Source organism: Microbispora rosea (assembly GCF_044460045.1).
GTDB classification, from domain to species: Bacteria; Actinomycetota; Actinomycetes; order Streptosporangiales; family Streptosporangiaceae; genus Microbispora; species Microbispora rosea.
Genome location: NZ_JBITJO010000017.1, coordinates 53618 through 109717 on the forward strand (window position 1 = coordinate 53618; position 56100 = coordinate 109717).

General features: G+C 71.1%; 49 protein-coding genes, 1 tRNA gene and 1 pseudogene (2 of these 51 only partly in view). 26 read left to right on the plus strand and 25 right to left on the minus strand.

Annotation, left to right across the window (positions count from 1 at the left end; translation table 11 throughout):
* Together ACIBK1_RS39105 and ACIBK1_RS39110 are read left to right on the plus strand one after the other, a co-directional pair.
* On the plus strand, window positions 1–791 hold the 3' portion of the coding sequence (locus tag ACIBK1_RS39105) for an RNA polymerase sigma factor (RefSeq protein ID WP_396740682.1). Its footprint begins 451 nt before the window's first position; the window shows 791 of its 1242 coding nt (coding positions 452–1242); its start codon lies off the left edge, out of view; the stop codon is at window positions 789–791.
* Window positions 792–1050: 259 nt separating this feature from the next.
* A complete protein-coding gene (locus ACIBK1_RS39110; RefSeq protein WP_030511216.1) occupies window positions 1051–1536 on the plus strand; it encodes an FBP domain-containing protein in 486 nt (161 codons plus the stop codon).
* Between the two features lie 187 nt (window positions 1537–1723).
* Here the strand turns inward: ACIBK1_RS39110 and ACIBK1_RS39115 are convergent, their stop codons facing one another.
* On the minus strand, window positions 1724–2170 hold the full coding sequence (locus tag ACIBK1_RS39115) for a winged helix-turn-helix transcriptional regulator (protein WP_030511215.1): 447 nt from the start codon (window positions 2168–2170) through the stop codon (window positions 1724–1726).
* A gap of 129 nt (window positions 2171–2299) precedes the next feature.
* Here ACIBK1_RS39115 and ACIBK1_RS39120 point away from each other — a divergent pair, with 129 nt between their 5' ends.
* The gene (locus ACIBK1_RS39120; protein WP_396740685.1) at window positions 2300–3172 is read left to right on the plus strand and encodes an aldo/keto reductase family oxidoreductase; all 873 of its coding nucleotides are present in this window, start codon (window positions 2300–2302) and stop codon (window positions 3170–3172) included.
* 125 nt (window positions 3173–3297) lie between these two features.
* On the opposite strand, the gene ACIBK1_RS39125 is transcribed toward ACIBK1_RS39120, so the two are convergent.
* The 3 genes from ACIBK1_RS39125 to ACIBK1_RS39135 all read right to left on the minus strand — a co-directional run bounded on the left by ACIBK1_RS39125 (window position 3298) and on the right by ACIBK1_RS39135 (window position 4654).
* Window positions 3298–3639 (minus strand): STAS domain-containing protein, encoded by a 342-nt coding sequence (locus ACIBK1_RS39125; protein ID WP_156081167.1) that lies wholly within the window; start codon window positions 3637–3639, stop codon window positions 3298–3300.
* 278 nt (window positions 3640–3917) lie between these two features.
* Window positions 3918–4460, minus strand: a complete 543-nt coding sequence (locus ACIBK1_RS39130; RefSeq protein ID WP_396740687.1) for an ATP-binding protein — start codon at window positions 4458–4460, stop codon at window positions 3918–3920.
* A 2-nt stretch (window positions 4461–4462) separates the two neighbouring features.
* A complete protein-coding gene (locus tag ACIBK1_RS39135; protein ID WP_396740689.1) occupies window positions 4463–4654 on the minus strand; it encodes a DUF5999 family protein in 192 nt (63 codons plus the stop codon).
* Window positions 4655–4907: 253 nt separating this feature from the next.
* Between ACIBK1_RS39135 and ACIBK1_RS39140 the strand changes: the two genes are divergently transcribed.
* A complete protein-coding gene (locus ACIBK1_RS39140; RefSeq protein ID WP_396740691.1) occupies window positions 4908–5738 on the plus strand; it encodes an MOSC domain-containing protein in 831 nt (276 codons plus the stop codon).
* Window positions 5739–5855: 117 nt separating this feature from the next.
* On the opposite strand, the gene ACIBK1_RS39145 is transcribed toward ACIBK1_RS39140, so the two are convergent.
* Window positions 5856–6305, minus strand: coding sequence for a winged helix-turn-helix transcriptional regulator (locus ACIBK1_RS39145; protein WP_396740693.1), 450 nt, complete (start codon window positions 6303–6305; stop codon window positions 5856–5858).
* An 87-nt stretch (window positions 6306–6392) separates the two neighbouring features.
* On the opposite strand from ACIBK1_RS39145, the gene ACIBK1_RS39150 reads away from it, so the two are divergent.
* Window positions 6393–6836 (plus strand): VOC family protein, encoded by a 444-nt coding sequence (locus tag ACIBK1_RS39150; RefSeq protein WP_396740695.1) that lies wholly within the window; start codon window positions 6393–6395, stop codon window positions 6834–6836.
* Between the two features lie 9 nt (window positions 6837–6845).
* Window positions 6846–7202 carry a YciI family protein gene (locus tag ACIBK1_RS39155; protein ID WP_363425356.1) on the plus strand — a complete coding sequence of 119 codons (357 nt, stop codon included), beginning with the start codon at window positions 6846–6848 and terminating at the stop codon, window positions 7200–7202.
* A 127-nt stretch (window positions 7203–7329) separates the two neighbouring features.
* Here the strand turns inward: ACIBK1_RS39155 and ACIBK1_RS39160 are convergent, their stop codons facing one another.
* Window positions 7330–7908 (minus strand): TetR/AcrR family transcriptional regulator, encoded by a 579-nt coding sequence (locus ACIBK1_RS39160; protein ID WP_076441865.1) that lies wholly within the window; start codon window positions 7906–7908, stop codon window positions 7330–7332.
* An 87-nt stretch (window positions 7909–7995) separates the two neighbouring features.
* Between ACIBK1_RS39160 and ACIBK1_RS39165 the strand changes: the two genes are divergently transcribed.
* Window positions 7996–8877, plus strand: a complete 882-nt coding sequence (locus ACIBK1_RS39165) for an SDR family oxidoreductase (protein ID WP_396740697.1) — start codon at window positions 7996–7998, stop codon at window positions 8875–8877.
* A 54-nt stretch (window positions 8878–8931) separates the two neighbouring features.
* Here ACIBK1_RS39165 and ACIBK1_RS39170 read toward each other — a convergent pair whose 3' ends face one another.
* Window positions 8932–11589, minus strand: a complete 2658-nt coding sequence (locus ACIBK1_RS39170) for a bifunctional acetate--CoA ligase family protein/GNAT family N-acetyltransferase (RefSeq protein WP_396740699.1) — start codon at window positions 11587–11589, stop codon at window positions 8932–8934.
* A gap of 288 nt (window positions 11590–11877) precedes the next feature.
* Between ACIBK1_RS39170 and ACIBK1_RS39175 the strand changes: the two genes are divergently transcribed.
* Together ACIBK1_RS39175 and ACIBK1_RS39180 are read left to right on the plus strand one after the other, a co-directional pair.
* Window positions 11878–14343, plus strand: a complete 2466-nt coding sequence (locus ACIBK1_RS39175; protein WP_396740701.1) for a cation-translocating P-type ATPase — start codon at window positions 11878–11880, stop codon at window positions 14341–14343.
* A gap of 92 nt (window positions 14344–14435) precedes the next feature.
* Window positions 14436–17162 carry a cation-translocating P-type ATPase gene (locus ACIBK1_RS39180; protein WP_396740703.1) on the plus strand — a complete coding sequence of 909 codons (2727 nt, stop codon included), beginning with the start codon at window positions 14436–14438 and terminating at the stop codon, window positions 17160–17162.
* A gap of 6 nt (window positions 17163–17168) precedes the next feature.
* Here the strand turns inward: ACIBK1_RS39180 and ACIBK1_RS39185 are convergent, their stop codons facing one another.
* The 7 genes from ACIBK1_RS39185 to ACIBK1_RS39215 all read right to left on the minus strand — a co-directional run bounded on the left by ACIBK1_RS39185 (window position 17169) and on the right by ACIBK1_RS39215 (window position 25052).
* Complete coding sequence (locus ACIBK1_RS39185; protein WP_396740705.1) at window positions 17169–19442, minus strand: heavy metal translocating P-type ATPase; 2274 nt, start codon at window positions 19440–19442, stop codon at window positions 17169–17171.
* Between the two features lie 103 nt (window positions 19443–19545).
* Window positions 19546–20007, minus strand: a complete 462-nt coding sequence (locus tag ACIBK1_RS39190; RefSeq protein ID WP_396740707.1) for a hydrogenase maturation protease — start codon at window positions 20005–20007, stop codon at window positions 19546–19548.
* Window positions 19991–21280, minus strand: coding sequence for a Ni/Fe hydrogenase subunit alpha (locus ACIBK1_RS39195; RefSeq protein WP_396740709.1), 1290 nt, complete (start codon window positions 21278–21280; stop codon window positions 19991–19993). Before ACIBK1_RS39195 ends, ACIBK1_RS39190 begins: the two co-directional genes overlap by 17 nt.
* On the minus strand, window positions 21277–22137 hold the full coding sequence (locus ACIBK1_RS39200; RefSeq protein WP_357314078.1) for an NADH-quinone oxidoreductase subunit B family protein: 861 nt from the start codon (window positions 22135–22137) through the stop codon (window positions 21277–21279). Before ACIBK1_RS39200 ends, ACIBK1_RS39195 begins: the two co-directional genes overlap by 4 nt.
* A complete protein-coding gene (locus tag ACIBK1_RS39205; RefSeq protein WP_396740711.1) occupies window positions 22137–23027 on the minus strand; it encodes an FAD/NAD(P)-binding protein in 891 nt (296 codons plus the stop codon). Before ACIBK1_RS39205 ends, ACIBK1_RS39200 begins: the two co-directional genes overlap by 1 nt.
* Window positions 23024–24097: a 4Fe-4S dicluster domain-containing protein gene (locus tag ACIBK1_RS39210; protein WP_357314076.1), complete on the minus strand. Its 1074-nt coding sequence runs from the start codon at window positions 24095–24097 to the stop codon at window positions 23024–23026. The genes ACIBK1_RS39205 and ACIBK1_RS39210 overlap by 4 nt, the downstream gene beginning before the upstream one ends.
* An 88-nt stretch (window positions 24098–24185) precedes the next feature.
* Complete coding sequence (locus ACIBK1_RS39215) at window positions 24186–25052, minus strand: universal stress protein (RefSeq protein WP_396740714.1); 867 nt, start codon at window positions 25050–25052, stop codon at window positions 24186–24188.
* A gap of 205 nt (window positions 25053–25257) precedes the next feature.
* Between ACIBK1_RS39215 and ACIBK1_RS39220 the strand changes: the two genes are divergently transcribed.
* A complete protein-coding gene (locus ACIBK1_RS39220) occupies window positions 25258–25644 on the plus strand; it encodes a VOC family protein (protein ID WP_357314073.1) in 387 nt (128 codons plus the stop codon).
* Window positions 25645–25707: 63 nt separating this feature from the next.
* Here the strand turns inward: ACIBK1_RS39220 and ACIBK1_RS39225 are convergent, their stop codons facing one another.
* Window positions 25708–26265: a hypothetical protein gene (locus ACIBK1_RS39225; RefSeq protein WP_396740716.1), complete on the minus strand. Its 558-nt coding sequence runs from the start codon at window positions 26263–26265 to the stop codon at window positions 25708–25710.
* Window positions 26266–26345: 80 nt separating this feature from the next.
* The gene (locus tag ACIBK1_RS39230; RefSeq protein WP_396740718.1) at window positions 26346–27326 is read right to left on the minus strand and encodes a rubrerythrin family protein; all 981 of its coding nucleotides are present in this window, start codon (window positions 27324–27326) and stop codon (window positions 26346–26348) included.
* Window positions 27327–27789: 463 nt separating this feature from the next.
* Here ACIBK1_RS39230 and ACIBK1_RS39235 point away from each other — a divergent pair, with 463 nt between their 5' ends.
* Together ACIBK1_RS39235 and ACIBK1_RS39240 are read left to right on the plus strand one after the other, a co-directional pair.
* Entirely contained in the window at window positions 27790–27996 is a 207-nt protein-coding gene (locus ACIBK1_RS39235; protein ID WP_030511191.1) for a DUF1918 domain-containing protein, read from the plus strand.
* A 77-nt stretch (window positions 27997–28073) separates the two neighbouring features.
* Entirely contained in the window at window positions 28074–28367 is a 294-nt protein-coding gene (locus ACIBK1_RS39240; RefSeq protein WP_063754692.1) for a dsRBD fold-containing protein, read from the plus strand.
* Between the two features lie 221 nt (window positions 28368–28588).
* Here ACIBK1_RS39240 and ACIBK1_RS39245 read toward each other — a convergent pair whose 3' ends face one another.
* Window positions 28589–30082: a bifunctional aminoglycoside phosphotransferase/ATP-binding protein gene (locus ACIBK1_RS39245; RefSeq protein ID WP_030511189.1), complete on the minus strand. Its 1494-nt coding sequence runs from the start codon at window positions 30080–30082 to the stop codon at window positions 28589–28591.
* Between the two features lie 306 nt (window positions 30083–30388).
* Here ACIBK1_RS39245 and ACIBK1_RS39250 point away from each other — a divergent pair, with 306 nt between their 5' ends.
* From ACIBK1_RS39250 to ACIBK1_RS39265, 4 genes and pseudogenes are all read left to right on the plus strand, one after another.
* Entirely contained in the window at window positions 30389–31039 is a 651-nt protein-coding gene (locus ACIBK1_RS39250) for a helix-turn-helix domain-containing protein (protein WP_396740721.1), read from the plus strand.
* Between the two features lie 385 nt (window positions 31040–31424).
* A pseudogene (locus tag ACIBK1_RS39255) lies at window positions 31425–31889 on the plus strand (serine hydrolase); the annotation flags it as partial.
* A gap of 142 nt (window positions 31890–32031) precedes the next feature.
* Window positions 32032–32466 carry a CBS domain-containing protein gene (locus tag ACIBK1_RS39260; RefSeq protein WP_030511186.1) on the plus strand — a complete coding sequence of 145 codons (435 nt, stop codon included), beginning with the start codon at window positions 32032–32034 and terminating at the stop codon, window positions 32464–32466.
* A gap of 215 nt (window positions 32467–32681) precedes the next feature.
* Window positions 32682–33056, plus strand: a complete 375-nt coding sequence (locus tag ACIBK1_RS39265) for a CBS domain-containing protein (RefSeq protein WP_030511185.1) — start codon at window positions 32682–32684, stop codon at window positions 33054–33056.
* A 14-nt stretch (window positions 33057–33070) separates the two neighbouring features.
* Here ACIBK1_RS39265 and ACIBK1_RS39270 read toward each other — a convergent pair whose 3' ends face one another.
* Complete coding sequence (locus ACIBK1_RS39270) at window positions 33071–33358, minus strand: hypothetical protein (protein ID WP_030511184.1); 288 nt, start codon at window positions 33356–33358, stop codon at window positions 33071–33073.
* A gap of 54 nt (window positions 33359–33412) precedes the next feature.
* The gene (ppsA, locus tag ACIBK1_RS39275; protein ID WP_396740724.1) at window positions 33413–35845 is read right to left on the minus strand and encodes a phosphoenolpyruvate synthase; all 2433 of its coding nucleotides are present in this window, start codon (window positions 35843–35845) and stop codon (window positions 33413–33415) included.
* 396 nt (window positions 35846–36241) lie between these two features.
* Here ppsA and ACIBK1_RS39280 point away from each other — a divergent pair, with 396 nt between their 5' ends.
* Window positions 36242–38623, plus strand: coding sequence for a glycoside hydrolase family 65 protein (locus ACIBK1_RS39280; protein WP_396740726.1), 2382 nt, complete (start codon window positions 36242–36244; stop codon window positions 38621–38623).
* Window positions 38624–38693: 70 nt separating this feature from the next.
* Here the strand turns inward: ACIBK1_RS39280 and ACIBK1_RS39285 are convergent, their stop codons facing one another.
* Window positions 38694–39644, minus strand: a complete 951-nt coding sequence (locus tag ACIBK1_RS39285; RefSeq protein ID WP_030511181.1) for a helix-turn-helix transcriptional regulator — start codon at window positions 39642–39644, stop codon at window positions 38694–38696.
* A gap of 63 nt (window positions 39645–39707) precedes the next feature.
* Here ACIBK1_RS39285 and ACIBK1_RS39290 point away from each other — a divergent pair, with 63 nt between their 5' ends.
* The 7 genes from ACIBK1_RS39290 (at window position 39708) to ACIBK1_RS39320 (ending at window position 47756) form a co-directional block, all read left to right on the plus strand.
* Window positions 39708–39836, plus strand: a complete 129-nt coding sequence (locus ACIBK1_RS39290) for a hypothetical protein (protein ID WP_269321823.1) — start codon at window positions 39708–39710, stop codon at window positions 39834–39836.
* Window positions 39821–40270, plus strand: a complete 450-nt coding sequence (locus ACIBK1_RS39295) for a carboxymuconolactone decarboxylase family protein (RefSeq protein ID WP_396740729.1) — start codon at window positions 39821–39823, stop codon at window positions 40268–40270. The genes ACIBK1_RS39290 and ACIBK1_RS39295 overlap by 16 nt, the downstream gene beginning before the upstream one ends.
* Before the next feature lie 154 nt (window positions 40271–40424).
* Window positions 40425–41030 carry a YdeI family protein gene (locus tag ACIBK1_RS39300; protein WP_396740731.1) on the plus strand — a complete coding sequence of 202 codons (606 nt, stop codon included), beginning with the start codon at window positions 40425–40427 and terminating at the stop codon, window positions 41028–41030.
* Between the two features lie 716 nt (window positions 41031–41746).
* A tRNA-Ser gene (locus tag ACIBK1_RS39305) sits at window positions 41747–41817 on the plus strand.
* Between the two features lie 107 nt (window positions 41818–41924).
* Window positions 41925–43505, plus strand: a complete 1581-nt coding sequence (locus ACIBK1_RS39310) for a TROVE domain-containing protein (RefSeq protein ID WP_396740733.1) — start codon at window positions 41925–41927, stop codon at window positions 43503–43505.
* Window positions 43506–43931: 426 nt separating this feature from the next.
* The gene (locus tag ACIBK1_RS39315; protein ID WP_051762408.1) at window positions 43932–46274 is read left to right on the plus strand and encodes a DUF4132 domain-containing protein; all 2343 of its coding nucleotides are present in this window, start codon (window positions 43932–43934) and stop codon (window positions 46272–46274) included.
* 285 nt (window positions 46275–46559) lie between these two features.
* Complete coding sequence (locus ACIBK1_RS39320) at window positions 46560–47756, plus strand: coiled-coil domain-containing protein (protein WP_231514107.1); 1197 nt, start codon at window positions 46560–46562, stop codon at window positions 47754–47756.
* A gap of 37 nt (window positions 47757–47793) precedes the next feature.
* Here ACIBK1_RS39320 and ACIBK1_RS39325 read toward each other — a convergent pair whose 3' ends face one another.
* Together ACIBK1_RS39325 and ACIBK1_RS39330 are read right to left on the minus strand one after the other, a co-directional pair.
* On the minus strand, window positions 47794–48996 hold the full coding sequence (locus tag ACIBK1_RS39325) for an NAD(P)/FAD-dependent oxidoreductase (RefSeq protein ID WP_396740735.1): 1203 nt from the start codon (window positions 48994–48996) through the stop codon (window positions 47794–47796).
* A gap of 80 nt (window positions 48997–49076) precedes the next feature.
* Window positions 49077–50018 carry an RNA polymerase sigma-70 factor gene (locus tag ACIBK1_RS39330; RefSeq protein WP_030511172.1) on the minus strand — a complete coding sequence of 314 codons (942 nt, stop codon included), beginning with the start codon at window positions 50016–50018 and terminating at the stop codon, window positions 49077–49079.
* Between the two features lie 426 nt (window positions 50019–50444).
* Here ACIBK1_RS39330 and ACIBK1_RS39335 point away from each other — a divergent pair, with 426 nt between their 5' ends.
* The gene (locus ACIBK1_RS39335; protein ID WP_030511171.1) at window positions 50445–51863 is read left to right on the plus strand and encodes an MFS transporter; all 1419 of its coding nucleotides are present in this window, start codon (window positions 50445–50447) and stop codon (window positions 51861–51863) included.
* 81 nt (window positions 51864–51944) lie between these two features.
* Here ACIBK1_RS39335 and ACIBK1_RS39340 read toward each other — a convergent pair whose 3' ends face one another.
* Window positions 51945–53150, minus strand: coding sequence for a PAS domain-containing sensor histidine kinase (locus ACIBK1_RS39340; protein WP_396740738.1), 1206 nt, complete (start codon window positions 53148–53150; stop codon window positions 51945–51947).
* Window positions 53151–53341: 191 nt separating this feature from the next.
* A complete protein-coding gene (locus ACIBK1_RS39345) occupies window positions 53342–54724 on the minus strand; it encodes an MFS transporter (RefSeq protein WP_396740740.1) in 1383 nt (460 codons plus the stop codon).
* Between the two features lie 122 nt (window positions 54725–54846).
* Here ACIBK1_RS39345 and ACIBK1_RS39350 point away from each other — a divergent pair, with 122 nt between their 5' ends.
* A complete protein-coding gene (locus tag ACIBK1_RS39350; protein ID WP_396740742.1) occupies window positions 54847–55776 on the plus strand; it encodes a LysR family transcriptional regulator in 930 nt (309 codons plus the stop codon).
* Here the strand turns inward: ACIBK1_RS39350 and ACIBK1_RS39355 are convergent.
* On the minus strand, window positions 55733–56100 hold the end of the coding sequence (locus ACIBK1_RS39355; protein ID WP_396740744.1) for a DHA2 family efflux MFS transporter permease subunit. 1087 nt of this gene lie beyond the right edge of the window; only the last 368 of its 1455 coding nucleotides appear in the window; its start codon lies off the right edge, out of view; it ends in the stop codon at window positions 55733–55735. The two genes, ACIBK1_RS39350 and ACIBK1_RS39355, sit on opposite strands and share 44 nt — an antisense overlap.

The following is a 56100-nucleotide window of genomic DNA, read 5'->3' on the forward strand; positions in this document are numbered from 1 at the left end:
TGGGGCAGCGGATCACCCGCGCGAAGGCCAAGATCAAGGCGGCCCGCATCCCCTATCGAGTGCCGTCGGCGGAGGACCTCCCGGCGCGCGTCTCCGGCGTCCTCGCCGTCCTCTACCTCGTGTTCAACGAGGGCTACCTGGCCACCGGCCCCGACACCGATCCCGTACGGCACGAGCTGACCGCCGAGGCGATCCGGCTCACTCGCCTGATCCGTGTCCTCCTGCCCGACGACGGTGAGGTGGCCGGACTGCTGGCGCTGATGCTCCTGACCGAGGCCCGCCGCCCCGCACGGGTCTCGGCCGGCGGCGAACTGGTCGCTCTCGACGAGCAGGACCGTGGGACCTGGGACGCGGGGCTGATCGCCGAGGGGCACCGGCTGGTGCGCGAGCGCCTCGCGGCTGCCGCCGCCGGGGAGGCTCCGGGCCGCTACCAGATTCTCGCGGCCATCAACGCCGTGCACACCTCCGCCCGCGACATGCGCGACACCGACTGGTCGCAGATTCTCGCCCTCTACGACCAGCTCGTCCGCCTCGACCCGTCGCCGATCGTTGCGCTCAACCGGGCCATCGCGGTCGCCGAGCTCGACGGCCCGGAGGTGGCGCTGGCGGCCGTCGGCCGTCTTGAGCCCAGGCTGGTCGGCTATCACGCCTACCACGCCACCCGTGCCGACCTGCTGCGCCGGCTGGGCCGTGATCACGAGTCGCGCGCGGCCTACGACAAGGCCATCGGCCTGGCGGGCAACACCGCGGAGATCGCGTACCTGACCCGCCGTCGCGACCACCTGCGGTAGCGCCTGCGGACGCATCCTGTCCGCCAGGTCCCACGACGAGGGCCGCGCCGCCCCACGGCCCTCGTCCCGCCGGCGACGCTCACGCGCCGGGACGGCGTATCGGCTCGGCCCACAGGTCCGCGCTGCCCGGACGACGTCCCAGCCGCGTTCGCAGGTCGGCCGTGGGTGAGGGTGGGTGACGTCCTGCGGCCTTCCTAGGATCCCTAGGAGAAAACTTAATCAATTGCCCTGAAAACCGGCCACCGATAGGTTCGTGCCTATGAGGCCAATTGCCGAGCGCGAGATCCGCGCCTCCTTCGTCAACTGCACCAAGGGCGAGGTCAAACGCCTTGCCGTACCGAGGGACCTGGATGGGCGGCCCTGGGACGACCTGGACTTCCTGGGCTGGCAGGACCCTTCCTCGCCGGGTCGCGCCTACCTGGTCGCCGAGCAGGGCGACCGTCTGGTGGGGGTGGCACTACGACGGGCCGCCCCCAACGCCGGACACGTACGGCGCAGCATGTGCTCGCTCTGCCTGACCACGCACACCGGTGACGGTGTGTCGCTGATGACCGCCCGGCGCACCGGCGGCAGCGGCAACTCCGTGGGCGCCTATATCTGCACCGACCTGGCCTGCTCCCTCTACCTGCGAGGCAAGAAGGACGTCGGTCCCGGCGGGCGGATGCCGGAGTCGCTCACGCTCGAAGAGAAGATCAGCAGAACCGCGGTCAACGTGAGTGAGTTCCTCCAGAAGGTGACCGGGTGACTGCCACGCTCCGCGCGCACGGCGCGACGGAGCCGCACCCCTTGCCCGTCATCTGACCGGCAAGGGGTGTAGCCGCCCTGGCCTGGTCTCATCCGGCGCGGCGGTCGATGTGATCCGCCGGGCGATGGCGAGCACGATCGCGCCTCGGGCATGCCTCGAAAAGCGCGCTCCAGACGTGGTCGAGGGCTCAGGCGGCGCCGGCGTCGTACGTCGCGCGGTTGGCGAGCACATCGTCCATGTGCATCTCGGCCCAGGCCTTCAGGCCGCGCATCAACTGGTGCAGGGAGAGACCGAGGTCGGTCAGCTCGTAGCAGACCGTGACGGGCACGGTCGGCGTCGCGGTGCGGGTGATCAGACCGTCGCGCTCCAGGGAGCGCAGCGTCTGAGTGAGCATCTTCTGACTGACGCCGGCCAGTTGGCGGGACAACTCCGAGTAGCGCATCGACCGCGGCTCACCGGCGCAGTCGGCGCCCGGCTCAGGCGAGCCGCCGCCGCTGCCCAGCGCGGCCAGGATCAGCGTGACCCACTTGTCGGAGATCCGGTCGAGCAGCTTGCGGCTGGGACACACGGCGAGGAAGGCGTCATACTCCGCCTTGGCCTGTGCCCTCTTCTGTGCCGCCGTCATCGTCGTCATCGACCGCTCCTTGGATCTGTGGGTGCCTTACGCACTCCGAAGTGCCTACTTCCTATCAGTGCGTTGCACACCAATACTGATGCACCGAACCGTTAGGCACCACTTAGTTCGACACGAAAGACGTAAAGCATGAGCACGCTCTCCACTTCGCTTCCCGGCGGCACCTGGACCCTGGGCGATCTGACCGTCACCCGGTTCGGCTACGGCGCCATGCAGCTCGCCGGGCCAGGGGTCATGGGCCCGCCCGCCGACCACGACAGCGCCGTCGCAGTCCTCCGCGAGGTCGCCGACCTCGGAATCACCCACATCGACACCGCCGGCGCCTACGGCCCGCGCGTCACCAACCTGCTGATCCGCGAAGCGCTGCACCCGTACGCGGAATCGCTGCACATCGCGACCAAGGTCGGCGCGACCCGCGACGAGCACGGCGGCTGGCCCCCGGCCCGACAGCCCGAAGACCTGCGCCGCGCCGTCCACGAAAACCTTGAGACCCTCGGCCTCGATGTGCTCGACCTGGTCAACCTCCGGCTCGGCGACGCCCAGGGACCCCGGCCCGGCTCGCTCGCCGAGCCCTTCGAGACGCTCGTCGAGCTTCAGCGGCAGGGTCTGATCCGCCATCTCGGGGTCAGCAACGCGACGGCCGAACAGGTCGCAGAGGCACGCACGATCGCGCCGATCGTCTGCGTGCAGAACATGTACAACCTCGCCTATCGCCAAGACGACGAGCTGATCGACGAGCTCGCCGACGAGGGCATCGCCTACGTGCCCTTCTTCCCCCTCGGCGGCTTCAGCCCGCTGCAGTCCTCGGCGCTGTCGACGGTGGCGGCACGGCTGGATGCGACGCCGATGTCTGTGGCCCTGGCCTGGTTGCTGCAGCGGTCGCCGAATATCCTCCTGATCCCCGGCACCTCGTCGCTGACGCACCTGCGCGAGAACGTCGGCGGCGCCGGGCTCTCGCTCTCCGACGAGGAAATCGCCGAGCTGGACAAGATCGGCCGCTGACGGGGTGTCCGCGGACCTTGGCGGGGTCGGTCACCGCGCAGGGAAGAACCTCCGGTCCTCGCGAAGCCGGCTCCGCTCCACCCGCGGGAATGCCTCCACCGAGCTCGTCCGCCCGGGAGCGGGGGTCAGAGCTCGGCCGTGGCGCGCTCCACGGTCTCGAACTGGACAAGCGCGCGTTCGAGGCCGGTCAGGTTCAGCACCCGGGCCAGCATCCCGCGCGTGTCAGCCAGCACCATGCGGCCGCCGTCCGCGACGCACCGGTCCTGCAAGCGCAGCAGCATGCGCAAGCCGTAAGAGTCACAGAACCTCAACGCCCCCACGTCGAGGATCACCTTCCGGTAGCCCGCCTCGTACTCCCGCACGAACGCGTCGTCGAGGTGCGGGGCGGTGGCCACGTCGAGTTCCCCGTCAAGAGCCAGCACCGTGTGGGGCGGTTTATGGCCGACGACGATGTGTAGCCTGCCCATCTCGTCCTTCCCAATCTTGTCAGCCGCGACCAGCTTCAGCCGGGGGTAGCACTCCACTCAGACCTGGCCCGCGTGGACCCGGCCCACGGAGATCCCGCCCACGGAGACACCGGCTCACGGAGACACCGGCTCACGGAGACCAGGGGCGCCGTACCCCCTCGGGGTTGGGCACGAGCGGCTCCCTCTCAAGCCTCCTCGGTAGGGCCGCGGCCGGCAGATCGCGTTCTCTGTCATGAAGGTGGCTCGCTCCTGTTCCGTTGCAGGGAAAGCGGCGGCCGTCAGCGACGGACCTTGGAGGACAGCTCGAACCAAATGATCTTTCCCCTCGGGGTGCGGTCGGTCCCCCAGCAGCAGGCCAGTGCGTCCAGTATGTGCAGCCCTCGGCCGCTCTCGTCGTCGGGGGCGGGCCAGCGCATCTTGGGGATCCCCTCGCTGCAGTCCTCGATCTCGCAGCGCAGCAGCCCGTGCACCGTCGACAGTCTCATGGTGAGGTCGTCGCAGCACGTGTGGCGCAGCACGTTCGCGACCAGCTCGCTCACCAGGAGCTCCGCCTCGTCGGCCAGGTAGTCCATGCCCCATGTGCTCAATTGCTTGCGGGTCAGACGGCGGGCCCGGCCGCATGAAGTCGTCTCCACAGGCAACCGCCAGGAGGTCACTTCGAAGTCGGGGCTGTCCGCGAGCTGTATCGCCAGGTCGCCGACCACCCGTAGCAATGTCTGCCAGCGGTCACGGATGAACGAGTGACGGCGCCGCGGGCGGTTGCCCGCCTCGCAGCCGTACGAGGCCGGCACCAGCTGGTTCCGGAAAGGAGAGTAGATCATGCTCACACCGCACACCCCGCCAGCTCGCGGGCGGGGATGCTCCGTCCGTCGGCCATGAGCTCGCCGCTGTCGGCCAAGAGCACCACGCCGTCGCCCAGCGGTCCCCATCCCTGCCGGAGGTCGTCCCCGATCCGGCAGGTCACGGCGCGGTCGGGCGCGGTCGCCGGCGGGCGCTGCGAGTGGTGCCGGCACATGGTCGATTCCCCCTTGCTGTCATGCACTGTTCCAGGGACTTCCAGGTTGCCTGCGCCCGTCGTGTGGTTGGCAGGGGGAAAACACCCGTATCGCTACCCCATCGCGGCGTATCCGCCGCAGTGGGCGCCGGCCGGGAGAGCGGAGGGGTGACGCCGGCCTGGCTGCGCCGCATGTCGCCGGGGGACGAGTCGACGGCGAAGCGGCGGGAGCTCACGTCTATCGAGGAGTGATTCCCGGACGTACGCTGTCGGAGTGGAGCTGGCCGAGATCCGTATGTATCCGGTGAAGTCGGTTTCTGGGTGGGTTGTTGATTCGGCGGTCGTGGAGCCGTGGGGGCTGGCGGGGGATCGCCGGTGGGCCGTGGTGGACGAGTCGGGCAACCTGCACTGGGTCGGGGAGAACCCGCGGATGCTCTCCGTCGTGGCCACCCCCACCGCCGAGGGCGGCCTTCTGCTTGAGGCTCCCGGTCTGCCGCAGCTGAAGGTCCCCCCGGCCACCGGTGAACACGTCCCCGTCCACTTCGTGGAAGTGGACACGGTGGTCCTCGCCCATCCGGAGGCCCACGCCTGGTTCACCCGATTGTTGGGCAAACCCGCCCGCCTCGTATGGCTCGACGACCCCCGGCGCTGCGCCGTCCCGGCCTCCCACGGCGGCCTCCCCGGCGACGTCGTCAGTCTGGCCGGGGACGCCCCCTTCCTGATCACCTCCCGTTCCTCCCTCTGCCGGCTCGACGACTGGATCGCCGAGGGCGCCCTCGAACGCCAGGAGGAGGTCCCCGCCCCCCTCGACATGGCCCGCTTCCGCCCCAATCTCGTGGTGGACGGCTTCGCCCCCTATGTCGAGGACACCTGGCGCGAGATCCGCATCGGCGCCCTCCGTTTCCGCATGTCCGAACTCTGCGACCGCTGCGCCGTGCCCACCTACGACCCCACCACCTTGGAGAAGGGCAAGGAACCTCTCCGCACCCTGGCCCTCCACCGCCGCTGGGACGGCAGGACCTGGTTCGGTGTCCGCTTCGTCCCCCGCGACTACGGCGAAATCCGGGTCGGCGACCCGGTGACCGTCCTCGCCACCCAGCCCTGATCCGGCAGCGCGGGGCTCAGAAGCGGTCAGTCCTGACCAGGATCCCGGCAGGCGAACACGGCGGGCACACGGCGGGCAACCGTGCTCGGCGCGCGGTCGACCTGCTTCTCCTGGTCTTCAGGCCGCGCCCGGGCCGGGGAGGAGGTCGACGTCGTCGGCGTGCATCGGCTCCTCGCAGTGGCTGCAGCGTGGGTCGACGTGGCCGATCTGGCCGCAGGCATGGTGACGGTAGAGGACGGGAGGCCCGGCCTCGCCGGCGAGCCAGCGGTCACCCCACCGGGCCATCACCATGAGCATCTCGACGAGATCGGCGCCCTTGGCGGTGAGGTGGTACTCGTAGCGGGGGCGGGCGTCGTAGGGCAGCCGCTCGAGCACACCCTGTTCGACCAGGTGGTTGAGCCGCTCGGTGAGCACCTTGCGGGAGATCCCCAGGTCGGCCTGGATGTGGTCGAAGCGGCGCACTCCGGCCCACACGTCGCGCAGGATCAGCGGCGACCAGGGCTCGCCGATCACGTCCAAGGTGCGCGCGATGGAACACGCCATGTCCCCGAACCGCGTTCGCTGCATGGCAGCAATCTAGCAACTGGGGTTCCCTTACGGAACTTCGGGTGTTACCTTTTCGGCGTCTCTTTAAGAAACCCCGGAGGGGATCCGATGACATTCATCAGGCGCTTCGACCACGTCGGCATCACCGTCGCCGACCTCGATGCCGTGACGGCGTTCTTCGTCAGCCTCGGTCTGGAGGCCGATCCGAAGATGGCCGTCGAAGGCGAGTTCCTGGACACGGTGATCGGCATGACCGGCGCCCGCACCGAGATCGTCATGCTGCGAGCGCCCGGCGGAGGCACGACGCTGGAGCTGTCGAGCTTCACGCGGCCGGACCACCTCCCGGGTTCGCCTGCCGCGCCGGCCAACGAGCTGGGCCTGCGCAACGTCGCCTTCGAGGTGCACGACCTTCACGCCGCGGTCGAGCACGCCGCCGCCGGCGGCTACGGCCTGGTGGGAGGCGTCGGCGAATACGAAGGCGTGTGGCGGATGGCCTACGTCCGCGGGCCCGAAGGAATCATCGTCTCGCTGGCCGAGCGCATCGAGAAGTAGGGAGACGTCATGAGCACGAGCGTGACCGACGAACAGATCCGGGCTCTGGCCGCGACCGCGAAGCCCTACAGCCTGGCGCTCCTTTCGTGGGGGCCGGAGCGGACCATGGACGGCGCTGACGCGATCGAACTCGAACACCAGCGGCGTATGGTCTCGCTGCGCGCCGAGGGGGTGATCGCGATCCTGTGCCCGGTCGCCTCCGACGTCGTGGCGGGCGTCGCGATCATGACCGTGCCGGCCGAAGAAGCCGCGGAGATCATGGCCGGGGACCCCTGCGTTCGAGCCGGGATGATGCGCTGCGAGGTTCACCCGTGCTACGGCTTCCCCGGAGACTCCCTCCCCGATCTGCCCGTTGGCGCCGGCTGAGCGGAAGGTGCGCGGGAAGGTGCGTGGTTCAACCCGGTCCGTCGCTCGGGCATAGGGCTGGCGGCGTGGCACTGCGACTTGGCCAAAACCCCGCCGGGCACGGCCGGCGCGGGCCGGACGGCATCGATCAGCCCAGCGACGCGGTCGCCGCGCGCAGGTCCTCCAAGGCCGCCAGCGCGTGAGGCGCGAGCCCTCCCGCGTCGTCACGACCACTTTCGCACCACCGGGCGTAGCCCCGTTTGAACGCGAGGACTCCCAGCTCGCCGGCGAGATGCGCCGTCGGCTCGGGGACACCCCGGTCGATGAGCGCGGCTGTCATGGCGGCCGCGAGACCGACGCTCTTGAGGGCGTCGCGCTCCTGAAGTTCGGAGCTGGCCGCCACGGCCGCTTTGAGGCGGGGGCCGAGTTCACGGTTCGCCGGGCCCATGGCGCTCGATGCGCGCTCGAGACCGGCTGCCACCGCCTGAAGCGGGCTGGCGCTCGCGGGCGCCTCGGCGATGCCGTCGGCGAGCAGCCTGCTGAGCGTCTCCTGACCGGCCACCAGTACTTCACGTTTGTCGGAGAAGTGCCGGAAGAAGGTGCTCTTGGTGACGCCGGCGCGCTCGGCGATCTGCGTCACCGTGGTGGCGTCGTACCCCTGCTCGGTGAACAGGTCGACGGCCGCTACGACGAGTCGCTGGGCCGCCCCCGGTTGCCATCTGGCCATGAGACCAGGATAGGTGATGCGACTGTTGTCCCGTCACCATGTAGGGTCAGTGATGGGACAAAGGTCTCATCACTTTGGGGAGGGCTCATGCACGTCTTCGTCACCGGCGGCACCGGCACCATCGGCTCCGCCGTCGTCGCCGAACTGCTCGGCAACGGCCACACCGTTCTCGCACTGGCTCGCTCGGACGGCTCCGCGCAGGCCCTTGAGAGCGCCGGCGCCACGGTGCTGCGAGGAGATCTGGCGGACCTCGACGTCCTGCGTTCCGGCGCTGCACAATCCGACGGCGTGATCAGTCTGGCGTTCGGACGCGACTACGGCAGCCCGGACGCGCTCGCGGAGGCCGTCGCGGAGGAGAGCGCCGCTCTCGCCGCGCTGGGGCAGGAACTGATCGGCAGCGACCGCCCGATCGTCACGGTCTCGGGTACGCCCTGGGTGCCGGGGCGCGCCTCCACCGAGGCCGATCCGCTGCCGGCCGACGGACCGGTGGGGGGCCGAGGCCGTTCGGTCACAGCACTGCTGGATCTCGCCTCGCGCGGCCTGCGTGGCATGGCTGTCCGCATGCCGCGCACGGTCCACAACGAGGGACAGGGCGGATTCGCCGGTCTGCTGGTCGATGCGGCGCGCAGCACCGGAGTGGCCGGCTACCCGGGCGACGGCACCCAGCGCTGGCCGGCCGTGCACGCGCTCGACGCGGCGGTCCTGTTCCGCCTGGTCCTTGAGTCGGCGCCGGCCGGGACGTCCTGGCACGCCGTCGCCGACGAGGGTGACGCGGTGCGGGACATCGCGACGGTCATCGGCCGGCGGCTGGACCTGCCGGTGGGGGAGGTCCCGCAGGAGAACTTCGGCCCGTTCGGCCCGATCTTCGCTATGGACCAGCCCTCGTCCAGCGCCCACACCCGGGAGGCCCTCGGGTGGCGGCCGACGCACTCCAGCCTCCTGGAGGACCTGGAGAACATCCAGCCCTGACGCGCGTCCGTACGAGAGCCGCACCCGTCTTTCGGCGGCTTTCCCGACAAGTGTTCATCGCAGACGGCGCCGGAAGGGGGAGGGGAGAGGCGGGGCGGGCGCGAGCCGTACGCGCGCGTCCACGGCCACCGCCCCGCCCGGCGTCACGATGACGGGGTTGAGGTCGAGTTCGGCGATGTCAGGCTGGTCGTCCATCAGGCGGCCGACGCGCACGATCTGGTCGGCCAGCGCGGGGAGGTCGGCCTCCGACCGGCCTCGATAACCGTGCAGGAGGGGTGCGCAGCGCAGTTCGCCGAGCATTCTCCCGGCCTCCGTGCGGTCGATCGGCGGCACGCGGAAGGCGCGGTCGGCGAGCAGCTCGGTCGCGACACCGCCGAGCCCCACCATGATCAGTGGCCCGAACGTCTCGTGCGCGACGCCTCCGATGATCAGTTCGGTGCCCTCATCGGCCATGGCCTGGACGATCCCTCCCTGCATGGCGGGGCCGAGGCGGGCCGACATCTCCCGGTAGGCGTGCCGGACCTGCTCCGGTGTCCGCAGACCGAGCCGGACGCCGCCGACGTCGGATTTGTGGACGAGGCGTGGCCCGGTCGCCTTGAGCACGGCGGGTAGTCCGGTGAGCGCGGTCGCCTCGGCGGCGGCCTCGGGTCCGTCGACGGTGACGGATTCGGTGACGTGGACGCCGTAGGCCGACAGCAGGCGGGTCGTCGTGCGCTCGTCCAGCCAGCGTCCCTCGGGGTGGGCGGCCAGGTCCGCTGCGACGATCCGCCGGACGGCGGCGACGTCGATGCCCGGGACGTCTCCCATCGGCGTAGCCGGCCGGGCGCGCCACGCGGCATGGCCGACGGCCTGGGCGAGGGCGTGCACGGCCTGCTCGGGGAAGGCGTACGCGGGCACGCGGCCGTCGATCAGCTCGTCGTGCCCGGCCAGGCAGGCGAGCACGGGCTTCGCCGCGCCCGTGGTGGCGGTGGCGATCGCTTCCCTGGTCGCGTTCAGCCCTGCGCCGAAGGGCGGGGTGTAGACGACCATCACGGCGTCGGCGCCCGGGTCGGCCAGGACGGTCGCGATCGCGAAGGCGAAGTCGGCGGCGTCGGCCTCGGCGGTGAGGTCGACGGGGTTGCCGACGGCCGCGGCCGGGCGGAGCCGGGTACGCAGCGCCTGTGCGGTGGCGGGGTGCAGGTCCGGCACGACCAGGCCGAGCCGCTCGCACGCGTCCGCGGTCATCGCCTGGGGGCCGCCGGAGTTGCCGACGATCGCCACCCGGGGACCGTTCGGAAGCGGTTGACAGGCCAGCAGCCGGGCGGTGTCGAGCAGATCCTGGACGCTGTCCTCCCTGATCGCGCCGCATGCCCGTAGCAGCGCGTCCACCGCGACATCGGGGGTCGCCGCGGCCGCGGTGTGCGAGTGGACGGCCCGGCTCCCCGAGGCGCTGCGTCCGCTTTTCACGACGATGATCGGTTTGCGGGCGCTGATCCTGCGGGCGATCCGGCCGAACCTGCGCGGGTTGCCGAACGATTCGAGATACAGGGCGATGACGCGGGTGGCGGGATCGTCTTCCCAGTATTCGAGCAGGTCGTTTCCGCTGACGTCCGCCTTGTTCCCGACGGAGGCGAACGAGGAGACGCCGAGGCCGAGCCGTCCGGCACGCTCGATGACGGCGGCCGCGACCGCGCCCGACTGGGACATCAGTCCCAGCGGACCCGCGGGTGGGCGTCCGGGCAGGAAACCGGCGTGCAGGCGGGCCACGGTGTTCACGATGCCGAGACAGTTGGGCCCGACCAGCCGCATGCCGGCCTCGCGGCAGACGTGCAGCAGTTCCCGTTGCGTCTCGCGGCCGCCGGCTTCGGCGAAGCCGGCGGTGAGGACGACCAGGGCGCGCACCCCGTGACGGGCGCACTCGCGGGCGACGCCGAGCACGGCCGGGGCCGGGACGGCGATCACCGCCAGCTCGGCCGGGCCGGGCAGCGAGGCGAGGTCGGGATAGGCCGGCAGGCCGCGCACCTCGGCGGCCCGGGGATTGACGGGATAGATCGGCCCGGGGAAACCCCCGTCGACCAGGTTGCGCAGCACTCGATTCCCCACGCGCTCCGGACGACGGCTGGCCCCGATCACGGCGACCGAGCACGGGGTGAACACGTGTGCTAGGGAGTTGCGCTCCGCCTCGTGTGCCCGGGCCTCGATCTCGGCCACCAGGCTCTCCGTGGGCCGCGTGGCGATGCGGATCTCGACCTGCCCGTGCTCGTACCGCCTCTCCACGGGCAGGCCGAGATCGTTCAGGACGCGCAGCATCGCCCGGTTCTCGGACAGGACGGTGGCGACCAGATCCTCGATGCCCGCGTCCGCCGCGTCCAGCGCGATGTGTTCGAGCAGCAGCGTGCCGAGCCCCTGGCCGTGCACCAGGTCGTCCAGCAGGATCCCCAGCTCGGCCTCCGCGCCGTCCGGGTCGGGGATGCATTCGGCGACGCCGACCACGAGGCCGCCGACCAAGGCGACCAGCGCGCGCCCGCGGTAGCCGGGGCCGGTGATCCGATCCATGTAGGCGTGGGCCGAGGCGGCGCCGCCGGTGAAGAACCGCAGGTAGGCCGAGCGTGGCGAGGACCTCCCGATCAGCGCGTGCAGGGCGTCCCGGTCCGACGGTCGCAACGGCCGGATGTGCGCCACCCCGCCGTCACGCAGCAGGACGTCACATGCCTCGGCAACGGTTGGAGCCATGCTCCCAGCGTCGACCAGTGCCGGGCAGACTCCCAGGGGCCTCCTCCCCCTCCGGCAGGGACCCTGGTCCCGAGGTTCTCGGACGGGATTCGACCCCGGCGGCCGGGTCGTGAGCGGGCCGCCAGGGTGGCGGCGGGGGTGCGCGCCGCGCGTCGGGCGTGCTCGGCACGTCGGAGCCGTGCTTCCCGACGGTCTTCTCGCTGTGCCCCTCCGCCGGGGCCGAAGGTCCTCTGGGCCGATGGCTTTCGCCCGGAGCCGTCGTCGATGCCCGGGTGATCTGCTGAGGGCATGGAACCCGCTGTGCGGACCCTGACCGGGCTGACCGAGGAAGAGGCCGCGCGCCGCCTGGCCGAGCACGGGCCCAACGAGATCCCCCAGCCGAAACCGCCCAACCTGCTCGTCCGGGCCGCCCGCCAGCTCGCGGATCCGATGTCCGTCCTGCTGCTCGTCGCCGGTCTGGTCACGCTCCTCGTGCTCGGCGAGGTGCCCGAGGGCGCGGCGATCCTGGCCATCCTGCTGGTGAACGTCGTCATCGGGGTCACCCAGGAGACCAGGGCCGACAAGGCCGTGCGGGCCCTGCGCACCCTCACCGCGCCGATGGCGACCGTCGTGCGCGGCGACGTCGTACGCAGGATCCCGGCGGCCGAGGTCGTCCCGGGCGACATCGTCACCGTCGCGGCCGGGGACAGGGTCCCCGCCGACGCCCGGCTGGTCGAGGCAGGCGCGCTCGCCGTGGACGAGGCGCCGCTGACGGGGGAGTCGCTGTCGGCCGAGAAACACGCGGGCGGCGCGGGCGGTCCGGGTGTGCCCCTGGGCGACCGCGCGGGCGAGATCTTCTCCGGCACGCTCGTCGTGCGCGGCTCGGGTACGGCCGAGGTGTTGCGCACGGGATCCGGCACCGAGGTGGGGCGCATCGCCTCCGCCCTCGGCGGCGGGGGCAAGGGGCCGCTGGAGATCGAACTCGGGCAGGTGTCGCGGCGCATCGGCCTGCTGGCGGTCGCGGCGGGAACGATCATGGTGCTCATCGGGCTGACCCGGGTGAGCAGGGGCGAGGCCGCCCTGATCGACATCATTCTGGCCGGGGTGGCGCTGGCCATCGCCGCGGTGCCCGAGAGCATGGCCGCCGCCGTCACCACCGCGCTGGCCCTGGGCGCGCAGCGGATGGCCCGTCTCGGAGTGATCGTGCGCAGGCTGCCGGCCATCGAGGCCATGGGCGCCACCACCGTCATCGCCACCGACAAGACCGGCACGCTCACCACCGGCCACCTGACCGTGGCCGACAATGTCACCGTCCCTGGCGCCGATCTGTGGCGGGCCGCGCTGCGCTGCAACGACGCCCGCGACGGGCTGGGCGACGCGGTGGACGTGGCGCTGGCCGACGCGGCCGCCCGTCACGGCGTACGGCTGCCGCCCACCGAGGCCAGACTCGACGCGCGTCCCTTCGACGCCGAGACCCGGTCGATGGCCGTGGTCACCGCGCCGGACGGCGGGCCGCCGCTGCTGACCGTCAAGGGGGCGCCGGAGGCGGTGCTGGCCCGCTGCGCGCCCGGCGGGCAGACCGACCGGCTGGCGGAGGCTGTGCCGAAGCTGGCCCGGCGCGGGCTGCGGGTGCTCGCACTGGCGGAGGGACGGACGGGTGACCTCGACGCCGCCGGGCTGCGTCCGATCGGTCTGGTGGCACTTCGGGACGAGATCCGGGCCTCGGCCCGCCGGGCCGTGACCGACTGCCGGGGCGCCGGCATCCGGGTCGTGATGGTGACCGGCGACCACGCGGAGACCGCTCGCGCCGTCGCCAAGGAGGTCGGCATCGACCCCGAGCCGCTCGTCACCGGCTCGGCGATCGAGGGGGACGGCGGGCGGGCGCTGCTGTCCGAGGCCGCCGTCGTGGCACGGGTCGACCCGGAGACCAAGCTCGGCCTCGTGCGGGCCCTGAAGGAACGCGGCGAAGTGGTGGCGATGACCGGCGACGGCGTGAACGACGCCCCGGCGCTGCGCCACGCCGACGTCGGCGTGGCCATGGCCGGAGATGAGGGCACGGACGTCGCCCGCGAGGCCGCCGCCGTCGTGGTGACCAACGGCGAGCTCGGCACGATCGTGACCGGCGTGCGGGAGGGCCGCCGCCTGCACCACAACGTGGCCTCGATGATCGGCTACCTGCTCACCGGCAACCTCGCGGAGATCCTCATCGTCCTGACCGGCCTGCTCGTCTGGCCCGACCTGGTCGTGCCGCTGCTGCCGGTGCACCTGCTCTGGATCAACCTGGTCCTGGACGGCATCCCGGCGATAGCGCTGGGCGTGGACCGGCCGGCGGGCGACCCGCTCGCCCTGCGCCCGCGCCGCGACGGGCTCCTGTCGTGGCGGGTGCTGCGCCGCATCCTCGTGCGCTCGGTGGTCGTCGCGGCGCTGGTGTTCGCCGTCGTGGAGACGGCCAGGCGGCTCGGCTGGAGCGACGAGCAGGTGCGCACCCAGGCCGTGCTCGCCCTGGTCTTCGCCCGCCTGACCCTCGCGTACGTGGTCAGGGCGCGCCGGCGGACGTTCGAGCGCGACTGGTGGCACGGCCGCGCGGTGGCGGCGGCCGTGTCGGCCACCCTGATCCTGCAGGCCCTCGTGACGGCGGTGCCCGTGCTCGGGGCGCCGCTGGCCCTCGCGCCGCTGCCGCCGCTCGGCTGGGCGATGGCCGCCGCCGCGGCCGTGCTCACCGTGCTGCTGTGCGACGCCCTGCGCGCGAGCGAGACACGGCGCGGTGCCGCATGAAGTCGTGCTCGCCTGACGGCGCCTCGCCGCAGCGCCGGATGGGGGAGGGGGACGAGCGGCGCGAACCAGGTCGATTCTGAGGGTGGTCGCCGATGTCGGAAACCGAAGGCCGGCCGTCGGATCCGCGGGAACCCGTCGTCCGGCTGTTCCGTGATCTGCGGACGCGTCCTACCGGGCTGTCCTCCAGGGAAGCTGCACGTCGCCTTGTGGTGTACGGGCCGAACCAGCTGGTCAGGAAGGCCCGGGGGAACTGGGCGAAAGAGCTCGGCCGCCAGTTCACCCATCCGCTGGCGTTGCTGCTGTGGGCGGCGGCGGGTCTGGCGATGGTGGCGCACACGGCTCCGCTCGCCATCGCGATCATCTTGGTGATCGCCCTGAACGCGCTCCTGGCCTTCGCGCAGGAGCAGCAGGCCGAGCACGCCGTCGAGACCTTGGCCCGCTACCTGCCGGCCAAGGCCAAGGTCGTCAGGGACGGCGGGCTCCAGGTGATCGACGCCGCCGGGCTCGTGCCAGGTGATGTGCTGGTCGTCGAGGAGGGTGACCGGGTGTCGGCCGACGCCCGGATGCTCGACGGCGCGGCGGAGATCGACCTGTCGACGCTGACCGGCGAGTCGTTGACCGCGTACCGGTCCGCCGCCTTCGACGATCGCGCGGGTCCGCTGCTCGAGGCGCGAGACCTGCTGTTCAGCGGCACGACATGCACCGGTGGGCAGGCTCGGGCGCTGGTGTTCGCCACCGGAATGCATACGGAGCTGGGCAGGATAGCCGCGCTCTCCCAGCGCGTCGGCAGGGACGAGTCGCCGCTGGAACTTCAGGTCAAACGGGTCGCCTGGTTGATCGCGATCGTCGCGGTCACGGCGGGCGCGGCCGTCCTGCCCGTCGCCGCCCTGGTGGCGCGCCTCCCACTGGCCGACGCGTTCAAGTTCGCCGTCGGCCTGCTGGTCGCGAACGTCCCCGAAGGACTGCTGCCCACCATCACCCTCGCCCTGGCCGTCGGGGTCCGGGCGCTGGCCCGCGGCGGCGCGGTGGTCAAGCGGCTGAGCGCCGTGGAGACTCTCGGCTCCACCACCGTGATCTGTACGGACAAGACCGGCACGCTCACGCTCAACCGGATGCGTGTGACCGACATCTGGACCAGCGCCGGCCCGATCCGGAACACCGGTGGGAAGTGGGCCGGCCTCTCGTCTTCACCGCCGCTGAGGGCGGTGGCAGGGGCGGCTGCCCGTTGCAACAATGCCGCTCTCGAACCGGCCGAAACGGGGGACCCGACGGAGGTCGCCCTGCTCCGGATGAGCGTCTCACTCGGGGAGAGCGGCCACACCGGGGAGCGGCGACGGCAGTTCCACTTCGATCCCTCTCTGCGGATGATGTCGACGGTCGACACGGTCGACGGGACGCTGTGGGTGCATGCCAAAGGCGCTCCGGAGGAGGTCCTCGAACGCACCACGATGATGATGACCGCCGACGGCGCGACGCGTCCGATCGGGGAGCAAGACCGCGCGGAGATCGCCGAGGTGGTGGACGGCTACGCGTCCCAAGGGCTGCGCCTGCTCGCAGTGGCCCGGCGCCCGCTCGACGCCGGCGTGCCGCTGCCTGCCCGGCGTGAGCATGCCGAGGCCGACCTGACCTTCCTCGGTGTCGTCGCCATGCTCGACCCGCCCCGCCCCGAGGTGCCCGACGCGGTCGCTCGCTGCCATACGGCGGGAATCCGGCTCATCGTGGTCACTGGCGACCACGGGCTCACCGCGGCGATGATCGCCAAGCGGGTCGGCATCGCCCGCGACCGCACTCGGGTGGTGACGGGGTCCGAACTGGACGCGATGACCGACGACGAACTGGACGCCCTGCTCCGCAAGGGCAACGAGCTGATCTTCTCGCGCAGTTCGCCGGAGGCCAAGTTGCGCATCGCCGATGCGTTGCGGGCCGAGGGTCATGTGGTGGCGATGACGGGTGACGGAGTCAACGACGCCCCTGCCCTGCGCAGTGCCGACATCGGCGTCGCGATGGGGGTCTCGGGGACCGACGTCGCCCGCGAAGCGGCCACCATGGTGCTGACCGACGACAACTTCGCCACGATCGTCGACGCCGTACAGGCGGGCCGGCGCGTCTACGACAACGTACGCAAGTTCATCTGCTACATCTTCGCCCACGCCACACCCGAGGTGATCCCGTTCCTCGTGTTCGCGCTGTCCGGAGGCAGGGTCCCGCTCCCGCTCACCGTGCTCCAGCTCCTCGCGATCGACCTGGGCACCGAAACGCTGCCCGCGCTCGCCCTGGGGCGCGAACCCGCGGAACCCGGCCTGATGAACCGCCCGCCCCGTCGCCGATCGGAGGGGGTGATCCAGGGCGCCATGCTGGCCCGTGCCTGGGGTCTGCTCGGCGGAGTGTCGGCGGTTCTGGTGCTGGGAGCCTTCTTCGGCACGCTCCTGCTGGGCGGCTGGCATCCGGGCGCGGCCACGGGACCCGGCTCGGCGCTGCACCACACCTGGCAGCAGGCCACCACCATGACCTTCCTGGGTATCGTGGTCTGCCAGATCGGCACCGCCTTCGCCGCACGCACCCAATCGGCGTCCCTGCGGGCCATCGGCGTGACCAGCAACCGGCTGCTGCTGTGGGGGATCGCGTTCGAGATCGCCTTCGCCGCCGCGGTCGTCCTCGTGCCGCCGTTCCGCGCGGTCTTCGGCACGGCGCCGCCCGAGCCGGCTCAGTTCGTGCTCCTCCTTCCCTTCCCTCTCGTCGTCTGGGGCGCCGACGAGGTGTGGCGATGGAGACGCCGTCGCGCACGCACCCGGTCACGAACCAGCCGGCCCGACGGGTAGGCGCCATCACGAAGAGCTGGAGGCGAGAGAGAAATACGCCTCCTCCTCCTGAGCGAAGTGGAGGGTCAGCACGGCGTACAGGCCGTACAGGCAGGCCCGCAGGTCGTCGAGTTGTTCCGGGCGCAGACCGTCGTCCGCGGCGAGGTCGAGGTGACGGCCCAACCGGCGGACGAGCTTGTCGATCTCGGCGTGGGCCCTGCTCATGGTGACCGTGGCCTCAGGGTCGCGAAGGAGCCGCACCATGGCGGGATACAGCCGCGCCTCCTCGTCGTGCTCGTGCGGCAGGAGGTCGCGAGTCAGGAACACGTGGACGTCACGGAGGTCCGCCAGCGCCTCGCGGGGGTCGCGCCGGCCCAGGCGGCCGGCCACGTCACGGATGAGTTCGAGCGGCCGGCGCAGATCGGCGTGCTCTCGCTCGAAACGGCGCAGCAACTCGGAGGTCGGCCGGTCGAGGGGCAGCCGGGTCCCCCGGATCGGGCGCAGGGCGCGAAGCGCGTTGAGGATCACGGCGACGTCGATGGCCTCCTGCAGCACGGCGCCGGCGCTGGGCGGCAGCGCGCCCACGGCGGCGACGGCCATGGCGATCAGAGACAGCGCCATTCCGGTCCCCGCGCTCTGGACGGCGATCCGCCGTGTGCGGCGTGCCACGTCCATCGCGTCCGCGATCCGATCGAGCCGGTCGGCCGTCAACACCACGTCTGCCGTCTGGGCGGAGGCGGCCGCACCGCGGGCCCCCATCGCCACACCGACGTCGGCCGCGGCCAGCGCCGGCGCGTCGTTGATCCCGTCGCCCACCATCATGGTCGTCGCCCGCCGCGCCTCGTCCCGCACCCCCTCGACCTTGGCCGCCGGGGTCTGCTCGGCCAGCACGCGGTCGATCCCCAGCACGCCGGCGACGGTCTCGGCCACGTCGGCACGGTCGCCGGTGAGCATCACGACCCGCTCGATTCCGGCGGTCCGCAGCCGCCGCAGGGTTCGGCCCGCATCCCCGCGGACGGCGTCGCGCAGCAGAATGACGCCGCTCACCTGGTCGTCCACCGTTATCCAGACGGTCATCGCGCCGTCGAGGGCGGCGCGTGCGCGCTGAGCGGCCTCCCAGGGGGAGGACCGCGCGCCCGTGGCCTTGCCCACGCGGACACGGCGCCCCTTGACCAGCGCCGATGTGCCCGTGCCCGGCACCTCGGACACGTCCTCGGGAGCGGGCAGGGCGAGCCGCCGCCCGTGCGCGGCGCGCACGATGGCGGCGGCCAGCACGTGTGAGGACATCTGGTCCACCGCGGCCGCCAGTCGCAGGACCTCGTCGGGGTCCCCGCCGGGGGCCGCGACCACGTCCATCACCTGCGGGCGGCCCTCGGTGAGGGTGCCGGTCTTGTCGAGGACGAGCGTCCGCGCCCGGCCCAGGGTCTCCAGTGCTCCGCCGCCCTTCACCACGACACCTTGCCGCGCGGTGCGAGACAGGCCGGAGGCGATGGCGGCGGGGGCGGCCAGCAGCAACGGGCAGGGTGTGGCCACGACGAGCACGGCGACCGCCCGCACCGGCTCGCCAGAGATCAGCCAGGCGCCTGCGGCCAGCAGGAGCGTGGCCGGCAGGAACCAGGCCGCGAACCGGTCCGCGAGCCGGACGACCGGGGCGGACCCCGCCTCCGTCTCCCGCGCCAGCCGCACCACACCCGCGTAGGCGCTGTCGCCTGCCGTCGCCGTGGCACGCATGTCGAACGCCTGCCCGGCGTTGACCACGCCACTGGCCACGCTTTCCCCCGTCCGGTGCTCGACCGGCAGCGACTCGCCGGTGAGCGCGGACTCGTCCAGCAGCGCGGAGCCGGACTCGACGACGCCGTCGACCGGCACCAGCTCGCCGCCGGGCACCAGCAGCCGATCTCCCCGGCGCACCTCCTCGGCCCCGATCAGGCGGGGGACGCCCTCCTCGTAGCGCCGGGCGGATCGTGGCGCCCGTTCGTACAGGGCGGTCAGATCGCGGCGTGCCCGGCGCAGCGCGTAGTCCTCCAGGACCCTGCCGCCCGCCAGCATCACGGCGATCAGCGCTCCGGCGAGGAACTCCCGTACGGCGAGCGCACCGGCGAGGGCGAGCACCGCGATCGCGTCGACGCCGAGCCTGCCGGCGCGTAGGGCGGAGGCCACCCACCAGGCGGCGGGGGCGAGCGCCAGGACGGTGCCGCCCGCCCAGAGGGCGTCACCGGCTGGGCCGGCTCCGAGGAGGTGGAGCACGCCTCCGGCGATCACGGCGCCGAGCGTGCCTGCCAGCAGTGCGATCCGCTTCACCTGGCCAGATTCCCCCGGGACGGATTCCGCGAAATAGGGTCTCTGTTCCCTGGGCCAGGGCCGAAAGACCGTGTCCCGGCCGTCCTCGTCACGGACCGGCGCGTCATGGGGAATCCTGCCGGAATCTCTCCCCCAGCTCCCCCACGAGGGCGTCGATCGCGGACAGCACCGGCGGCGTGATCGGCGCGCCGATCGTGAAGTCTCCGCCCTCGACGCCGATGACGATGAGCTGGGCGGGCATGCGGCCGAGCACACGGCCGAGGTCGACGGCGTCGGCCAGGCCGAAGGAGTGGGAGCTGCCGTGCCAGGACGGCCCGCCCTCGACGCCGGTCCGGCGATGCACCGTGCCCGGCGCCGCGCCGGAGGAGACGGCGTCGATCACGACGGCCAGACGGGCGCCGGTCCAGGCCTCGACAAGCTGGGCCGGGTCTCCGGCGCTCTCCACGATCACGACGGACGACGAGAGGTGGCCGCGCAGTCGCCGTACGACCTCGAGGCCCGCGGCGTCGTCGCCCCGGCCGTCCCCGCCGAGGCCGATCACCACGATGTCATCGCGAGTCGACATGGAGGTGGAGGAAGTGCGCCGAACAGGAGATGCAGGGATCGTGGTTGCGGATGGCGCGCTCGCACAGCGTGGCCAGCTCCTCCTCGGGCAGGTCGAGCCGGGGCTCGATCAGGTGCCGCAGGTCCGCCTCTATACGGGCCTGGTTCTGCGAGGTCGGGGGCACGATGTCGGCCTCGCCGATCAACCCGTCGGCGTCGATGCGGTAGCGGTGGTAGAGCGTTCCGCGCGGGGCCTCCGAGGCGCCGTGGCCGGTGGCGGCGCGGGGCTCGACGGGCACGTACGGTGCGTCGGGCTCGGCCAGATCATCGATGATCCGCAGGGCCTCGTCGCAGGCGTGCACGATCTCCACCGCCCGCACGACGATGCTCAGGAAGGGATTGCGGCAGGCGGGCCGGAGTCCCGCCGCCGCGGCCGCCTCCCGCGCGAGCGGCGACAACTGGGCGGAGTTGAGGCTGTAGCGGGCCATCGGCCCGACGAGATAGCCGGGGGAGCCGTCGAGCCGGGCGTGCAGCGCCGTCGAGTGCGGCACCTGCTCCTCGGTCACATGCTCGGGCCATTCCCGTACGCCGAAGCTCCCGCCGTCGCTGGTGATCAAGGCCCCGGACAGGATCGCGTACTCGCCGGGGTGACGCAGCGCCAGGAAGCGGTAGCCGTGTTCGACGTCGGGGAAGTCGAAGCCGGCGACCCAGGAGACGGTTCGGAGGGCGATCTCACGGGCGCGGCGCAGTCGCTCGGCGGCGGGGGCCAGTTCGCGGCGGGAGGGCGCCCGGTAGAAGCCGCCGACACGGACGTTCACCGGGTGGATGGGCCTGCCGCCGATGGCCGCCACCAGGTCGTTGCCGGCCTTCTTCAGCGCCAGCCCCTGCTGGACCAGGTCCCGGTGGTCGGCCGCCATCGCGATGCCGCTGTCGTAGCCGAGGAAGTCGGGCGCGTGCAGCAGATACACGTGCAGCGTGTGTGACTCGATCCATTCGCCGTAGTACAGCAACAGCCGCAGGTCGCGCAGCGGACCGGTGACCTCGACCCCGCAGGCGGCCTCGATGGCCTGGCATGCGCTCATCTGGTAGGCCACCGGGCAGATTCCGCAGATCCGGGCGGTGATGTCGGGCGGCTCGGTGTAGGACCTGCCACGCAGCAGCGCCTCGAAGAACCGGGGCGGCTCGTAGATCCGCAGCTCCAGGTCCTCGATGCGCCCGTCGCGGGCGCGTACGAGCAGAGCGCCTTCCCCCTCCACCCGGGACAGGCCTCCGACCGTGATCGTCTTGTGGGTCACCGTCGGCCTCCCCGGTCCTCGCCCGGTGCCTTCTCGTGGCCGAGCAGTTCCGGGTCGGCGTCCTCGGACGCCTGCCGGAAGGGCTCCTCGCCGGCGTTGAAGGTCCGGTAGACCCGCACCAGCTCGGGCGTGCTCATTCCCAGCTCGCGCAGCTGCCGGTTGAGGGCACGCACGTTGGGGCTCTCCATGGGGCCGAAGCAGCCGTAGCAGCCGCGGTCGAACGCCGGGCACAGCGCCCCGCAGCCGGCCTGGGTGACCGGGCCGAGGCAGGGCGTGCCGTGGGCGACCATGACGCAGGCGTTGCCACGGGCCTTGCACTCGACGCAGACGCTGTTCGGCGGCACGACCGGACGCCGCCCGGCGAGGAAGGCCGAGACGACCTCCAGCAGTTGCCGTTTGTCGATGGGACAGCCGCGCAGCTCGAAGTCCACCGGCACATGGGCCGAGATCGGTGTCGAGCGGTCCAGCGTGGCGATGTAGTCGGGCCGGGCGTACACGACCGACAGGAACTCCCGCACGTCGGCGAAGTCCCGCAGCGCCTGGATCCCCCCGGCCGTGGCGCAGGCCCCGATGGTGACCAGGCGCGTGGACACCCGGCGCACGTGCCGGATCCGCTCCAGGTCGTCCGGAGTGGTGATCGACCCCTCCACCAGCGAGAGGTCGTACGGGCCCGGGCCGGGGGCGCTGGAGGCCTCCAGGAAGTAGGCGATCTCCACCTGGGCGGCCACCGACAGCAGTTCCTCCTCGCAGTCGAGCAGGGTGAGCTGGCACCCGTCGCACGAGGCGAACTTCCACACCGCCAGCCGGGGCCGCGCGCCGCCCGGCCCGCGCGCCGGTGTTCTCCCGGGTGCGCCCATCACAGCTCCTCCACGGCCAGCAGACGCGCCGCGCGCTCATAGCTCAGCACGGGGCCGTCCAGGCAGACGAACAGCGGGCCGAGCTGGCAGTGGCCGCACCAGCCGATTCCGCATTTCATGTTCCGCTCCAGCGACAGCTCCACCCGGCGAGCCGCCACACCGCGCCCCACCAGGTCGTCGGCCGTGGCCCGCATCATCGCCTCCGGGCCGCACACGAAGGCGAACGTGCGCCGCGGTTCGAAGACGATGCGGTCGAGGAGCCGGGTGACCAGGCCGACCGGCCCCTTCCACACGTGATCGGGGTGGTCCACGGTCACCTGGACGTCGACGCCGTTACCGCGCCAGCGCTCCAGCTCCCGCCCGTAGACGAGGGTCGCGGGCGTACGGGTCCCCGCGACCACACTGATGCGCCCGTACCGTGAGCGGTGGCGGACCAACTCCCGCACCAGGGGCCGCAGCGGCGCCAGGCCCAGCCCGCCCGCCGCGACGACCACGTCCATTTCCGCGGCGGCCGGGATGTCCCACCAGGTGCCGTACGGCCCGCGCACCCCGACGACGTCTCCGGGCCGCATGCCGCACAACGCGCCGCTGACCGCGCCGACCGCGCGGATGGTGTGGACATATCCACCGGAGCGGGCCCGGCCGCTGATCGACATCGGGACCTCGCCGACCCCGGGGGCATACAGCATGGTGAACTGGCCGGGCCGATACGGCGGGCATCCGCCGCGTACGGGCACGAGCTGGAGAGTGACCGTGTCCACCCGGTCGGCCCGCCGCGAGCGCACCCGGTAGAGCTCCGGCGTCATCGGACGGACCGGCGTGCACGCACGGCTCAGGCCCGGGCGCGGTTCGTCGCGCTCGGCGCGCGGCTGACGCGCCTCGGCCGTCATGGCAGGTTGGCCAACTCCTCGGTGACGTCGATCCCGACGGGACACCAGGTGATGCACCGGCCACAGCCCACGCAGCCCGAGGTGCCGAACTGGTCGAACCAGGTGGAGAACTTGTGCGTGAGCCACTGCCGGTAACGCCCGGCCCCCGACCCCCGCACCGGCGAGCCGCCGACCTCGCTGAACCCGAGCGTGAAGCACGAGTCCCACCGTTCGATCCGCTCGGCCGCCCCTTCGGTGAGATCGGTGGAGTCCTCCACGGTGGTGCAGAAGCAGGTGGGGCAGACCATGGTGCAGTTGGCGCAGGTGAGGCAGCGGGAGGCGACCTGCTGCCAGCGCGGCGAGTCGTGGGCGCCGGCCACCCGCTCCTTGATCCCTTCGGTGTCCACCTGCCGTCCCATGTGCTCGGCGGCCGTACGGGAGACCTGCTCGGCCGCGTCGAGATCGGCCTCGGCGGCCGGAACGCGGGGGAGGGCCTGGAGGATCTCCGCGCCGCGCGCGCTGCCGGCGTCGGCCACGAACCGGTGCGGGCCGGCGAGCTCGGTCAGCGCGAGGTCGTAGCCGGCGGTCGCCCTCGGTCCGGTGCCCATGGAGACGCAGAAGCACGTCCCTCCAGGCACGGCGCAGTTCACCGCCACCAGAAACAGCGCTTCCCGCCGCTTCCGGTAGTCGGGGTCGGGATGCCTGCCCCCGAGGAACACCCGGTCCTGCACGGCCAGCGCGGCCAGATCGCACGCGCGTATGCCCAGCAGGGCTACCCGCGGCACCTCCGCCTCCGGCTCCTCGACGCTCTCGCCCCTCATGCGGAACAGAGTCCGGCTGGGCGGCTGTGTGTAGCGCTTCGCGGAGTCGGGACTCGCGGCGAAGCCGAACAGCATCTCGTCGTCGCGCTCGCGCAATCGATACCGGCCGGGCGCCTGCTCGTCCCCGTGCCCCCTGGGCAGCTCGCTCTCGGAGGCGATCTCGTCCATCCGGATGACCCTGTCACGAGCCTTCGGCGCCACCACGGTGAAGCCTCGTGCCCGCAACTCGGCGATCAGTGGTTCCAACGATCGAATGACGACGGTTTCCATGGGCGGCCCTCCTTCGCCCCTATGGGCGGCCCTCGGACGCGTCTCCTCCACGCTACGCCGATGTCGCACTCCGTGAGACCACGGTCGCCTACGGAAATTGGCGGACCACGATCACGGGTGCGCACGCGTGATGGAGTACGGCGTGAGCGGTGGCGCCCAGGCCCAGCCAGGCGGACATTCCCGTTTGGGCGCCGATGACGACCAGATCGGTCTCCATCGACGCGTCGATCAAGGCTTTGGCCGGGTGTTCTCGCACGACGCGCTCGGTGAGCGTCACGTCGGGGAAGTTCTCTCGCCGGCCGGCGATGCTCTCCGCGAGCAGGCGTGCCTCCTCGGCCTGGATGCCGTCCACCTCGTAGACGAGCGGCTGCATGTCGCCCGGAGCCGTCGCGACCGGATGCGTCCACGCGTGCACGGCACGCAGGCGTGCATGCCGCAGCGCGGCCTCGTGGAAGGCGAAGTCCAGAACGGGTTCCTGATCGGGATGTCCCGTGACGCCGACCGCGATCTCCCCCCGGTCACCGGCCCCCGGTTGCCTGACGACGGCCACGGGGCAGGGGGCCCGGGCAGTGAGGTAGCGGCTCACCGACCCCAGAAGCAGCTTGGCGAACCCGCCACGGCCTCGGCTTCCCACGACGAGCAGTTGAGCGCCCCTCGCGGCCGCGACGAGCGCCTCCTCGGCCCCGCCGTCGACGATCTCGGCCGACACGGTCAGACGCGGCCTGCCCGCTCTCGCGTGGACCGTCGCTCGATCGATCACGGCTCGCGCCGCCGCCTCGGCCTCGATTGCCCAGCGCGCCGGCTGCGGGACGAGTGGCACGTAGTACGGCCAGCGCAGTGTCACGTACACGATGTGCAGCGGCGCACCGCGGAGCTCGGCCTCCCGAGCGGCCCAGCCGGCGGCCTGAAGCGAGGGCGTCGATCCGTCGACGCCGACGACGATCGGCTCTGCCATCGCGCCACCCCTCACACGTTGCCGGCCGACGAGCGGCAGGCAAGGCTCTCACAGCGGTTGTGCCCGCCTTCGGGCCGTTTGCGCGGGTAATTCCGAGCTGAGCGCCGCCTGAGCTTCCTCAGCTGATCTACGATTTTCGGCGGTTACTCAACCAGCGGCTCGGCTCACCATTCTCCGACGTCATCCGTTTCTGAAGGGAAGTCCTGTGGCATCCATCAAGGACATCGTCTTCGACAGCCCTCATCCGGCTTCGACCGCCAGATTCTGGGCGCAGGCCCTGGACGGCTACGAGATCGCGCCGTACGACGAGGAGGAGCTGGCCCGGCTGCGCTCCATGGGCATCGACGACCCGGAGGACGACCCTACGGTCCTGCTCGTCCACACCGCCGGCAGGCTGCCGCGCATCTTCTTCCAACTCGTGCCGGAGAGCAAGCGGGTCAAGAACCGGGTTCATCTCGACCTGGGCGCCACCGACGCGGTCGCAGAGGTCAAGCGGCTGTGTGCGCTGGGGGCAACGGTTCAGGCCGAGCGTGAGGACTGGATCACGATGCAGGATCCCGACGGCAACGAGTTCTGCCTCACGCGTTCGTGAGCGGAACCACGCCCCGGCCATGAGGAGGACGCGACTGATCCCCAAGAGACTGCGCCGCGGAGCCTACTTGAGGAACGGATAGCGCCGGACCAGCGCGGTGTTCCCCCACCACCTGCCGATCCCGAGAGTGTCCCCCGCGTTGATCAGGGCCAGTCCCACTATGACGAGCGTGTAGAGAAGGCGGTAGTCCATGAACGGGTTGTGCTCGGGCGGCAGCTCGGCGGCCCACATGAGAAGCAACAGCAGCCCGCCCAGGAACGCTGTCAGGCGCAATCCGACCCCCAGGATGAGCGCCACGCCGACACCCAAGAGGCCGATCATGAAAAGCCAGTCGGCCCACGCGTAACCGGCCAAAGGAGAGAACACAGCGCCGAGCGGTTTTCTCGCTGTGCCTTTCAGGTATCCGGTCGTCGGGCTCGCGCCCCTGATCCAGGCCTGGTCTGCGGGGGTGCCGAAGCCCCAGCCGAAGGCCTTGTCCAGGAACGCCCAGAGGAACACCCAGCCGATCGAGATCCGGACGAGCGCCCAGACATAATCGCCGGCACGAGCCGCCGTACCATCCGCGCGGTGCCGAGCGGTGTGAACAGCCGCGGCCCCGCGTCCGTTTCCGGAACCGGCCATCGCAGCTTCCTAGGAGTGTCGCGCAGTCCCTGACGAGGATGTCTGCCTTGTCTGCCCCCGCAGTGGGGCACTGTGATCGGTCAGCTCGGTGTGGCGCACTGCTTGCCGAGCTTGGACACCTCGCCGGAAAAGGCCTTCGCGTGCTTCAGCTCATCTTTCGCGGTATCGCTGAGCACCTTCGCCGCCTCGGTGTCGCCGGCCGCTGAAGCCTGGCGGGCGTAATTGGGGTACATCTGCGTTCCCTCGTGTGTCTCCCCCTTGATCGTCGCGCACAGGTTGGTCGCGGTGTCGCGGACCGCGCCGGCCAGATTCGCGTGCTCGGCGAAGTGCTCGGTGCGCTCGACGGCGGCCGTCCGGTGGAACAGCTTGGCGAGTCTGGGCTGTCCGCTCTCCCGTGCCTTGTCGCCGTACAGCGTGTACTTGGCGTAGGCGAGGGCCTCGCCCTTCATCGCCGTCCGCAGGTTGTCCAGTGTCCGGCGGGAGGAGACCTTGGGCGGGCCGGCCTGGATCTCCACCGGCTTGGCCTGCACGTCGATCGGGATTGTCGCCCGGGACGCCCGGTCGGTGATGGCCTTTTCCGCCTGGAGGAACTTCTCGCGGTGATTGGCCTCGTCTTGGCCGACTTCGGAGAAGAGCTTGGCGGCTTCCCGATCGCCGTCCGCCTTGGCCTGCTCGGCGAACTCCTTGTACATCGTCGTCGCCTCGTAGGACTCGCCGCCGGTGCTGGCGCGAAGGTTGGCCGCGTTGCCGCCGACCAGGCCGATCAGCTTCGCCTGCTCGGTGAAGTGTTCCCGCAGCTCCGTCTGCGCGGTGCGCCGGTACAGCTCCGCGACGTCGGGCAGGTTCTCCCTGTCCGCCTGCTTGGCATAGGCGCGGTACTTCACGTGTGCTAACGCCTCGCCCTGCATCGCGTTCGAGACGTTGGTACGTGTCGACGGGTCTATATCGTCGCCATGGGGAGCGCGGGCCGCCGTGGCGCTGCCGACCCCCGCAGCGAGAAAGGTGACAACGCCGGCAGTCGTGAGACACGCTTTCCAGCAGACGAAACCTCGGCTTCTCATACGCCCCCCTCGGTAGGTGCGATCTCGGCGCGACCACGCCATCAGAGTGCTTTCGCCCAGCCACCATCCTTACGACGGCATGAGCAGCCTCCTGACGGTGCTACCCCAGTGCGCGAGCGGAACCTCCTGAAGCACCCTGGATTAGGCCGTGGTTGGTCCGTGGTTAGGCAAAGGGTCCCTCCAGGCGCCGGCCGACGATCATCCGCGAGAACACGCCGATCACCAGCGCCGCGTACACGGACCCCCGAGGCACATCACTCCACCTGACGCGGAGCGCTTCGAGCAGATGGCGCGCGTTGCAAGGGTTGCGCCGTCAGCGGCCCTCGGTACGGAGGTCCCCCGGTTGCGGGACCTCCTGCCCTAAGCAGTGAGAGCGACACCAACCAGGCTGAATAGCGGCAATGGGAGGTGGTCCCCGTGATCACGGACCGAATAGGCCAATTACAGGAGAGATGGGGCAGCCATGAAGGCGGAGGTCGGTGACCGATTGATCATTGAGAGCCGCCACCTCGACGGGCCTCGCCGCACCGGCATCATCACGGGCCTTCATCACAGCGACGGGTCTCCGCCATATGTGGTCAGGTGGTTGGACGAGAAGCACGAGACTCTCATTTTCCCGGGGCCGGGTGCCCACGTGGAGCACCCTCGGTACGGAGAGCACGGTAGGTGACAGGACGCCTCGATGTGGCCGATGAGATGCGCCCAGTTCAGATCCGACGCGGCCCCGGACAGTCACGGGGAGGCAGGATGACAACCAAGCGCTGGAACATCGGCATCGACATCACCGAGCAGGGCGACGAGACCTACGCCTGCGCCACGCTGACCACGGCCGACGGAGTCAACGTCACGGGCGCCGGTCACGCTCACCGCAGCCCGGACGACCGGTCGGTTCCTGAAGTAGGCGACGAAATCGCCACGGCCAGGGCCCTGGCCAGGCTGAGCCACTGTCTCAACCAGATCGCGGTCAGGAAGATGGCCCCCCAGCAGCACGCGCTCCAGGAAATGGTCGAACTGAACCTGCCGTGGGAACTGCCTGAATGAGACCTCATGCTCCGAATCGACCGCCAACGCTCATCGGCCCCGTCCCCGCCACGCTCCTTCAGGAGGTGGCGGAATCGGCTGCGCCCCCAAGATGCTCCTTGAACCCGTGACCCAGGCCGCGCCGCACGAGGCGGCCTGCCCTGTGGCGGTGGTGCCGGGACCACAGGGTGGTTCTCCAGACACCTGACGTGGGCTGTCGCCGTGGGTGCCGCGGTCGTGATTCAGCCCGGTTCCATCCGGGGACGCCGAAACCGCCGTGGCACGCCGGCCCAGTGGGCGTGGATCGCCGTCATCGCCCGGTTCAGTGTCTGTTCCTGTGGCGCATCGGTGTCGATCTCGGTCGCGTCCCGCCAGGGCGCCATCGTCGGTGTCATCGCCGTCGCGATCGCCTGGTCCGCGTCCGATATCCCGCCGGTGCGGCGTGCGAGACGTTCGGCGGTCACCTGCGGAGGGGCGGTGCAGCACAGCGCCAGGAGATCGGCGCGGGCACGCCGAGCCAGGCCCACCGCGGCGGTGCGGTGCGCGTCGTCCGTCCAGGAGGCGTCGACGACGACCGGCTCGCCGAGACCGAGCAGCCTCTCGGCTCTGGACAACAGCTCGGTGTAGGTCCGTCGGGTGGACTCCGCGCCGTAGATGCCTTCGCCGAAGGGGGCGGGCGCGGGCTGATGTGGCGATATGCCGGCGAGCTCCTTGCGCAGGCGGTCGCTGGCCAGCAGCGTGCAGCCGAGCCGGTCGGCGACGGCGGCGGCCAGGGTCGACTTGCCGGTCGCCGGGAGCCCGCCGACGAGGACCAGAGTGACCGCGCCCGCCTGGAGATGGCCCAGCGTGAGCTCGGCCAGACGCCTGGCCTCCCACGCCGCGTCGGAGTCTCCCTGGCCATGGCGCAGGCAGGCGACCTTGGCGCGGACGAAGGCCCGATAGGCGACGTAGTGATGCCACAGCGAGGGCGGCGAGGGGTCGCCGGAGAACTCGGCGTACCACCGCAGGAACAGCTCTGCCAGGCGAGGCGCGCCCAGTCGCTCCAGGTCCATGGCCAGGAAGGCGGCGTCGTCCAAGCCGTCGACGAAACGGAGCCGGTCGTCGAATTCCAGACAGTCGAGGATCCGAGGCCCGTCGTCCAGGCAGAAGATGTCGTCGGCGAGCAGATCGCCGTGGCCGTCCACGATCCGGCCTTCCGCGACCCGGGCGGCGAAGAGCGGTTCCCGGCCGTCGAGGAAGCGCAGCGTGAGCCGTTCGATCTCGCCGAGGACCCCGGCGTCGATCACCGACTCAGGCAGCGCCCGCACCTCGCGGAAGCTGGCGGTCCAGCGGGATCGCAGCGCCCGCACGCTCCCTTGTTCGTCGATCCGGGAACTGTGCGGGGACCGGGCGTGCATGCCCGCGATCATTCGCGCGACCCGGCACACGGCGTCCTCCACCGCTTCTCCCGCGCGGACCAGCGCCGACAGGCGGCGTTCGTCCGGCATACGCCGCATCACCACGAGGTGCTCCCAGACCCGTCCGTCCGGGCCGGCAACGTCGGCCACTCCTTCGTAGACGTCCGGCGCCAGCCGGCGGTTGAGCTCGACCTCCTTGCGGCACATCGCCCGCCGGGCCTCCAGCGTGGTGAAGTCCAGGAAGCCCAGATCAACGGGCTTCTTCAGCTTGAAAGCGTGATCGCCGAGAAGGATCACCACCCCGGCGTGCGTCTCCTTGACCTGCGCCCATGGCCTCATCGAGGTGCCCCCGTCCCCGGTCGGTGCCAGGAGCCGCCGGACAGCGCCTCCACGTCTGCTTTCTGGAGACATTCCCCGCGCGCCGGCTGCTCCCCTCGGCTGTGGCCCGCCGCTGCCCCGGCCGGTCGCGGATCACGATCACGGGCCGGTGGGAGGTGAAGCACAGCGTGGAACAGCTGCGCCGACTCGTAGCGTCCGGACATGACGTCGCATGTGGCGGGCACGCCCGAGGACAGGAGCGCAGATGGGCGCGCGATCACGCACGCGATGCGATACGCCTTCCGCCGATAGAAGGGAGGGAAGATCATGCCGCGTCAAACCGCCAGGCCTGGTGACCTCGGTCGTCGCATCACCTACCACCGTAAGAAGCTGGGCCTCAGTCGCGAGCAGGTCGCGGAACGTGCGGGGATGGCCACCGGATTCGTGGAATACCTGGAGCAGAGACCGTCGTCGCTCACGCAGGGGGTCCTGCTCCGGCTCGCCGCGGCCTTGGAGACGACGGCGGACGAACTGCTGGGCGGCACCACCGACCGGCCGCCCGGCGGCGGCCCGGCGGCGGCCTATCCCGTGTTGCGCGCACTCGAACCGCGCGAATGCCTGCGTCTGGTCGCCCCGGGCGGTGTCGGCAGAGTGGCTTTCACCGGGTCTACCGGCCCTGTCGTCCTCCCTGTCAACTACACGATCCACCGTGGCAACGTCGTCTTCCGCACCCGCCTGGGGGGTTCAATCGGCGAAGGCGCGTTGGAAAGCGCCACTACCATGATCGGTTTCGAGGTGGATCACATTGACGAGGCCAGGCGAGAGGGCTGGAGCGTGCTGATCCAGGGACCGGCCTGCCCCGTCGCGCCCGACGAGCTGCTCGTACCCGGCCTCGAACCATGGCCCGGAGGCGACCGCGGACTCTACATCCGTATCGTGCCGCGCCACATCACCGGTCGCCGCATTCACGGCTTCTGAACCCGTCCGCCTGTCCAAGGGCGCGGAACGTCCCGCCGGAGAACCAGTGGAGCCGGGCGTCAGAGGACCGCCCGGGAGACCCGTCACTCGTGACGCAACCGTCATCGCCCGCACTCCCGAGACGGTGCGTCACGGGAGGTTCGATCGCTCCGGATCGCTGTCGTTCTCGCGTGTATCTCGTCGCGGACACGCTGGGAGAGCAGGGTAAGGCGTTCGCTGTGGCGGACCTGGGGCGCCCGCGGGTCGCGCAGCGCGAGCGCGGGCGCGGGCGCCGGAAGGCGCGCGAGCTCCGCGGCGCAGCGGTCGCGGGCCGTCGCGATCGCCTCGCTCGGGGCGAGCCGCCTCCCCGCCGCCATCACAGGGGCGAGCAGGGGGCGTCGGCCGAGACGCCCACCTTCGTGCCGACCGCGTAGATGTCGATCGGGGCGCGACCGTGCTCAACACGAGTTTCGCGCCCGGATCCGGCGACCTGATCTCGACGGTCGGAGATCTGAACCGGTTCGCCTCGGTCCTGCTGGCAGGGCGTCTGCTACCACAGCCTGTCCTGCGGCAGATGCTGACGCCGGTTCGCGGTTCCCGCGCGGGCTCGGATATCGACAAATACGGCCTCGGCGTGATCATCACGAAGCTCCCCTGCGGGATCACCGTGTACGGTCACGGCGGGACCCTCGACGGTTATCTCACTGGCGTGACCGCGCAGTCGGGCGGCACCCGCACGCTCGCCTGGGTGATCAATGGCAGTTGGGGAGTAGAGAACCAGATCGCACTGATGGACAAGGCCTACATCGCCGAGTTCTGCGGCCGCCGTCAGCATGCCTCCTCTTCACCGGCCGGTCCACGGCCCCGCTGACGCAGCGGGTCACCTGTCCCCGTGACGCCGGCGCAGCCTCCTACTCGTGAGCCTTGCTTCGAGCAGGGCCTCGCTACTGCTCATGGCCAGGGTGGGTATAAGGGCTGGAACGCGAGTCACCGAATGTGTATCGGGGGCATCGATGAGCGTAACGGATATGGGCAAGAAGGCCCGGGACGTCATGCACGAGGGTGTTCAGTGCATCGGTGAACACGAAACGCTGCGTACCGCCACGCAGATGATGGCCGACCTGGGCGTCGGCGCGCTGCCCATCTGCGGGGACGACGACCGGCTCAAGGGGATGATCACCGACCGCGACATCGTGGTCATGTGCTGCGCGCACGGCATGGACATCGACCGGACGACCGCCGGCGAACTGGCCCGTGGCCTGGTGTGGGTCGACGCCGACGCCAGCGTGGAGGAGGCGCTGTTCGCGATGGAGGAGCACCACATCAAGCGCCTGCCCGTGATCGCGCGTCATCGTCTGGTCGGCATCATCAGCGAGGCGGATCTGGCCAAGGAGCTGTCGGACAGCAAGCTCGCGGAGTTCGTCCACCGGGTCTACGCGCTCGACTGACCGCCGGCGGCCGCCCAGGCGGTCGGCGAGCGGCAGGTCGTGCGGCACAAGGCGCACGAGCTCGCCTGGGCGACCCCTGCCGAGGCCGCCTTCGACATGGAGCAGCTCGATTACGACCGTTACGACGGCCACTGCGGGCTCATCACACCCAGTGGATGACCGGCGTCCCCGGGCGGTGTGGTTGGGTGGATGTGCTGGTGAGGAGGGGAGGACGCATGCGTATTGCCAACGTTTACCGTCCCCTGGTGTTCGGCTGTTCGGTGAGTGCGACGCTGCCCGAGGTGGCGCGCCGGATGACGGAGAAGAACATCGGCGCGCTCGCCGTACTCGAAGCGGACCGGGTCGCGGGAGTGATCACAGAACGGGACCTCGTGACGGCACTTGCCACATCCGACGATCCCGCCGGGCTGAGCGCGGGAATGTGCGCGTCGTCGGACATCAAGACCGCGACCTTGGATGAGGATACGCGCGAGGTGGCCCGCCGCATGCTCGACCACGGCATCCGCCATATCCCGGTGGACCAGGACGGGCGCCTGATCGGCATGGTGTCGATGCGCGACCTTCTCGCGTTGGAGACACTCGCGCCGTAGCAGCCGTACGATCTTCAGGAATCAGGGGCGGGTCCGCGTTCCGGCGAAATGAGCGCGAGCTCCAGTTCGATACACGCCTCCAGTTCCTTCTTTCCGGGCAGACGGCGCAGGCGTACGAGCATGTTCGGAATCTGCTGCCCGAGCTGGTCGAGGGCGACCACCAGAGGAGTGATGTCCCAGCGGGCGTGGCCCGGCTGGGCGCGGAGGTAGCGCGCGAGCCGGTTGTCGAATTCCCGGCGCAGCTTCTCGTCGTCGTGGACGTAGCGGATCACCAGTTCCCGGTCGTCGCCTTCGTCGATCATGAGACCTCCTGCACGTGAACGTGGCCGCCGGGCGACGGTGTGGGACGCCGGCACTCAGGCCGGCGGCCACGACTGCGTTCCGCGGACCGCTGGGGCAGGTTCCCGGCGCTCCTGTGCGCGTTCGGCCGCGGCGACGTTCTCCTTCACGGAGAAGAAGCTGTCCGGCGCGACGGAGATCGAGTCGATGCCCGCCTCGACCAGGAACCGGGCGAAGTCCGGGTCGTCGCTGGGACGCTGTCCGCAGAGCCCGACCTTGCGCCTCTTCGCGTGCGCGGCCGAGATGAGGTGCTCGATGCTGCGGGTGAGGGCGGGATTGCGTTCGTCGAACAGATGCGCCAGCTCGGCGGAGTCCCGGTCGACCCCGAGGGTGAGCTGGGTGAGGTCGTTGCTGCCGATGGAGAACCCGTCGAAGCGATCGGCGAACTCCTCCGCCAGGATGATGTTGGCTGGGATCTCGGCCATGGCGTAGACCTCCAGGCCGCCTCGGCCCCGCCCCAGCTTCTCCTCGGCCATGACCCCCAGGACCCGGTCGGCCTCCTCGACCGTACGGCAGAACGGGATCATCACGATGACGTTGGTGAGACCGATGCGGTCCCGCACCCTGCGGATGGCGCGGCATTCGAGGGCGAAGCCCTCCCGGTATCCCTCCGTGTAGTAGCGGCTGGCCCCGCGCCACCCGAGCATCGGGTTCTCCTCGTGGGGCTCGAACCGCCGCCCGCCGACGAGCCGGGCGTATTCGTTGGTCTTGAAGTCGCTCATTCGTACGATCACGGGGTCGGGCCAGCGGGAGGCGGCGATGCGGGCGATGCCGTGGGCCAGCCGCTCGACGAAGTACTCCGTCAGGTCGTCGTAACCCCGGGTGAGCTCGGTGATCCTCCGAAGGGCGTCCTCCTCGACGCGCCCGGGGTGCACCAGTGCCATGGGGTGGATCTTGACGTGGTTGTTGACGATGAACTCCATCCGCGCCAGGCCGACGCCGTCCGCGGGCAGCCGCCACCACCGGAAGGCCGCGGCGGGGTTGGCCAGGTTGAGCATGACCCTGGTCGCGGTGGCCGGGATGTTCTCCAGGCTGATCTCCTCCTCCTCGTAGTCGCGCAGGCCCTCGTAGACGTGGCCCTCGTCGCCCTCCGCACAGGAGACGGTCACCGTCATGCCGGCACCGAGCAGGGCGGTCGCGTCGCCGGTGCCGATGATCGCGGGGACGCCGAGTTCGCGGCTGACGATGGCGGCGTGAGAAGTGCGGCCGCCGTGGTCGGTGACGATCGCCGCGGCCCTTTTCATGATCGGCTCCCAGTCGGGGTCGGTGATCTTCGTGACGAGCACCGATCCGGTCACGAAGTCGTCGATCTGCGCCGCGCTGGTCAGATTGCACACCGGCCCTGCCGCTATCGCGTCTCCGATGGCCAGCCCCTTCACCAGTGGCTCGGCCATTGGTTCCCCGGCGGCGCGGATGCGGTAGGTGCGCAGCAGCGACGCCTCCCGGCGCCGGTGGACGGTCTCCGGGCGGGCCTGGACGAGGAAGATCTCGCCGGTCCTGCCGTCCTTGGCCCATTCCATGTCCATCGGGGTGCCGTAGTGGTCCTCCACCGCGGCGGCCCACCGGGCCAGCAGCAGGATCTCCTCCTCGTCCAGCGCGTACCGGACCGCCTCTTCCTCGGATGTGTCGAGCTGACGGGTTCCTCCCGCCGCGTCGTAGACGACCTTGCGTTCCTTGCGGCCCCGGGTCTTCGACACGATGGGGCACAGGCCCGGGTCGCCGAGGAGCGGCTTGAACACCACGTACTCGTCGGGATCCACCCTGCCGCCGACCACCGTCTCGCCCAGCCCCCAGGAGGCGTCGATCAGAACCGACCGGGGGAAGCCGGTCTCGGTGTCGATGGAGAACATTACCCCGGCCGCGCCCAGGTCGGAGCGGACCATGCGCTGCACCCCGACCGACAGGGCGACGTCCAGGTGACCGAACCCGCTGTCCTCCCGATAGCTGATCGCCCGGTCGGTGAACAGGGACGCGTAACAGCGGAGACAGGCGCCGAGCAACGCCGCCGCGCCGCTGACGTTGAGGTAACTCTCCAGTTGCCCGGCGAAACTGGCCTCCGGCAGGTCCTCCGCGGTCGCGCTGCTGCGGACCGCGACATCCGGGTCGATGGTCGCCAGGCGATCGGCCAGCTCACCGTATGCCTCCTCGGCGGCTTCGACGACCGCCGCCGGAAGCTCGGCCGCCAGGAGGGCGTCGCGTATCGCACGGCCGACGACCGGCAGGTCGGCGCCTCGGTGCAGGCGGCCGATCTGCTCCGCGATCACCTCGTCGAGCCCGTTCACCTGGATGAACCGGCGATACGCCTCTGCGGTGAGAGCGAAGCCCTCCGGCACGCGAACCCCCGACTGGCCCAGGTTGCGCGTCAGTTCCCCCAAGCCCGCGTTCTTCCCGCCCACCAGGCCGACGTCCGTACGGCCCAGCTCGGCGAACCACCTGACCAACCGCGACATGGCTCACCTCGCCGAGTGTCGACTACGAGAGTCCCTCCCACCCTTCGCCTCGTGCGGCCGGTGAGGTAGGGGACTTCGTCTCCGGCCTGCGGACGAACGTCCCGGCACGCCCCCGACCGGACTCGGTCAGGAGCCGGCGGGACGACTCAGGACGTCGCACGTGGAATCACATCGGTCCGTGGGTACGGAGCCAGGAATCGGAGCGTCCCGTGCTCCAGTGCCTCGAACTTGAGCGGAAGAACCGGACCTGGGAGGCGATGACGGCACGGGCTTGCGGGCGTACGCGCGGCGGAGCCTACGGCACCCGGGAGGCGCCGCGTCGACCCGCCACCGGAGGCCGGGCGCCGTCTGGACCTCCCGCTCGGATCGACCGGGGCAGGTCCGAGAGGAGCTGCGTTGAATCCGTGGTCACTGACTTATGAGGGGTTCGATCCCGGTCACGAGGGACTACGCGAGGCGCTGTGCACGCTGGGCAACGGCCGATTCGCCACGCGAGGTACGGCACCCGAAGCCGAGGCCGACGCCGTCCACTACCCGGGGACGTACGTTGCCGGATGCTACGACCGGCTCACCTCGAACGTCGCCGACCATGAACTGACCAACGAGGACATGGTCAACCTGCCGAACTGGTTGCCGCTGACCTTCGCGACACCTGGCTCCGAGTGGTTCTCACCCAGCGCAGCGGACCTGCTCCGGTACCGGCAGGAACTGGACATGCGCCACGCCGTCCTGCACCGGCTGATCCGTTGCCGCGACCCCGAGGGCCGTATCACGTCGGTGCGGCAGCGCCGCCTGGTCTCCATGGCCGACCCCTACCTGGCCGGCCTGGAGACGATCTTCACGGCCGAGAACTGGTCGGGTCCTCTCCGCGTACGCTCCGGCCTGGACGGGCGCGTGGCCAACAGGGGAGTGGCCCGATACCGCGAACTACGCGGCGACCATCTGACGCGGCACGCGACGGGGACTTGTGCGCCCCTGACATGGCTGCGCGCGCGGACCCGCTCCTCCGGTATCGAGGTCGCCCTGGCCTCCCGGGTCGACACCTCTGCGAGCAGTGGAGGTGAGCCCGAGGTCGAGCGGCACGACGATCACGTCATGGAGACACGCGTCTTGCGGCTGGAACGGGGCCACCCGGTCACGGTCGTCAAGACGGTGGCGCTCACCACATCGCGCGATCTCGCGATCGCCGATGCGACCTCGGCCGCGCTGCGGCGGGCCGAACTCGCGCCGGGGTTCGGCGAACTGCTGCGACAGCATGAGATCGCCTGGCGTGACCTGTGGGAACGGGCCCGGCTCGACGTGACGGGCCCGCGCATCCTGCGGGACATCCGCCTGAACACCTTCCATCTGCTGCAGACCCTGTCACCGCATGCCGCCGACCTCGACATGGGTGTGCCCGCACGTGGCCTGCACGGCGAGGCGTACCGGGGACATGTGTTCTGGGACGAGCTGTTCGTGCTGCCCTGGCTGAGCCTGCGGTTCCCCGAGATCGCCCGCGGGCTGCTTCGCTATCGCCTGCGGCGGCTCCCGGAGGCGCGGGCGGCCGCCCGCGCCGCGGGCCTGCGCGGGGCGATGTTCCCCTGGCAGAGCGGCAGCGACGGCCGCGACGAGACTCCGCGGTTCCACCTCAACCCCCGCTCCGGCCGGTGGACACCGGACCACACCTACCTGCAGCGGCACGTCGGGCTGGCCATCGCCTACAACGCCTGGCAGCACTACGCGATCACCGGCGACATGGAGTTCCTCGCGGGGACGGGTGCCTGCCTTCTTGTCGAGATCGCCCGCCTTTTCGCCTCGCTGGCGCGGCTCAACCCCGTGTCGGGCCGCTACGAGATCCAGGGCGTGATGGGGCCGGACGAGTACCACGACGGCTACCCCGGCGCAGCGTCCCCGGGCCTGGACAACAACGCCTACACCAACATCATGACGGTGTGGCTGCTGCTGCGCGCTCGTCAGGCGCTCGCCCTGATGCCGCAACGCGCGCGGGAGGATCTGCGCCGCCGTCTCGGTCTGACCGATGTGGAGACCGAGCGGTGGGAGGAGATAACCCGGCGGATGCGCGTCGACTTTCACGATGGGGTCATCAGCCAGTTCACCGGGTACGAGCACCTGGCGGAGCTGGACTGGGACCGTTATCGCGGCGTGCGGCGGCTGGACCGGGCGCTGGAGGCCGACAACGACAGTCCCAACCGCTATCGGGCGTCGAAGCAGGCCGACGTGCTCATGCTGTTCTACCTGCTCACGGCCCGGGAGGTGAGGCAGATCCTCGACAGGCTGGGCTATCCGGTGGCACCGGGCCTGACCCGACGCACCATCCGCCACTACCTCTCCCGCACCTGCCACGGTTCGACCCTGAGTGCGGTGGTGCACGCCTGGGTGCTGGCGCGATCCGACCGCATCGGCTCATGGCGATTCTTCACCGAGACGCTGACCGGCGACATCACCGACGTACAGGGAGGGACCACCGCCGAGGGCGTCCACCTGGGCGCCATGGCCGGCACGCTGGACCTGGTCCAGCGCTGTTACCTCGATCTCGAGGCCCGGCCCGAGGGCCTGCACCTGAATCCGGTGCTCCCCGAACAGCTGACCACGCTGTCGCTGTGCCTCCGCTATCGAGGCGCGGAACTCGTCATCGACGCCGATCCCACCCGCGTGCGGATCAGCCGGGCCGACGACGGTCCTACCGCCCTGGATTTCGTGGTGCACGGCCACCACGCCCGGCTTCGGCGCGGCGACAGCCGCACCTTCCCGTTCCCGGAACGGAGGCACGACGGCTGACCAGCTCGGCACGCGGACTCGGCCGGGCGAAGCCGACACGGTGAAGGACTCGATTATCGGGGTGTTCGGGCTACTGGTTGTCCTCGAGGAGTTGTTGCGTGCGGGCGAGGAATGCCTGGCGGACCTCTTCTGGGTGCAGTATCCGGAGTGGCCGGCCGAGGCTGAGCAGGTAGCGGGCCAGGCTGTCGGCGTCCGGCCCGCCGATGTCGATGATCGTGGCGTCATCGCCGTCCGGGTGGTGGACGCCGACCGTCGGTGGCACCAGCCTGCGGGCCTCATCGGCCGGTACGGCCAGGCGGATGGTCACCCGCACCGGGTAGGGCCTCAGCGCGACGCCCGTGCTGACCATCTGCGCCGGATCTGGCGGGTCGGGCAGGGCGGTGGCCTGCCCGGTGGCTGTGGCGTCGATGATGCGATCGGTACGGAAGGTCCGCCAATCCTGCCGCGTCAGGTCGTAGGCGAGGAGATACCAGCGGCGGCCGGTGTAGATGAGCCGGTAGGGGTCCACTCTGCGGGTGGACGTCGTTCCGGCCCCGTCGCGGTAGGTCAACTGGGTGCGTTCGCCTCGCCGGCACGCGGTGGCCAGGTCGAGCAGCAGCGTGGGGGAGATCTGGCTGTCGTCGGGTCGTGCGGTGTGGGTGAACGCGGCGTCCAACTCGCCGAGCCGGTCGGCGATCCTGGCCGGCAGCACCTGGCGCAGTTTCAGCAGCGCCGACAGGGCTGCCTGGTCGCTGCCGGAGACTCCGCTGAAGGCGGCGGTGCGCAGCCCGACGGCGACCGCGAGGGCCTCCTCCTCGTCGAGGATCAGTGGCGGGATGCTGGTTCCTGGCCCGAGGTGGTAGCCGCCCCACGGGCCCATCTCCGATTCGATGCCGTAGCCGAGTTCACGTAGCCGGGCGATGTCCCGGCGAACCGTCCGTTCGGTGATTTCGAGCTGGGCGGAAAGATCAGCGCACGTCCAGGACCGCCGCGTTGACAGCAAAGACAGCAGCCGCAGCAGCCGCGCCGAGGTGTTGACCACGGCCAACAGTTTGCTCGATAACCAGGACCGTTTCTGACCGGGTCACACCGTAATGTCGCCGGCATGACCGAGAACGCCTCGGCCGAAAAGTCCATTACGGCCACGATCACCTGCGCCAAGGTGCGTCAGCGGACGGGCCCGGATGAACGCAACGTAACCGACGAGGAGCAGGACCCATGGAAGCACGCATGAAGAGCGTGGCGAGTCCCGACCTGATCACAGCGATCCAGCATCTGCAGAAGGCGATTCACGCCGGTGGCGTCGACCCGCTCGTGCTCGAACTGGTCCATCTGCGGGCCAGCCAGATCAACGGCTGCAGCCCGTGTGTGTTCGCCGGCGTCCAGTCGGCGAAGAAGCATGGAGAGACCGAGGAGCGGCTGCACAGCGTGGTCGCCTGGCGCGAGGCCCCGTTCTTCACGGAAGAGGAGCGGGCAGCGCTCGCGCTGACCGAGGCCGCCACCCGGATCCAGGACGGCGCGCCGGGCGTGACCGACGAGATCTGGGACGCCGCTGTCACCCACTTCGACGAGAAGCAGATGTCCGCGATCATCCTGAACATCGCACTCACCAACTTCTTCAACCGGATCAACCACACGATCCGGGAGCCGGCCGGCAAGACCTGGTGAAGGCGGGCGGGCGTCATCCGTCCAGGGGGCCCGGTGGCGACGCGGCGAAGGACGTGACCGGCCGGCTCCCCCGCTGATCGATCCAGCGCCACTTCCGGCAGGCCCCCGTCCTGGGCCCCTACCTTCGGGTGACCGCCGACAACCTCAGGGACACATGACGATGAGCGACGAACTACCGGAACTGACCGTTACCGATGCCCAAGCCTGGCGGGAGTGGCTCAGCGGGCACCACGACAGCTCGGCAGGGGTGTGGCTGGTCCTCGCCAAGCAGAACACGACCGGGCCCACCAGCCTGACCTATGACCAGGCGCTCGACGAAGCCCTGTGTCACGGCTGGATCGACGGCCGGCTACGACGGCGGGACGAGACCACCTTCTACCGGCGCTTCACCCCTCGCGGAAGGCAGAGCCCCTGGTCAGCGCGGAACGTTTCCATCGTCACCCGCCTGATCAGCGAGGGCCGGATGCATCCGGCCGGAATGACCGAGGTCGAACGCGCCAAGGCCGACGGCCGCTGGGACACGGCCTACGCGGGACAAGCCGGCATCGAGGTGCCGGCCGACCTGACCACCGCGTTGGCTGCGAATCCGCAGGCACAAGCGATGTTCGACATCCTCACCTCACAAAACCGCTACGCCATTCTCTATCGGATCGCGAACGCCAAACGCGCCGAGACCCGAGCCCGCCGTATCACCCAGTTCGTCGACATGCTCGCCCGCGGGGAGACGTTCCACCCGCAAAAGCGCGCCCTCGGCAGTTGAATGCCGGCCCACTCCTCTCCCCGCCTCGCTCCTCCAAACAGGACTCGCAATGGTGTTTTCACTCCGCCTTGGAGGGAGTGGCCCAAGAGCGGGCGACGCCGCATCTCTTCGACGGCGCGGCCTCATCGCATCAGTCCTTCGGAGTCGCTTCGGCGAAGCCATCACCGCCGCTCGACCGACGCTGCCTCCCTCCTGCGGAACCACCGACCCGAACTCAGCGTCCCCGCATGTCAGGCCGGCCCCATCCCCGTGCGGAACAGATGCGCACAATGCGTCTGGCTATACGAGTTCGCATGGCAAAAATGGGAAGCGGCGAGGCGCAGGAGAGGGCTAGGCTTCCTGGTGTTCCAGGTGCGGAGGCCCCGGCTACTTCTTCAGGTGAAACTATGCCGGCGCCGTCCACCGACCTCTGGAACGCACAACTCGATATGCACCTCCCGGTGCGAAGGCAACGGCTACTTCCTCTACCGAAGGAGCAACGCGGGTTCGAATCCCGCCGCCGACTCGTTCGGCGTCGTCCAGCGGCCTAGGACACTTACGTATTCCGTCGCCGAATTCGATCTCGGGAGGCCACAACTTGATATGCACCTCCCGGTGCGCCGACAGCGGTTACTTCGAGGTTCGATTCCTTGCAGCCCCACCCATGGGGCTGTCGCCCATCTGGTGGGCGTGTCCGCCGTCACCTTGATCTCGGGGGGACCACAACTTCAGAGCGTGCCCGGTGCGCAGGCGAGGCCTACTTCCACTGTTAATGGGGCGGTCACTGGTTCGAGTCCAGTCGGCGGCTTCGGTCGCCGTAGCTCAGTCGGCAGAGCACCACGTGGCTTCACCGACCTGATCTCGGGCACGCTTTCTGGACGCGGGCTCCTCCCATCGCGGAAGGGGCCCGTTTTCATGGCCAGATTCAACCGTGGCACGGCTCGGGCCACGACCGACAGCCCGGTGACCACCGAGGCGCAGCCGACCGGCCGCACGTACGAGGGCGCGCCCGGCTACATCCGCGACGCCAGGTCGGAGCTGTTCCTGCTCGCCGTCTCCAACATGGTCGGCGAGGACACCTTCTATGAGAAGGCGGGCGACCGCGACGAGCGCTTCCGTGCCCTCGTCCACCAGGTGGCCGTCGAGGACGGGGACTGGCTGGCCCGCTTCCTGCCGTGGCTGCGCGGCGAGGCGAACATGCGGTCCGCGCCGGTCGTGGCCGCGCTGGAGGCCGTACGGGCCCGCCTGGCGGCTGGACTGCACGGCGGCAACCGCGAGCTGGTCGCCTCCGTGCTGCAGCGTGCCGACGAGCCGGGCGAGGCACTCGCGTACTGGACGTCGCGGCACGGCCGGGCCATCCCGAAGCCGGTGAAGCGCGGCATCGCCGACGCCGTTCAGCGGCTCTACACGGAGCGGTCCCTCGCGAAGTACGACAGCAACGCCCGCGGCTTCCGCTTCGGCGACGTCATCGATCTCGTCCACCCCACCCCGGCCGGCGACCGGCCGTGGCAGGGCGACCTGTTCGCCCACGCGCTCGACCGGCGTCACGGCCGGGACAAGCCGATCCCGCAGTCGCTCCGCGTGCTGCGCGACCGGGCCGAGTTGCTCTCCATCCCGGTAGGGGAGCGGCGCTCCGTGTTGGCCGACCCGCGCCGCCTGGCTGCCGCGGGCATCACCTGGGAGGCGCTCGCCGGCTGGCTGCAGGGCCCGATGGACGCTCAGGCCTGGGCGGCGGTCATTCCCTCCATGGGGTATATGGCGCTGCTCCGGAACCTGCGCAACTTCGACGAGGCAGGCATCGGCGACGAGCTCGCGGGTCAGATCATCGCCAAGCTGACCAACCCGGAGGAGGTCGCGCGGTCGCGGCAGCTGCCGTTCCGCTTCTACTCGGCGTACCGGACGGCGCCGTCGCTGCGGTGGGGCCACGCGCTGGACACGGCGCTGACCCTGGCCACGCGGAACGTGCCCTCGTTCCGGGGACGGACGCTCGTGCTGGTCGACACGTCGGCGTCGATGTCGTCCGGCGCGGTCTCCGCGCGGTCGACGGTCACGCCGGTCCAGGCCGCCGCGCTGTTCGGCGTCGCCCTGGCGGCGCGCGGTGACCAGGTGGACCTCGTGGGCTTCGCGAACGGCACGTTCCGGCACGAGATCCGGCCGGGAGCGTCGGTGCTGCGCGAGGTCGATCGCTTCTGCGGACGGATCGGCGAGGTGGGCCACGGCACGCAGATAGCCGACGCGCTGCGCAGGTCCTGGAAGGGGCACGACCGGGCGGTGATCCTCTCGGACATGCAGACCATGACGGGCCACTACGCGAACGGGGTCACAACCGCGGTCCCGGCGCATGTGCCGCTGTACGGGTTCAACCTCGTCGGATACAAGGCGGCGGCGATGCCGACCGGCTCGGGCAACCGCCACGAGTTCGGCGGGTTCTCCGACGCGTGCTTCCGGCTGATCCCGCTGCTGGAGGCGGGCCGTCACGCCGGCTGGCCCTTCTGACGACGAGTCCGCCTCGCCTGCCGTACGGCCAGGCGAGGCGGTCGTGAGGAGAGGGCATGACGAGCACCGTCGGCGACCCCAACTCGGCACCCACCCTCGCGACGAGGTGGCACGCCGGACACCTCCCGAGGTCGTCGGCAGGGATCTGCAGGCCGCCCTCGTCACCGAGCCCGTTCCCGACGACGCGGCCATCCACCTTGGCGATCAACTCGCAGCCTCATCCAAGCCGGCTCCAGGACGCCGATGAGGGTGCCGGGGCCGGCCATGCGCTAGACGGCTGGCCGCTGCCGGCCGATTGATTTCTTCACCCGCATTAGTGAGCGGCCACGACGTCTCCGATCTGGATCGAATCATGGCAGGGGATCTGTCGGTTCCGGCTGATATCCATGATCAGCCAGCAGTTCCGATCACTATAGGAGCCCTGTCATGACGTCAGCGGGCAGATGGGACCACACGGACCCGGCCACGAGGGCTGCCTACCAGCGGTTCGACGAGCTCACCGAGCAGGGACTCGGCCCTGGCCCCGACGTCGACTGGCGGGTTTACGGCACCTACGCGCAAATGAAGCTCTGGCTGGGGCCGGAAGGCGGCCACGACTACGACGAGCAGGTGCTGCGTGTGGTCCGGTCGGTGGCCGCGCGCGACATCGACTTCACCTACCGGGAAGCGCACCACCTCATGGAACGGGCGGGGTACTGGGTGCGGCAGGGGCACACCCGCTATGAGGAGCTGTTCCGGATCCCGCTCGCGGCGGCCCGCCGGTTCGACTACCAGCTGCGCCGGGACCTGCTGCGCTGGCTGACGTCGGGACCGCGGTTGAAGGACGCGCGGGCGCTCCTGGCCGAGCAGGTGACCGAGCTGCTCACCGAACCCGCCGAGCGCGGCCCGGCCGGGGTGGTCCGGACCGAGATCGGGGACACCGACCACTTCGCCCGCATGCTGGCGGAGGAGTACGGCGCGCGCCTGGTCGAGGTGCTGCCGTTGTTCCGCCACTGGAACACCGCCCGCTCGACCAAGCCCAGCGCCCGGTGGCTGAGGAACGCCGCGCGGATGCTCACCCCCGGCGCGGTCGCCCTGGTCCGTGAGCTGCTCACGCGGCTGGTGGCCTACCGGGGCGGAGACTGGGTCGTCCGCTACGACGACGAGGAGTGGTGGGACAAGGTCTTCCTCAAGGAGGACACCATCGTCGTGGTGCGCGGCATCCTGTGGACCTGCCAGGTCATCGACGAGCGCTGGGTGACCTCGCTCGTCACCGACGTCGCGATGACCTGCGGCACCGGCAGCAACGGGATGGGCTCCACGTGCCGCTGCGAGCCTGTCACCAACGCCGCCGTCGGCGTTCTGGCCCGCAGGGGCGGCCTCGACGTGATCGTCCCGCTGTCCAGAATCCAGGCGAAGGTGCGCGCGAGGTCCGTACAGAGGAATCTGAGCCTTGCCCTCGACGCGGTGGCCGCCGAGAACGGGCTGACCCGCGAGCAGCTGCTCGACCGGACGGTCCCCACCTTCGGCCTGGACGCCGACGGCGTCCGCGAGGAGAAGATCGGCGACTACCGGGTCAGGTTGTGCGCCGACGTGCCCGCCCTGCGCTACGTGAACGCCGCCGGCAAGACCGTCAAGTCGCTGCCGAAGGATCTACGCGCGGAGCTGTCCGATCTACGGGTCATCTTGAAGGAGCTCAAGCTGGCGCAGGCGGCCGAGCGGTCCCGCTTGGAACAGGCGATCGTCCATGAACGGACGTGGCACTGGCGCGAGGTGACCGACTACTTCCTCGACCATCCCGTCACCGGCCCCTATGCCCGCACGCTGGTCTGGCAGATCGCCGGCGGCCCGGCGGCGCTGCCGGTCAAGACCGCCGACGGCTGGGAACTGGCCGGTCACCGCCCCGCCCCCGACGCCGTGGCAGGCCTGTGGCACCCGATCCACGCGACCGCCGGCGAGGTGTCGGCGTGGCGCGACCATCTTCTCGAGAGTGGTGTACGCCAGCCGTTCAAGCAGGTCTTCCGCGAGCTCTACCTGCTGACCCCCGCCGAGGAGCGGACTGGCACCTTCTCCAACCGATTCGCCGGTCACATTCTGCGCTATGGCCAGGCCCGGACCCTGCTGGGCCAGCGCGGCTGGACCGGCCGGTCGATCGGCAACTGGGACTACGAGAACGGCGGTGACCAGGGCGAGGTGGCGCGCGACCTGGCGGGCTGGCAGGCCCGCTGGGCCATGCACATCGTCTCCGCCCCCGGGCCCGAGACCCCCATGCTGTGCGCCACCGAGGGCATCACCTTCCACCGCGACGGGCAACCGGCGTCGATGGCCGATCTGCCGCCGCTGGTGCTGTCGGAGATCCTCCGCGAGGCCGACCTCGCCGTGGGCGTCGCCTCGGTCGCCCGCGACGACCAGGCGCTGATCGGCCACGAACGCTATTGGCGCTCCCACGGCTTCGGCGAGTTGACGGAGACGGCCAAGACCCGGCGCGAGGTGCTGGCGCGGCTGCTGCCGAAACTGAAGATCGCCTCCCGGGTGGAGCTGACCGACAGATTCCTTCTCGTACGGGGCGACCTGAGGACGTACAAGATTCATCTGGGGTCGACGAACATCCTGATGGAGCCCAACGACGCGTACCTGTGCATCGTCCCGGCGAGTGGGCGCGCGGCCGGATCGGTGTTCCTGCCGTTCGAGGACGACGGGGGGACGCTGTCGGTGATCCTTTCGAAGGCGCACCTCCTGGCCAACGACACGGCGATCACCGACCCGACGATCACCCGGCAACTCGGCTGAACGACCGCTCAGACACCGTCGACAGCCGTTTTCGCCAGGCCGGATCGCGCAGCACGATCTGGATCAGATGCATGGTGAGGTCGTGACTGGAGCTGTCAGCACATGGCACGTTGCCGTGGCCTGTCAGTGGGGGATACGCGGCTCCGCTCACGCGGCCGCGCGCGGTTCGGATAGCTTGCGAGAATTACCCATCTCCCAAGTTACGACGCCGAGTTCGGCGCGCAACGGATAGCTAGTTTCTATTTTTCATTTCCAGAAATTCGAAAATTCGGTACGCTGACCGCCGTGACGACCTCCGTGACCATCACCGCGTGCAAGCACTGCGGCGCGCCCATCGAGCAGCCGATCCGGCGGGGGAGGCCGAGGGAGTACTGCCCGGACGGCGACTGCCAGGCGGCGGCCAAGAGGGAGCGGGAGCTGCGCCGCGCCACACCGGGCCTGGAGGGCGCGCTGGCGCGGGTGGAAGACCTGTACGAGCGCATGGAGAAGGGCCTGTCCGCGGCGATCGAGCCGCTGGCGCAGGTGCTCGCCCAGGAGCTGAGCCCGGCGGGAGTCGAGGCGAAGCTGAGCGCGATCCAGGCCGAGGCGCACACGAGCGTCGCCATCGCCCGCGCCGAGCGCGAACAGGCGCTGGAGCAGGTGCGGCTGGCTCGCGAGGCCGCCGAGGAGGCCCGGCGGGAGGCGGAGGAGGCCCGCCGCCGGACGGAGGAGGCCTACGCCGAGCGGGACACCGCCTTCGCCGACGCGGAAACCGCCCGCGAGCAGGCCCTGGCCGCGCTGCGGGAGGCGGCCAGCACGGAACGGCGGGCCAGGCAGGAGGCCGATCAGGCCGTTCGCCGGGCCGAGGTCGCCGAGACCGCCCGCGAGCAGGCCGTACGCGAACTGGCCGACCGGGTTGACCGGGCCACGGCCGAGGTCCGCGTGGCCCGGGAGCAGGCCGAGCAGGCCGTCAGGGAACGCGACGAGGCGCAGGCCGGCGCCCGGACGGCGCGGGCGGAGGCGGAGCTGGCCCGCCGCGCGCATCGTGAGGCCGAGCAGTCCAGCGCCGCCGCGGTGGCCCGCGCCCAGGCGGCCGAGGCCGAACGCGACCGCGCGGTGGCGCGTGCGGAGGCCGAACGCGACCGGGCCGTGGCCCAGGCCCACGACGAGCGTGACCGGGTGCTGGCCAGGGCCGAGGCGGCGGAGGCGGCCCGGGAGCAGGCCGTCACGGAGGCCGCCCGGCTGCGCGCGGAGGTGGCGCAGGCCGAGGCGCGCGCCGGCGCGGCCGGCGCGGAGGCCGCCCGGGCGGAGCGGGACGCACGGGCCGCCACTGCCGAGCGGGAGCAGACCAAGGCGGAGCTGTCCTTGGAACGGGCCCGGCTGGCCGATCTGCGCGCGCAGCTCGACGTGGCCCGGGCCGAGGCGGCCCAGCTGCGCGAACGCGCGGTCGCCGCCGAGCTGCGGCTGCGCCAGGAGGCTCCCGAGCCCCCGCCCGGGCCGTGACGACGCTCCGTCGTCTTCTCTCGCCGCCCGTTTGGCACTACGCCGTCGCCTTGACGGCCGAGCCCGCCGCGGCCGGCGTCACCGTGACACGGCGGCGCCGGACCGGCAGCCCGAACGTCGGGTTGGCGACGCTCCAGGCGGCGCCCTTGCAGATCAGCTCCTTGTAGACGGCGGCCAGCCGCCCGGTCAGGACCGCCCCCACGGCGCGGTCGTCGGCGGTGACGTACTGGATCAAGCCGTTCCTGCGGCCCAGCGAGATGCACTGGTTGACGTAGCGGATCGGAACGTTCGGAAGCTTCCCGCCGGTCAGACGGGCCGCGATCGCCTCGGCGGCCTGCCAGGCCGCCAGAGTTCCCGAGGCGCACGACATGCGCAGCGGCTTGTTCCCCGGGCCCATCGCCATGGCCGCGTCGCCGACGGCGTACACGTCCGGGTGCGAGACCGAGCGCATGGTCGTGTCGACCACGATCTGGCCGGTGCCGGTGACCTCCAGGGTGGTCGCCCTGACGATCGGGTGGACCGCGAAGCCGGTGGCCCACACGCTGACCGCGGCGGGGATGGCCGTGCCGGCGGCGGTGGTGACGCGGTCGGCTTCGACGCCGGTGACTGCGGTGTTCTCGTGCACGGTGATCCCGAGCGTGCCGATGACCTTCCGCAGGTGCGCGCGCCCCTTCGGCGACAGCCAGTCGCCGAGAACGCCGTCGACGGCGAGCGCGACGTCGAGGTCCGGGCGGGCCTCGGCGATCTCGGTCGCGGCCTCCAGTCCGGTCAGGCCGCCGCCGACGACGACCACGGTCTGCCCGGCATCGAGGCGGGCCAGGCGCTCGCGCAGCCGCAGCGCTCCGGACCGGCCGGCGATCTCATAGGCGTGCTCGGCGGTGCCGGGGACCCCCTGGGAGTTCCAGCCGCTGCCGAGGGCGTAGACGAGCGTGTCATAGGGGAGTTCTTCGACCCCGGCGCCGTTCACGTCGGCGACGGTGACGGTCTTGCGGTCGGCGTCGAGGCCGGTGACCTTCGCGAGCTTCAGCTCGACGCCGGTGCCCGCGAACATCTCGCTGAACGGCCGGGGCTTGAGGTCCTGGCCGGTCGCCAGCTGGTGCATGCGGACGCGTTCGACGAAGTCGGGTTCGGCGTTGACGAGAGTGATGGCGGCGTCCTCGCGGTGGAGCCGCTTGGCCAGGCGCCCGGCGGCGATGGCTCCGGTGTATCCGGCTCCGAGGACGATGATGCGGTGCTGCATGCCCGTGCTCCTGTCTGCGTGATGTGCCACCTGAACCGGGCAGCACGCGGATTCCTGACAGGAAGGCGATGTGACGTGCCTCACACAGTGAACACGGGCTCCCCGTGGTCGGCGGCGGCCCACTGCGCGGTCGCGCGTTCGAGCTTGTCCGGGTTGACCTGGCTGCGCACCCCGGTGATCCCGTCGGCGGTGATTTCCAGGCACATGACGCCGACGACCCGGCCGCCCACGACGGCCACGACGGCGGGCTCGTCGTTGGCGGTCCAGAGGTAGATCTCGGACGTGCCGCCGACCAGTTCGCGCTTGGCCTCGCCGGGTCTGAACAGGCCGCGCAGGAACTTCGCGACCGCGACGGCGCCCGTGAACGCCTTGGCGCGGGCCGGGATCTTCCCGCCGCCGTCGCCGATCGCGACCGCGTCCTCGGTGAGCAGGCCCACGAGCGGCTCGATCCGGCCTGTGGTGGCGGCCGCCAGGAACTCCTCGACGATGCGTCGCGCGGCGGCCTTGTCGGCCGAGGTGCGGGCCTTGCCGTCGGCGACGTGCTTCTTGGCACGGTGGAAGATCTGCTGGCTGGCGGCCTCGGTGATGTCGAGGATCTCGGCGATCTCCCGGTGCGGGTAGTCGAAGGCCTCCCGCAGCACGTACACCGCCCGCTCGTTGGGGGACAGGCGCTCCATGAGGGTGAGGACCGCGTACGAGACCGATTCGCGCTGCTCGGCGGTGTCGGCCGGGCCGAGCATCGGGTCCCCGGCGAGCAGCGGCTCGGGAAGCCACTGGCCCACATAGGTCTCGCGGCGCGCCCGGGCGGAGGTGAGCTGGTTGAGGCACAGGTTGGTGAGGACCTTCGTCAGCCAGGCCTCGGGGACCTCGACCCGTTCGACGTCGGCGGCCTGCCAGCGCAGGAACGTCTCCTGCACGGCGTCCTCGGCCTCGCCGGCGGAGCCGAGGAGGCGGTAGGCGATGGCCTCCAGTCGCGGCCTGGAGGCCTCGAACCGGTCGACGTCGTTCACGGTCAAGGGCATGACCCGATCCTAGGTCGGGCCGCGTCGAAGCGCCGCCGCCGCATCCGCCTCTCGGTTGTCCGTCCGTACGCATCGTGAGCAGCCGGTCGTCTGGTCCCGGCCGTGACCGCTTCGCCGCTGGGCCGCGGCCGAAGACGGCGCTGACACTGACCAGGGGAGATATAGGGGGCGAGCGTAGACTGAAGCGGTTCTGAAACAGAACAAGCGGTAGGAGTTCGTCCTCCGGGGCGCGCGGCTCTCCGCAACCGGTGACGAAGCGCCGGTGAAGAGCGACCGCGGGAGCATCGTGTCGCACAGCCAGATGGGGGATCTCGCTGTGACATGCAATTTCACCGGCCCGCACGACAACCCTCCCGTCTCTGCCGTCAGCGGCCGCGGCCCGGCCGGGGCACCGGGGCAGGCGAGGTGCCTGCGCGCTGAGCGGCCATGGCTCGGCTGCTGAGAGAACGACCCCGTCCGGCACGTGTGCGGGAACACCCGTACGCGCCGTGGTTCGCCGTGGGCTCAGTGTGCATCGGCGCGTTCATGGGGCAGTTGGACGCGAGCATCGTCACGTTGATCTTCCCGGCCCTTCAGCGCGGGTTCCATGCGCCGCTGGCGGCTGTGCAATGGGTGGCGCTGGCCTACCTGCTCACCGTGGTCGCCCTGCTGGCCGGTGCGGGACGCCTGGCCGACGTCGCAGGCCGCAAGCTGGTCTATCTGCACGGGTTCGTCGTCTTCACCGCCGCGTCGGCGGGGTGCGGGTTCGCGCCGTCACTGCCCGTCCTGGTCGCGTGCCGGGTGGTGCAAGCGGCGGGAGCGGCGATGTTGCAGGCCAACAGTGTGGCTTTGGTGGTGACCAGTGTCCCCCGGCGGCGGGCGCGGGCCGCGCTGGGCACGCAGGCGGCCGCCCAGTCGCTGGGGCTGGCCGTCGGCCCGTTGGTGGGCGGGCTGATCGTCGGCCTGGTGGGCTGGCGGTGGGTCTTCTGGATCAACGTGCCCGTCGGGCTGGTGGCCGTCGTCGCCGGCCGCTACCTGCTGCCCCGCACCCGCGAGCGTGCTCACGGCGGGGCCTTCGACGTGGCCGGTCTGGTCCTGCTCGCCTGTGCCGCTTCTGGCCTGCTCCTGGCCGCCTCGGCCGCATCCGGCCTGGGGTGGCCGCCATGGGCGATCGCGGTCCTGCTGGCCGCTGCCGTCATATCCGCTTTCGCGCTGCGGAGCAGGGAACGTCGGGCGGACACTCCGCTGCTCGACCTGGGCATGGTGGGTGACGCCGCCGTGGCGCGGGGTCTGGCCGGCGCGCTGTGTGGCTATCTCGTCCTGTTCGGCCCGCTGGTGCTCATGCCACAGGTGTTGCTCGCCGCCGGATTGAGCGAGCCACATACCGGTCTGGTGCTCAGCGCTCTGCCGGCCGGGTTCGCGGTTGGCGCGCTTTGGGGTGATCACCTGTTGCCGCGCCGGTGGGGCAACAGGCCGCGTTGCCTGACCGGCGCCGTGGCGGCCACCGCGGGGGTCGGGCTGGCGGCGGTGGAGCCTACCTCGCCCGGCCTGCTCGCCGTCTTCCTCGGTGTGCTGGGCGCGGGTCTTGGCGTGTTCGTCCCGGCCAACAACGCCGCAGTCATGGCCGCCGTTCCGGCGCGGATGTCGGCGACCACCGGAGGGCTGATCAACATGGCACGTGGTGTGGGGACCGCGCTGGGCATCGCCGTCGTCACCCTCGCCCTGTACGCGGCGGGAGGAGCCGGCGTGACCGGGGCCCGCCTCGCGCTGGCAGGGCTCGGGGGCGCGGCGCTCGGCGCCGCCCTGACCACAGTCGCGCCGTCCCGGCAGGACCCCGTCCGCAACAGGGAAGGTGATCCTCGATGACCTCGACCACTGGCCCTGCTCAGCACCGTCGCGGTGCTTCTTGTCGCAGTGAGCCTGCTCCTACGATGAGGGCACGGGTTCTCAGGAGCAGCGCTCCGTGACGAGGGGGAGACGCAGGACGACACAGGCGCCGCCGTGGTGTTCGGCGGCGTACAGCCGGCCGCCGTGCTCCCGGGCGATCTCCCTCGCGATGGACAGGCCGAGCCCGGAGCCGCGGGGATCCCGTGCGCGGGCCTCCTCCCGGCGGTAGCCGCGTTCGAAGACGCGTTCGCGGTCCTCCGGCGGGATACCGGGGCCGTCGTCGATGAGTTCGAGGACCGCGTCAGGAGGGTCGGCGGTGACCACGACCTCGATCCTGGTGTGAGCGTGCCGCTCGGCGTTGGCCAGCAGGTTGCCCAGCAGGCGGGCCAGGCGGATCGCCGAGGCGCGTACGCACACGTGCGGGTCGAGGTGGGTGAGCACGGCGGCGCACGGGGCGCGGCGGTCGAGCTCCTCGACGACGAACCCGGCGAGGTCGATCAGACGCTCGTCCTCGTGTGTCTCGCTGTCGAGGCGGGCGAGGTCGAGCAGGTCGGCCACGATGTCGTTGAGCCGTTCCGCGTCGCGCAGCAGCTTGCGCAAGATCCGCTGCAGGTCGATGCCGGGTTCGGACAGCGCGACCTCCAGCTCGGTGAGCAGGCCGGTGATGGGGTTGCGCAGGTCGTGGGAGGCGTCGTAGACCAGCCGCCGCTGCCGTTCGATGGCCGCGCGCAGGGCGGCGGTCGTCTCGCGCTGCTCCCGGTGCGCCCGCCTGAGCTGGTCGTTGAGGGTCTGCAGGTGCAGGGCGAAGGAGTCCTGCTCACTGCCCCCACCGGGGCACCGCAACGCGCGGACGAAGTCGGTCACCTCCTCGCTGCTGAGGAGGATGTATCGGACCTCGCCGTGCGGGCCGAGCACGGGCGCGTTGACCGTGCTCCAGTAGTGCTCCTCGAACACCCCGGGCCTGTCTGCCGACTCGATGTCGTACCTCTGCAGGGGCATGAAGTCGCAGCGTCGGGTGGTCAGCACCTGTTCCAGGGAGGTCCGCAGGATCCGCGCACCCTGCTGCTCGGAGTCCTGGGCCGCCGCGGGATTGGGCGGGAAGACGTCGAACAGGTTGCGGCCCACTATGTCCCGCGCGTCGCGCCCGGACAACGTGAGACAGACGTCGTTCATGGCGACCACGACGAAGTCGGTGGTCAGCAGAATCGACAGGGCCTGCCCGGCCCTGAACACCGCCTCATAGTCGATCTCTGACCTCGTGACCACGGTGCCCGTCCCGCAACCCCGTCTTCCAGCGCCCGCGCTCGCCATGACTCCAGGCCGCCCCGCCCGGCAGCGGCCGCGTCATGTCCCATTCCCGTGAGAACGCTGGTAATCGGCGTACGGCACCGAACGGATGACGTAAAAAGCGATGAACGGGCCCGCCGCCATCACGACGACCGGCCATCCGCGGCCCCTCATCCGGCCGGACGCCGGGCCGTCCACCCGACGGCGACGGCCGCCGCTGCGCAGACCGCGGCCGGCACGACCAGCGCGTACGCCGCGCCGTGGTGTCCCTGATCGGGAACGCCGACGGTCACGAACGCGCCCGTCACGGCCACGCCGATCGTGGCGCCGCACTGCCGGGCCGCGTTGAGCAGCCCACCGGCCACGCCGGCGGCGCCTTCGGGAGCCGAGGTCACGATCAACGTGGCCAGGGCGGGCAGCGCGAACGACACACCGAAGCCGGTGGCCACCAGCCCGGCCAGCAGGAACGGATAGGAGGCGCCCGCCCAGACGGCCGTGCCGAACGCGACACCGCCGGCCGCGAGCAGGCCGAGCCCTGCCAGCACCGGCGGCCGGGCCCCCGACCTGGCGACGATCCTTCCGGTCAGCAGCGGATTGACGGCGAAGGGCAGCGTCATGGGCAGGAGCGCCGCCCCGATCTGCCCCGGCGTCAGGCCCAGCGCCTGCTGGAGGAGCAGCGGCAGCACGAACAGCACCCCGCTCATCGCGAAGTTGACCGCCGCCCCCGCCAGCAGCGCGCCGGGGACGCCGGGTGCCCGCAGCACGGCGGGCGCCAGGACCGGGGCGTGGCCGCGCCGCTCCCGTACGGCGAAGGCGCACACCGCCACGGCCATGGCACCCGCCGACCAGGCGGCATGGACGAAGGAGCGGGCGCCGAGCGCGATCAGCGCGTCGGTCAGCAGCGCCACCGCCGCGCAGGCCAGGATCTGGGCGGCCCAGTCGATGCGCCGGTCGCCGCGCGGGCAGCGTACGGCCGCCCCGGCCGTGAGCGCGAGGGTGACGGCGGCGAGCGGGACGTTGATCACGAAGATCGCCCGCCAGCCCGCCAGGTCGGTCAGCGCCCCTCCGGCCACCGGACCCGCCACGAGCGCGGCGCCGCTGGTCGCCGCCCAGACGGCCACCGCCCTGGCCCGCTCGGCCGGCACCGGGTACAACCGGGCGATCATGGCCATCGACGCGGGGACACAGCCCGCCGCCGCCAGGCCGAGCAGCGCCCGCAGCCCGACGAGCGCCCACAGCGACGGCGCGAGCGCGCTCAGCAGGCTGCCGAGGCCGAAGGCGGCGACGGCCACCCGGAACACACGGTGCGCGCCGTACCTGTCGGCCACCGACCCGGCCGTCAGCAGCGCGGCGCCGAACACGAGGGTGTAGCCGGTCACGGTCCACTGCAGGCCCGTGACGCCCGAGCCGCCGAATGATCGGGCGAGGTCGGGCTCGGCGACCGACAGGACGGTGGTGTCGAGCAGCACCATGAAATAGCCGAGCGCGATCCCGGCCAGTGCGCGGGCTCGGGCGGGTGCCGCCGGGGGAGCGGCGGCGACGGTCGACGTCACGAGGAACTCCAGGAGGTAGACAACCTGGACGTCACTGTGGCGTCGGCCGCCGAACGGCTCCACCGGCCGGGCCGCAGGCCGCGTTCGGAATAACCGAACGCTCCGGGCCTGTTCGGTGCGTCATGGAACTGCGGCAGTTGCGCACCTTCGAGGCGGTTGTGGCACAGCGGACGGTCACCGACGCCGCCGTCGCCCTGGATCTCGCGCCGTCGTCGGTGTCGGAGCAGATCAGGCACCTGGAACGGGACCTCGGAGTCGCACTGTTCGAGCGGGGGCCGCGGGGGATGCGCCCGACCGCCGCGGGGGAGCGCCTGCGCGGCTGGGCGCGCCGCCTGCTGGACCAGGCCGACCAGGCCAGGCGCGACGTCGCGCAGGCCCGCCCGGTGCTGCGGCTCGGCTCCCTGGAGACGATCGCCGCCGTCTACGTGCCCGCGGTCCTGGCCCGGCTGGCCGAGCGCCGTCCCGACCTCGTGGTGGAGGTGCGGTCGGACGGCGTCCGCGACCGTCTCCTGGACGCGGTCGCCGCCGCGGACCTCGACGCGGCGCTGCTGCTCGACGCCGGAAACGATCTGGGCGGGCTCGGCTTCGGCGCGCCGGCCGCGCCGCTGGCCTTCCTCGACCTCGATCCCGTGCCGCTCGCGCTGGTCGCCGCGCCCGGCCATCCGCTGGCCGCCGCGTCCCGGCTGCGCAAGGAGGACCTGTACGGCCGGCGGCTGCTGGTCAACGTGCCCGCCTGCTTGTTCTGGCTGGCGGGGGAGCGCCTGCTGGGCGACCGGGTGGAGCGGGTGCGCGCGGGCGGCGTGCCCGTCATGCGGGCGTGGGCCGAGCGCGGCCTCGGGATCGCGCTGCTGCCGTGGTTCGCGGTGGCCGACAGGGTCGCGGCCGGCGCCCTTGCCCGGCTCGCGTTCGACGTCCCCGGCCTGAACCTGCGCCTGGTGTGGCGGGCCGACCGTGAGACCCTCCCGGGCATGCGCGAGATCCTCTACGCGAGCGCCGTCTCCCAGGCGGTCAGCCTCCCTCCGCCCGCCGGCCACGGCGCTGCGCCGCGGTGAGCCACACCGCCCCTGCGAGGCCGAGCGCGGAGGCGGCGGTGAGCCACCCGAAGGCGGTATGGAAAGCGCCCTCCACGCCGAGGGGAAGCCGGGCGGTGAGTACCACGGCGAAAACGGTCCCGCCGAGCGCGCCGCCCAGCCGTTGCAGGATGTTGACCTGCGTGGTGGCGTCCGCGAGCTGCTCGGGGGCGACCGCCTGATAGGCCGCGATGCCGGCGGGCGTCACGGCGAGCGCGAGGGCCATGCCGCGCAGCAGCAGCAGGCTCTCCACCATGGCCGGGTTCATGTCCGTGCGGAGCAGCGCGAACGGCACGGTGGTGGCCA

Bases quoted from the DNA above. Each gene is read 5' to 3' on its own strand.
- ACIBK1_RS39155 (WP_363425356.1), top strand. From the start codon at position 6,846: ATGAGCACGAGCGTGACCGACGAACAGATCCGGGCTCTGGCCGCGACC.
- ACIBK1_RS39335 (WP_030511171.1), top strand. From the start codon at position 50,445: ATGGCTCGGCTGCTGAGAGAACGACCCCGTCCGGCACGTGTGCGGGAA.
- ACIBK1_RS39200 (WP_357314078.1), bottom strand. From the start codon at position 22,137: ATGGGCGCACCCGGGAGAACACCGGCGCGCGGGCCGGGCGGCGCGCGG.
- ACIBK1_RS39330 (WP_030511172.1), bottom strand. From the start codon at position 50,018: ATGCCCTTGACCGTGAACGACGTCGACCGGTTCGAGGCCTCCAGGCCG.
- ACIBK1_RS39120 (WP_396740685.1), top strand. From the start codon at position 2,300: ATGAGCACGCTCTCCACTTCGCTTCCCGGCGGCACCTGGACCCTGGGC.
- ACIBK1_RS39310 (WP_396740733.1), top strand. From the start codon at position 41,925: ATGGCCAGATTCAACCGTGGCACGGCTCGGGCCACGACCGACAGCCCG.
- ACIBK1_RS39290 (WP_269321823.1), top strand. From the start codon at position 39,708: ATGACCGAGAACGCCTCGGCCGAAAAGTCCATTACGGCCACGATCACC.
- ACIBK1_RS39325 (WP_396740735.1), bottom strand. From the start codon at position 48,996: ATGCAGCACCGCATCATCGTCCTCGGAGCCGGATACACCGGAGCCATC.
- ACIBK1_RS39205 (WP_396740711.1), bottom strand. From the start codon at position 23,027: ATGACGGCCGAGGCGCGTCAGCCGCGCGCCGAGCGCGACGAACCGCGC.
- ACIBK1_RS39265 (WP_030511185.1), top strand. From the start codon at position 32,682: ATGCGTATTGCCAACGTTTACCGTCCCCTGGTGTTCGGCTGTTCGGTG.
- ACIBK1_RS39240 (WP_063754692.1), top strand. From the start codon at position 28,074: ATGACAACCAAGCGCTGGAACATCGGCATCGACATCACCGAGCAGGGC.
- ACIBK1_RS39250 (WP_396740721.1), top strand. From the start codon at position 30,389: ATGCCGCGTCAAACCGCCAGGCCTGGTGACCTCGGTCGTCGCATCACC.
- ACIBK1_RS39295 (WP_396740729.1), top strand. From the start codon at position 39,821: ATGGAAGCACGCATGAAGAGCGTGGCGAGTCCCGACCTGATCACAGCG.
- ACIBK1_RS39145 (WP_396740693.1), bottom strand. From the start codon at position 6,305: ATGCAGCGAACGCGGTTCGGGGACATGGCGTGTTCCATCGCGCGCACC.
- ACIBK1_RS39125 (WP_156081167.1), bottom strand. From the start codon at position 3,639: ATGGGCAGGCTACACATCGTCGTCGGCCATAAACCGCCCCACACGGTG.
- ACIBK1_RS39175 (WP_396740701.1), top strand. From the start codon at position 11,878: ATGGAACCCGCTGTGCGGACCCTGACCGGGCTGACCGAGGAAGAGGCC.
- ACIBK1_RS39215 (WP_396740714.1), bottom strand. From the start codon at position 25,052: ATGGCAGAGCCGATCGTCGTCGGCGTCGACGGATCGACGCCCTCGCTT.
- ACIBK1_RS39270 (WP_030511184.1), bottom strand. From the start codon at position 33,358: ATGATCGACGAAGGCGACGACCGGGAACTGGTGATCCGCTACGTCCAC.
- ACIBK1_RS39135 (WP_396740689.1), bottom strand. From the start codon at position 4,654: ATGTGCCGGCACCACTCGCAGCGCCCGCCGGCGACCGCGCCCGACCGC.
- ACIBK1_RS39165 (WP_396740697.1), top strand. From the start codon at position 7,996: ATGCACGTCTTCGTCACCGGCGGCACCGGCACCATCGGCTCCGCCGTC.
- ACIBK1_RS39210 (WP_357314076.1), bottom strand. From the start codon at position 24,097: ATGGAAACCGTCGTCATTCGATCGTTGGAACCACTGATCGCCGAGTTG.
- ACIBK1_RS39260 (WP_030511186.1), top strand. From the start codon at position 32,032: ATGAGCGTAACGGATATGGGCAAGAAGGCCCGGGACGTCATGCACGAG.
- ACIBK1_RS39235 (WP_030511191.1), top strand. From the start codon at position 27,790: ATGAAGGCGGAGGTCGGTGACCGATTGATCATTGAGAGCCGCCACCTC.
- ACIBK1_RS39230 (WP_396740718.1), bottom strand. From the start codon at position 27,326: ATGAGAAGCCGAGGTTTCGTCTGCTGGAAAGCGTGTCTCACGACTGCC.
- ACIBK1_RS39110 (WP_030511216.1), top strand. From the start codon at position 1,051: ATGAGGCCAATTGCCGAGCGCGAGATCCGCGCCTCCTTCGTCAACTGC.
- ACIBK1_RS39130 (WP_396740687.1), bottom strand. From the start codon at position 4,460: ATGATCTACTCTCCTTTCCGGAACCAGCTGGTGCCGGCCTCGTACGGC.
- ACIBK1_RS39315 (WP_051762408.1), top strand. From the start codon at position 43,932: ATGACGTCAGCGGGCAGATGGGACCACACGGACCCGGCCACGAGGGCT.
- ppsA (WP_396740724.1), bottom strand. From the start codon at position 35,845: ATGTCGCGGTTGGTCAGGTGGTTCGCCGAGCTGGGCCGTACGGACGTC.
- ACIBK1_RS39190 (WP_396740707.1), bottom strand. From the start codon at position 20,007: ATGTCGACTCGCGATGACATCGTGGTGATCGGCCTCGGCGGGGACGGC.
- ACIBK1_RS39350 (WP_396740742.1), top strand. From the start codon at position 54,847: ATGGAACTGCGGCAGTTGCGCACCTTCGAGGCGGTTGTGGCACAGCGG.
- ACIBK1_RS39225 (WP_396740716.1), bottom strand. From the start codon at position 26,265: ATGGCCGGTTCCGGAAACGGACGCGGGGCCGCGGCTGTTCACACCGCT.
- ACIBK1_RS39160 (WP_076441865.1), bottom strand. From the start codon at position 7,908: ATGGCCAGATGGCAACCGGGGGCGGCCCAGCGACTCGTCGTAGCGGCC.
- ACIBK1_RS39150 (WP_396740695.1), top strand. From the start codon at position 6,393: ATGACATTCATCAGGCGCTTCGACCACGTCGGCATCACCGTCGCCGAC.
- ACIBK1_RS39180 (WP_396740703.1), top strand. From the start codon at position 14,436: ATGTCGGAAACCGAAGGCCGGCCGTCGGATCCGCGGGAACCCGTCGTC.
- ACIBK1_RS39170 (WP_396740699.1), bottom strand. From the start codon at position 11,589: ATGGCTCCAACCGTTGCCGAGGCATGTGACGTCCTGCTGCGTGACGGC.
- ACIBK1_RS39300 (WP_396740731.1), top strand. From the start codon at position 40,425: ATGACGATGAGCGACGAACTACCGGAACTGACCGTTACCGATGCCCAA.
- ACIBK1_RS39245 (WP_030511189.1), bottom strand. From the start codon at position 30,082: ATGAGGCCATGGGCGCAGGTCAAGGAGACGCACGCCGGGGTGGTGATC.
- ACIBK1_RS39115 (WP_030511215.1), bottom strand. From the start codon at position 2,170: ATGACGACGATGACGGCGGCACAGAAGAGGGCACAGGCCAAGGCGGAG.